The 57,671-nt window shown below is 39.8% G+C and carries 47 protein-coding genes and 3 tRNA genes (1 of these 50 running past the window's edge); 28 read left to right on the top strand and 22 right to left on the bottom strand.

Annotation, left to right across the window (positions count from 1 at the left end; all coding sequences use genetic code 11):
* Positions 1–82 carry the final stretch of a GNAT family N-acetyltransferase gene (locus tag GR160_RS13180; RefSeq protein WP_237421226.1) on the top strand. It extends 371 nt beyond the left edge of the window, so 82 of the gene's 453 nt are visible here — the last part of the coding sequence; its start codon lies beyond the left edge, outside the window; its stop codon occupies positions 80–82.
* 15 nt (positions 83–97) lie between these two features.
* On the opposite strand, the gene GR160_RS13175 is transcribed toward GR160_RS13180, so the two are convergent.
* The 3 genes from GR160_RS13175 to GR160_RS13165 all read right to left on the bottom strand — a co-directional run bounded on the left by GR160_RS13175 (position 98) and on the right by GR160_RS13165 (position 3,348).
* Positions 98–2,230 carry a T9SS type B sorting domain-containing protein gene (locus GR160_RS13175; protein ID WP_160750340.1) on the bottom strand — a complete coding sequence of 711 codons (2,133 nt, stop codon included), beginning with the start codon at positions 2,228–2,230 and terminating at the stop codon, positions 98–100.
* A gap of 40 nt (positions 2,231–2,270) precedes the next feature.
* Positions 2,271–2,804, bottom strand: coding sequence for an RNA methyltransferase (locus GR160_RS13170; protein ID WP_160750339.1), 534 nt, complete (start codon positions 2,802–2,804; stop codon positions 2,271–2,273).
* A 109-nt stretch (positions 2,805–2,913) separates the two neighbouring features.
* Positions 2,914–3,348 carry a hypothetical protein gene (locus GR160_RS13165; RefSeq protein ID WP_160750338.1) on the bottom strand — a complete coding sequence of 145 codons (435 nt, stop codon included), beginning with the start codon at positions 3,346–3,348 and terminating at the stop codon, positions 2,914–2,916.
* Positions 3,349–3,578: 230 nt separating this feature from the next.
* On the opposite strand from GR160_RS13165, the gene mutS reads away from it, so the two are divergent.
* From mutS to GR160_RS13135, 6 genes are all read left to right on the top strand, one after another.
* Entirely contained in the window at positions 3,579–6,185 is a 2,607-nt protein-coding gene (mutS, locus tag GR160_RS13160; protein ID WP_160750337.1) for a DNA mismatch repair protein MutS, read from the top strand.
* A gap of 148 nt (positions 6,186–6,333) precedes the next feature.
* Positions 6,334–6,406, top strand: a tRNA-Gly gene (locus GR160_RS13155).
* Between the two features lie 17 nt (positions 6,407–6,423).
* A tRNA-Leu gene (locus GR160_RS13150) sits at positions 6,424–6,509 on the top strand.
* Between the two features lie 43 nt (positions 6,510–6,552).
* Positions 6,553–6,625 (top strand) — tRNA-Gly (locus GR160_RS13145).
* 290 nt (positions 6,626–6,915) lie between these two features.
* Complete coding sequence (locus GR160_RS13140) at positions 6,916–7,452, top strand: LuxR C-terminal-related transcriptional regulator (protein ID WP_160750336.1); 537 nt, start codon at positions 6,916–6,918, stop codon at positions 7,450–7,452.
* A gap of 253 nt (positions 7,453–7,705) precedes the next feature.
* Entirely contained in the window at positions 7,706–8,452 is a 747-nt protein-coding gene (locus tag GR160_RS13135) for a LytTR family DNA-binding domain-containing protein (protein ID WP_160750335.1), read from the top strand.
* On the opposite strand, the gene GR160_RS13130 is transcribed toward GR160_RS13135, so the two are convergent.
* From GR160_RS13130 to GR160_RS13120, 3 genes are all read right to left on the bottom strand, one after another.
* Positions 8,449–11,355, bottom strand: coding sequence for a T9SS type A sorting domain-containing protein (locus GR160_RS13130; protein WP_160750334.1), 2,907 nt, complete (start codon positions 11,353–11,355; stop codon positions 8,449–8,451). The genes GR160_RS13135 and GR160_RS13130 overlap by 4 nt on opposite strands.
* A 267-nt stretch (positions 11,356–11,622) precedes the next feature.
* Positions 11,623–11,847 (bottom strand): hypothetical protein, encoded by a 225-nt coding sequence (locus GR160_RS13125; protein WP_160750333.1) that lies wholly within the window; start codon positions 11,845–11,847, stop codon positions 11,623–11,625.
* Between the two features lie 219 nt (positions 11,848–12,066).
* A complete protein-coding gene (locus tag GR160_RS13120) occupies positions 12,067–14,196 on the bottom strand; it encodes a S46 family peptidase (RefSeq protein WP_160750332.1) in 2,130 nt (709 codons plus the stop codon).
* Between the two features lie 153 nt (positions 14,197–14,349).
* Here GR160_RS13120 and GR160_RS13115 point away from each other — a divergent pair, with 153 nt between their 5' ends.
* Both GR160_RS13115 and GR160_RS13110 read left to right on the top strand, forming a co-directional pair.
* Positions 14,350–15,339, top strand: coding sequence for a family 43 glycosylhydrolase (locus GR160_RS13115; RefSeq protein ID WP_160750331.1), 990 nt, complete (start codon positions 14,350–14,352; stop codon positions 15,337–15,339).
* A gap of 19 nt (positions 15,340–15,358) precedes the next feature.
* Positions 15,359–17,311: a glycoside hydrolase family 97 protein gene (locus tag GR160_RS13110; protein WP_160750330.1), complete on the top strand. Its 1,953-nt coding sequence runs from the start codon at positions 15,359–15,361 to the stop codon at positions 17,309–17,311.
* Positions 17,312–17,458: 147 nt separating this feature from the next.
* Here the strand turns inward: GR160_RS13110 and folK are convergent, their stop codons facing one another.
* The gene (folK, locus tag GR160_RS13105; RefSeq protein WP_160750329.1) at positions 17,459–18,589 is read right to left on the bottom strand and encodes a 2-amino-4-hydroxy-6-hydroxymethyldihydropteridine diphosphokinase; all 1,131 of its coding nucleotides are present in this window, start codon (positions 18,587–18,589) and stop codon (positions 17,459–17,461) included.
* A gap of 127 nt (positions 18,590–18,716) precedes the next feature.
* On the opposite strand from folK, the gene sppA reads away from it, so the two are divergent.
* Complete coding sequence (gene sppA, locus GR160_RS13100; protein ID WP_160750328.1) at positions 18,717–20,495, top strand: signal peptide peptidase SppA; 1,779 nt, start codon at positions 18,717–18,719, stop codon at positions 20,493–20,495.
* A 216-nt stretch (positions 20,496–20,711) separates the two neighbouring features.
* A complete protein-coding gene (locus tag GR160_RS13095) occupies positions 20,712–23,393 on the top strand; it encodes an AsmA-like C-terminal region-containing protein (protein WP_160750327.1) in 2,682 nt (893 codons plus the stop codon).
* A gap of 114 nt (positions 23,394–23,507) precedes the next feature.
* On the opposite strand, the gene GR160_RS13090 is transcribed toward GR160_RS13095, so the two are convergent.
* On the bottom strand, positions 23,508–24,302 hold the full coding sequence (locus tag GR160_RS13090) for a DUF2797 domain-containing protein (RefSeq protein ID WP_160750326.1): 795 nt from the start codon (positions 24,300–24,302) through the stop codon (positions 23,508–23,510).
* Positions 24,303–24,342: 40 nt separating this feature from the next.
* Between GR160_RS13090 and GR160_RS13085 the strand changes: the two genes are divergently transcribed.
* The 5 genes from GR160_RS13085 (at position 24,343) to GR160_RS13065 (ending at position 28,315) form a co-directional block, all read left to right on the top strand.
* On the top strand, positions 24,343–25,881 hold the full coding sequence (locus tag GR160_RS13085; RefSeq protein ID WP_160750325.1) for a GH3 auxin-responsive promoter family protein: 1,539 nt from the start codon (positions 24,343–24,345) through the stop codon (positions 25,879–25,881).
* Positions 25,882–25,968: 87 nt separating this feature from the next.
* Positions 25,969–26,127 (top strand): hypothetical protein, encoded by a 159-nt coding sequence (locus tag GR160_RS13080; protein ID WP_160750324.1) that lies wholly within the window; start codon positions 25,969–25,971, stop codon positions 26,125–26,127.
* Between the two features lie 144 nt (positions 26,128–26,271).
* Positions 26,272–27,594, top strand: a complete 1,323-nt coding sequence (locus GR160_RS13075) for an ATP-binding protein (protein ID WP_160750323.1) — start codon at positions 26,272–26,274, stop codon at positions 27,592–27,594.
* Positions 27,595–27,770: 176 nt separating this feature from the next.
* A complete protein-coding gene (locus tag GR160_RS13070; RefSeq protein WP_160750322.1) occupies positions 27,771–28,013 on the top strand; it encodes a hypothetical protein in 243 nt (80 codons plus the stop codon).
* Positions 28,004–28,315, top strand: a complete 312-nt coding sequence (locus tag GR160_RS13065) for a type II toxin-antitoxin system RelE/ParE family toxin (protein ID WP_160750321.1) — start codon at positions 28,004–28,006, stop codon at positions 28,313–28,315. The genes GR160_RS13070 and GR160_RS13065 overlap by 10 nt, the downstream gene beginning before the upstream one ends.
* A gap of 63 nt (positions 28,316–28,378) precedes the next feature.
* Here the strand turns inward: GR160_RS13065 and GR160_RS13060 are convergent, their stop codons facing one another.
* Positions 28,379–29,206 carry a universal stress protein gene (locus GR160_RS13060; RefSeq protein ID WP_160750320.1) on the bottom strand — a complete coding sequence of 276 codons (828 nt, stop codon included), beginning with the start codon at positions 29,204–29,206 and terminating at the stop codon, positions 28,379–28,381.
* 172 nt (positions 29,207–29,378) lie between these two features.
* On the opposite strand from GR160_RS13060, the gene rimP reads away from it, so the two are divergent.
* From rimP to infB, 3 genes are all read left to right on the top strand, one after another.
* Positions 29,379–29,846, top strand: coding sequence for a ribosome assembly cofactor RimP (gene rimP, locus GR160_RS13055; protein WP_160750319.1), 468 nt, complete (start codon positions 29,379–29,381; stop codon positions 29,844–29,846).
* A gap of 20 nt (positions 29,847–29,866) precedes the next feature.
* Positions 29,867–31,108 (top strand): transcription termination factor NusA, encoded by a 1,242-nt coding sequence (gene nusA / locus GR160_RS13050; RefSeq protein WP_160750318.1) that lies wholly within the window; start codon positions 29,867–29,869, stop codon positions 31,106–31,108.
* Positions 31,109–31,174: 66 nt separating this feature from the next.
* A complete protein-coding gene (gene infB / locus GR160_RS13045) occupies positions 31,175–34,111 on the top strand; it encodes a translation initiation factor IF-2 (RefSeq protein WP_160750317.1) in 2,937 nt (978 codons plus the stop codon).
* 130 nt (positions 34,112–34,241) lie between these two features.
* On the opposite strand, the gene GR160_RS13040 is transcribed toward infB, so the two are convergent.
* The 8 genes from GR160_RS13040 to trmB form a co-directional block, all read right to left on the bottom strand.
* Positions 34,242–34,568 (bottom strand): ferredoxin, encoded by a 327-nt coding sequence (locus GR160_RS13040; RefSeq protein WP_160750316.1) that lies wholly within the window; start codon positions 34,566–34,568, stop codon positions 34,242–34,244.
* Between the two features lie 91 nt (positions 34,569–34,659).
* The gene (locus tag GR160_RS13035) at positions 34,660–35,712 is read right to left on the bottom strand and encodes an NAD(P)/FAD-dependent oxidoreductase (protein ID WP_160750315.1); all 1,053 of its coding nucleotides are present in this window, start codon (positions 35,710–35,712) and stop codon (positions 34,660–34,662) included.
* A gap of 104 nt (positions 35,713–35,816) precedes the next feature.
* Positions 35,817–36,056 (bottom strand): NifU family protein, encoded by a 240-nt coding sequence (locus tag GR160_RS13030; protein WP_160750314.1) that lies wholly within the window; start codon positions 36,054–36,056, stop codon positions 35,817–35,819.
* 1 nt (position 36,057) lies between these two features.
* Positions 36,058–37,188, bottom strand: coding sequence for an Mrp/NBP35 family ATP-binding protein (locus GR160_RS13025; protein WP_160750313.1), 1,131 nt, complete (start codon positions 37,186–37,188; stop codon positions 36,058–36,060).
* 133 nt (positions 37,189–37,321) lie between these two features.
* A complete protein-coding gene (locus tag GR160_RS13020) occupies positions 37,322–38,056 on the bottom strand; it encodes a hypothetical protein (RefSeq protein ID WP_160750312.1) in 735 nt (244 codons plus the stop codon).
* Between the two features lie 9 nt (positions 38,057–38,065).
* Entirely contained in the window at positions 38,066–38,401 is a 336-nt protein-coding gene (locus GR160_RS13015) for an MGMT family protein (RefSeq protein WP_160750311.1), read from the bottom strand.
* A gap of 12 nt (positions 38,402–38,413) precedes the next feature.
* Complete coding sequence (locus GR160_RS13010) at positions 38,414–39,052, bottom strand: LysE family transporter (protein WP_160750310.1); 639 nt, start codon at positions 39,050–39,052, stop codon at positions 38,414–38,416.
* A 1-nt stretch (position 39,053) separates the two neighbouring features.
* Complete coding sequence (gene trmB / locus GR160_RS13005) at positions 39,054–39,728, bottom strand: tRNA (guanosine(46)-N7)-methyltransferase TrmB (protein WP_160750309.1); 675 nt, start codon at positions 39,726–39,728, stop codon at positions 39,054–39,056.
* Between the two features lie 99 nt (positions 39,729–39,827).
* Between trmB and GR160_RS13000 the strand changes: the two genes are divergently transcribed.
* Positions 39,828–40,886 carry a glycosyltransferase gene (locus GR160_RS13000; RefSeq protein WP_160750308.1) on the top strand — a complete coding sequence of 353 codons (1,059 nt, stop codon included), beginning with the start codon at positions 39,828–39,830 and terminating at the stop codon, positions 40,884–40,886.
* Here the strand turns inward: GR160_RS13000 and GR160_RS12995 are convergent.
* Both GR160_RS12995 and GR160_RS12990 read right to left on the bottom strand, forming a co-directional pair.
* The gene (locus GR160_RS12995; protein WP_160750307.1) at positions 40,860–41,903 is read right to left on the bottom strand and encodes an ATP-binding protein; all 1,044 of its coding nucleotides are present in this window, start codon (positions 41,901–41,903) and stop codon (positions 40,860–40,862) included. The genes GR160_RS13000 and GR160_RS12995 overlap by 27 nt on opposite strands.
* Complete coding sequence (locus GR160_RS12990) at positions 41,903–42,586, bottom strand: response regulator transcription factor (RefSeq protein ID WP_160750306.1); 684 nt, start codon at positions 42,584–42,586, stop codon at positions 41,903–41,905. The genes GR160_RS12995 and GR160_RS12990 overlap by 1 nt, the downstream gene beginning before the upstream one ends.
* A 183-nt stretch (positions 42,587–42,769) precedes the next feature.
* On the opposite strand from GR160_RS12990, the gene GR160_RS12985 reads away from it, so the two are divergent.
* The 8 genes from GR160_RS12985 to GR160_RS12950 all read left to right on the top strand — a co-directional run bounded on the left by GR160_RS12985 (position 42,770) and on the right by GR160_RS12950 (position 53,164).
* On the top strand, positions 42,770–45,511 hold the full coding sequence (locus GR160_RS12985; protein ID WP_160750305.1) for a TonB-dependent receptor: 2,742 nt from the start codon (positions 42,770–42,772) through the stop codon (positions 45,509–45,511).
* Between the two features lie 91 nt (positions 45,512–45,602).
* Positions 45,603–46,781, top strand: coding sequence for a hypothetical protein (locus tag GR160_RS12980; protein WP_160750304.1), 1,179 nt, complete (start codon positions 45,603–45,605; stop codon positions 46,779–46,781).
* A 202-nt stretch (positions 46,782–46,983) separates the two neighbouring features.
* Positions 46,984–47,322 (top strand): T9SS type A sorting domain-containing protein, encoded by a 339-nt coding sequence (locus GR160_RS12975; RefSeq protein ID WP_160750303.1) that lies wholly within the window; start codon positions 46,984–46,986, stop codon positions 47,320–47,322.
* A gap of 131 nt (positions 47,323–47,453) precedes the next feature.
* Positions 47,454–48,314 carry a lamin tail domain-containing protein gene (locus GR160_RS12970; RefSeq protein ID WP_160750302.1) on the top strand — a complete coding sequence of 287 codons (861 nt, stop codon included), beginning with the start codon at positions 47,454–47,456 and terminating at the stop codon, positions 48,312–48,314.
* A 158-nt stretch (positions 48,315–48,472) separates the two neighbouring features.
* Positions 48,473–49,297 carry a T9SS type A sorting domain-containing protein gene (locus tag GR160_RS12965; protein WP_160750301.1) on the top strand — a complete coding sequence of 275 codons (825 nt, stop codon included), beginning with the start codon at positions 48,473–48,475 and terminating at the stop codon, positions 49,295–49,297.
* 516 nt (positions 49,298–49,813) lie between these two features.
* Complete coding sequence (locus tag GR160_RS12960) at positions 49,814–50,761, top strand: hypothetical protein (RefSeq protein WP_160750300.1); 948 nt, start codon at positions 49,814–49,816, stop codon at positions 50,759–50,761.
* A 27-nt stretch (positions 50,762–50,788) separates the two neighbouring features.
* Positions 50,789–52,102, top strand: coding sequence for a 3-coathanger stack domain-containing protein (locus GR160_RS12955; RefSeq protein ID WP_160750299.1), 1,314 nt, complete (start codon positions 50,789–50,791; stop codon positions 52,100–52,102).
* Positions 52,103–52,183: 81 nt separating this feature from the next.
* Positions 52,184–53,164 (top strand): acyl transferase, encoded by a 981-nt coding sequence (locus tag GR160_RS12950; RefSeq protein WP_160750298.1) that lies wholly within the window; start codon positions 52,184–52,186, stop codon positions 53,162–53,164.
* A gap of 94 nt (positions 53,165–53,258) precedes the next feature.
* Here GR160_RS12950 and GR160_RS12945 read toward each other — a convergent pair whose 3' ends face one another.
* The 3 genes from GR160_RS12945 to GR160_RS12935 all read right to left on the bottom strand — a co-directional run bounded on the left by GR160_RS12945 (position 53,259) and on the right by GR160_RS12935 (position 57,624).
* Positions 53,259–54,590 carry a hypothetical protein gene (locus GR160_RS12945; RefSeq protein ID WP_160750297.1) on the bottom strand — a complete coding sequence of 444 codons (1,332 nt, stop codon included), beginning with the start codon at positions 54,588–54,590 and terminating at the stop codon, positions 53,259–53,261.
* Positions 54,591–54,611: 21 nt separating this feature from the next.
* Complete coding sequence (locus GR160_RS12940) at positions 54,612–57,002, bottom strand: TonB-dependent receptor plug domain-containing protein (RefSeq protein ID WP_160750296.1); 2,391 nt, start codon at positions 57,000–57,002, stop codon at positions 54,612–54,614.
* Between the two features lie 217 nt (positions 57,003–57,219).
* Positions 57,220–57,624, bottom strand: a complete 405-nt coding sequence (locus tag GR160_RS12935; RefSeq protein ID WP_160750295.1) for a hypothetical protein — start codon at positions 57,622–57,624, stop codon at positions 57,220–57,222.
* Between the last annotated feature and the right edge of the window lie 47 nt (positions 57,625–57,671).

Here is a 57,671-nt window from a genome sequence, read left to right as displayed (position 1 = left end):
CAACGAATCGGCGCGAAAACTGTATCTTTCTAAAGACTTCAGCATTCATAATCGAGGCTTGATGAAGATGGTTGTTGCATAAAGCATTAACTCTATACTACCTCATCAAACTAAAATGCCCTTTTATTTCGGGAGTGGCATCATCTACTTTTATAATATACCAATAATCAGTGGCCGGTAGCGGATTGCCGTTAAAAGTACCGTCCCAACTCAGGTTTCTTCGATCCAGTTTGGTAATAAGCCTGCCATAGCGGTCAAAAATAGTTACTGTAGCCTGTGGCAGTTTACTCATATCGGCAAGGGTAAAATAATCGTTAACCAAATCGCCATTGGGGCTAAACATTTTAGGGATAAGGTTTATGTAAAACGTTTTTTTGTCTTCCCCGCAACCAATAACAGATTTTGCATAAGCCGTATATACACCCGGGCTAAGGTTATTAAAAACATTTGAATGCTGATAAATACTGCGGTCTAAAGAATAGGTGTAATTTGCAACATTGTTATCCTGCATTAAAACAGTAGCCTTATCGTCCTCAATGACAACCTCTTTAATATCAGGAGATGCAAGTTCAGTAACTACATAACTGCGTGTAATGCTACATCCGGCAGTATTCGTCAATAAAACACTGTACGTTCCAGCAGTCGTAACCTCAACTGTAGCTGTTGTTTGCGCAAGTGGTGCATTCCATTGATAACTCACTATATCTGCTGTGGTAGCATCCAGAGTGGCGCTTTTATTCTCACAAAATTCAATTTCGGTATCAGGCACAACATGGGGTTTATCAAAATGATGTACCATTACCGCTTCCCTCACTGCTGATATACAACCTGTGCTGCTTATAGCCTCTGCATAAAAAACAGTATCCACAGTAACAGGCGGGGCATTAAAAATTGCTCCGCTACCAATAGATGTACCCCCCGTGGCAGTAGTGTACCAACGCACTGTCCCTTCAGATGCTGCTGCTTCGAGCACAGGAGCATCGTTACCGCATACCCTTACTACTGCATTTATTACTGTTACAACAGGAATAACATTTATTACAGCTATAACGGGAGTACGCGTAGCGGTGGTACATGTAGCATCATAAGCAGATGCATAAAAAGTAGTAGTTTGTGTTAACACAGGAGTAGTATAGCCTCTGCCATCTGTATCAATATGTATAGGGGTTCCACCTGTAGCTGCCGCATACCAGTACACCGCGGCACTGTTAGATGTAGCATTTAAATGTGCTGAACTTCCACTGCCGCAAGCTCCGCCATTTGTTGCTGAGCTGCTTGTTATTTGCGGTATATTAATAGTCGTAGTGGCAGATATTGTTGGTGGTGTTTCCCCTGGCATACCCCCATATTCTACTACATATCCCCTTGCCTGATAATCGCCCGATATATCGCTGTCATTTTTAAGATCATTCCATGCTCCGGGAATCCCTATATTTCTTGCTGTAATATGCGCATAGTCTTCTCCTCCACGGTCATTAGGCTCATTTCTGTTCCAAAAAGCAAAATTAGGTGTCGATCCATTTACCTGTCCATTCCAAAAAACGGTTCCTGCTTCCGGACCGGTAACCCATTTCCAAACGCCTTCTATTTCCTCATCGCTTCCTCCTATCCATCCGGTGCCCGTTGCCTGCTCGCCACAAAGCTGGGCTTCCTCGGCTGTCATTAATGTAGCCAGATACCCCTGCAATCCGTAATAAGTGCTTGCAGCAGCTGCATCGCGTGCCTGTGTCCAGGTTATACCCAATTGGGCTACATATAAATAATAATGCTGAGTAGACTCTAAATAGTTGGCTTCCCCTATAGATATAGAAAATGTACGTGTACCCGATGGATTTGCAGCATTGCTGTTATACTGTACAGCACTAACCGCAGCCATAAGCGTAGCAAAAGGCAAGGGTTGACCTGAAACACTTCTTATGGTTAACTTTCCTGATATTGAATCCCATATTGTCCTTACATTGGGTATTGTTGAGCTTAAGCTCAAAACATCCTGTCCGTTTACATAACCGGATGAAATTTGTATGTAAACCGCCTCAAGCGAGGTATCGGCCGGATCGGGGTCGGTAATAGAAAATGAAGTCACAATGTTAATGGGTGTCCCGGGGCAATACACCTGATTACCAATAGCGGTTAGAACAGGCGGCTGATTATTTTGTGCTGAACAAAAAAAGCAGCAGGCAACACACAAAACCAGTTGCATGTATATATTTATGGGACTATAATTCTTCATTTCGTAAAATTAACAAAATATTTTACGTTTTATCTATTTTTTAAGAATACTGCAGTTTAGAAAAAATATCCCAAACCACTATACCTGCACTTACCGATATGTTAAGCGAATGCTTGGTGCCCAACTGCGGAATTTCTATACTGCCATGGCAAAGTTTTATCGCTTCCTGAGATACGCCTTTTACCTCGTTTCCAAAAACAAGGGCATATTTTGTGTTTTCCTCCGGAGCAAAATCCTGTAAAAAAACAGCATCTTCAACCTGTTCTATAGCAAGGACAGTTGTATTCGTGTCTTTAAGGTTTTGTATTACCTGCAACACATCTTTATGATGTTCCCATTCAACCGTTTCGGTAGCACCTAACGCAGTTTTATGTATCTCTTTGTTAGGAGGTGTGGCTGTAATACCACACAGGTAAATTTTTTCGACCAAAAAGGCATCGGCAGTACGAAATACAGAGCCAATGTTATGCAGGCTTCTAATATCATCCAGCACAATTATAATCGGCGTTTTACCCGCTTCCTTAAACTCATCCGTACTTTTGCGTCCTAACTCGCTGTTGGCTAATTTTCTCATGATACTTAAAAAATAGGAGACAAAATTAAGTCAATGCAACGGCAAATCCTAAAAAGCAAAGTAACCGCCCAAAAAACAGGGCGGCTACAACAACAAAATAGTCTCCTGTTTAGGATTTTTTAGCTGCTTCAGGCTTTTTACCGTCATGTTTTGGAGCTCCTTTTTTAGACAGCTCTTTCCACTTGGCATACTGTTCTGCGTTTAGTATGTTTTTCATTTTAGTATCGAGAGCGGCTTCGTCTTTTTTCATCTTTGCCTCCATAGCCGCATGGTCGTGCTGCTCTCCTTTCTCCATTTTTTTAAGTTCAGGATCGGCCGCCCTCTTTTTCTCCTGTTCAGCAAATATTTCTTTCACTTTAGCCTGCTGTGCATCATTAAGCGCAAGATCCTGCGCAAGCTTTTTAGCATGTTCATCGGCAGTTAGTCCATGCTTTTGGCCTTTCTTCTCGGTTTTAGGTTTATTACCTTCTGCTTTAGCCGGTTTATCTTGTGCAAAACCTGCAACTCCTGCCAAAAGCATAACTGCCATAACAACTTTTTTCATATATCTGTTAGTTTTTAATTGATCAGCATAAAAGTATCTAACAAATAAATATGTACTACAACTATGAGGTAAATCCTGCAAAAATTGAGGTTAAAATTTAATCAGTGCTATTAGCATATCCTGCAATTTCAGGGTAGGTTTAGATATCATAATTAGCACTCAAAAGTTTAGCTTTTACACTTGTTTATTTTTACCTAAATTCGCCTTTCACTAACACAATACCTAATACGTTGGCAGCTAAAGAAAAGACCGTAAAAGAAACCCCTTTAATGAAACAGTATAACGAGATCAAGGCTAAATATCCTGATGCCTGTCTCCTGTTTCGTGTAGGCGATTTTTATGAAACCTTTGGCGAAGATGCCGTGCGCACTGCCGGAATATTAGGCATTACACTTACTAAACGGGGCAATGGCAGCGAAATAGACACTGCACTGGCGGGGTTTCCGCACCACTCGCTAAACACCTATCTTCCTAAACTGGTAAAAGCAGGATTGCGTGTAGCAATATGCGACCAGCTGGAAGACCCTAAAATGACTAAGACCATAGTTAAACGTGGCGTTACCGAACTGGTTACCCCCGGCGTATCTATGAACGATGAAGTGCTGCACAGTAAGAGTAACAACTTTTTGGCATCGGTATATTTTGGCAGGAAAAGTTTAGGAATCTCATTTCTGGATGTTTCTACCGGAGAGTTTTTAACTGCTCAGGGTAACGAAGAATATATAGACAAACTGCTTCAAAACTTTAACCCCAGCGAAGTATTAGTAGCCAAAAATGAAAAAAATACGTTTAAAGAAGCTTTTGGCGAAAACCACCATACGTTTTATTTAGAAGACTGGGTTTATAAAGAAGATTATGCCTACGAAAGTCTTACTGCCCACTTTGGCACCAATTCTCTTAAAGGTTTTGGTATTGAAGAATTACAGGAGGGCATTATTGCAAGTGGAGCGGTTTTATATTACCTATCAGAAACGCAACACAATAAACTGCAACACATAACCACTATTCAGCGTATTGCAGAGGATGCTTATGTATGGATGGATCGTTTTACAATTCGCAACCTTGAACTGTATCAAAGCGCGAACGTTAATGCCGTTACCCTACTCGACGTTATAGACCGCACACTCTCTCCCATGGGAAGCCGTTTGCTAAAACGCTGGCTGGCACTCCCCCTAAAAGATGCCAACAAAATACGTGCACGCCACGAAGTGGTTAGCTATCTTAAAGAGAATAAAACCATATTGCAAAAAATACAGGTTCAGGTAAAACAAATATCTGACCTTGAAAGGCTTATTTCTAAAATTGCCACCGGGCGTGTAAGCCCACGTGAGGTTATTTACCTTAAAGAATCGCTTGATGCCATTGCACCTATAAAACAACTGGCATTAGAGAGCAATAATGAGGCTTTAAAAGCCATTGGCGACAGCCTGCACTCTTGCGAATTGCTGCGTGAAAAGATAAAAACCACCCTGCACCCCGATGCTCCGGTATCTATAAATAAAGGTAATGCTATTGCCCATGGCATACACCCCGAACTCGACGAACTGCGCAGCATAGCCTTTTCCGGCAAGGAGTATCTTGAAGGGATTGAAAGGCGCGAATCTGAAGCGACAGGAATATCATCGCTTAAAATATCATTCAATAATGTGTTTGGCTATTATATAGAGGTTCGCAACACACATAAAGATAAGGTTCCGGCAGAATGGATCCGCAAGCAAACCCTTGTAAATGCCGAACGATATATTACTGAAGAGCTTAAAGAATATGAAACCAAGATTTTAGGAGCCGAAGAAAAAATACACAATCTGGAAACCCAGCTTTTTGAACAACTTGTAAACTGGATAAGCACCTATATAAAACCCGTACAGCTTAATGCCAGCCTTGTAGCTCAGGTAGACTGCCTGGCTTCGTTTACGCAACTGGCAATCGAGAACAAATATGTTTGCCCTGAAATTGATGAAAGCCATGAACTGGACATCAAAGAAGGCCGCCACCCGGTTATAGAAAAGCAGTTGCCTGTGGGCACGCCATACATAACCAACGATGTATATCTTGACCGTGAAACCCAACAAATAGTAATGATAACAGGACCTAACATGTCCGGTAAATCAGCTATTTTAAGGCAGACAGCATTAATAGTACTCCTGGCGCAAATGGGAAGTTTTGTGCCTGCCCAAAGCGTGCGCATGGGTGTAGTAGACAAGATATTTACCCGTGTGGGCGCATCAGACAACATTTCTATGGGCGAATCGACCTTTATGGTAGAGATGAACGAAACAGCAAGCATCCTGAACAACCTGAGCGATCGCAGCCTTATACTCCTGGACGAAATTGGCCGCGGCACAAGCACCTATGACGGTATATCTATAGCCTGGGCCATTGCCGAATTTTTACACGAGCACCCGGCTAAACCTAAAACATTGTTTGCCACACACTATCATGAGCTTAATGAAATGCAGGATATTTTTGACCGCATACAAAACTTCAATGTATCGGTAAAAGAGCTTAAAGATACCGTACTGTTTATACGCAAGCTTGTAAAAGGCGGATCGGCACACAGTTTTGGTATCCATGTGGCAAAAATGGCAGGCATGCCGCAAACTGTTATACAAAAAGCGCAAAAGCTTCTCAAAAAACTGGAAAAAGATCACAGTGGCGAGGCACTAAGCAATATAAAAGCGCAGGCAAAAGAAGAAATGCAGCTTAGCTTTTTTAACCTTGACGATCCATTACTGGAAGAAATAAAACAGGAAATAGTAAATTTAGACATCAATACACTTACACCTGTAGAGGCTTTAATGAAGCTAAATGAAATAAAAAGAATGCTTGTTAAATAGGTTTTAAAAAAGTTTTATTTTCAAGACAAACGTTATCAGAAAGTTATGTTTCGACCTAAAAAAATTTCACCAAAACACTTGCAGGTATCGAAAACAGGCGTATATTTGCAGCCGTAATAACAACGAACAACGTTCTTTTACTTTTAACGCGAAAATAGCTCAGTTGGTAGAGCGCCACCTTGCCAAGGTGGAGGTCGCGGGTTCGAATCCCGTTTTTCGCTCAATTACCATTTTTTATGCTCGAGTGGTGGAATTGGTAGACACGCTGGACTTAAAATCCAGTGGGTAGTAATGCCCGTGCGGGTTCAAGTCCCGCCTTGAGTACAATAACTAAAAACTTCAAACCATTGAAGTTTTTTTTTGCCTTGCGAAAATAGCTCAGTTGGTAGAGCGCCACCTTGCCAAGGTGGAGGTCGCGGGTTCGAATCCCGTTTTTCGCTCATTGTTTTTTAGCCTCAACATAGTTGGGGCTTTTTTATTTCAATACACTTTCCTGCTTTAGCCAAAAGCAAATATCCTGCAAAACCTTACGAATTTTCAGTCAGCGCCCTTCAATGTTCATTTATCTAAAAAGTAAATTTTATTATTTACATTTTTGCATTGTAAGTCATCATTCTTTTTTAAGAATAGTCTGCATAAAACACAACTTTTTTATCAGGTTAGCCTTAAGTCATCAGCATGATGATCGTATCCAATTTACTTTTTACTATTATATTTAAATTTTAAGGTTATGAACACTATATGGGACACCCAAAACAGCGCAGAGACCGCTAAACAGCGACGCAACATTGCCGATGTTATACTTATTGACAACGGAATTATAGGCACTGCCCGTACAGAAACCAACAAAACCTTAAAAGATAAACACCCTGAAGCAAAAATTGTATCTGTGGGAGGCCTGTCGTTAAAAGACCGCAACAGTTCTATTGAGGAAACTGCTCCGTACAGTTTTTTAAAAAATACAGGGGCTTTAAAACCTCAGAAGACTTCCTCAGAATTGAAAAAAAACGATACTAAACCGGCAAAACAGGAAGCTTATAGCCTGCCCTCACCGGGAACCGCCTTATCTAAACGTGAAATAGAAATAATTATAATGGCCGGAAAAGAGTTTAACAGTGGTGAAATTGCTGCACGATTAGGCATTAATGTTCGTACTGTAGAAACCCACCGCAAGCGTATAATGGCAAAAACCAACTGTAAAAATTTTATTGGTGTAATTGTTTTTGCCCTTAAAAACAACCATATAAGCATAGAAGATTTTAGTTAGCAAATTAATTTAGTTACTTCTTTTTAAAAACCATTCAGCCTCTGAATGGTTTTTATTTTTAATATTCCTGCCCACTTTTAAATTAAATTGAAAGATTTTATAAGCCTTAAGGTGTTAAAGTGATACATTGGTTTTAAAATTTATCTTAATTTTAGGACTTTAAAAATAAATAATCTTTAAAACCACATAATACTATTATATAGTTTATTGAGAATTTATTTACAATTTTATTCCTTTAATGACCAATACCCAAATGCTGAGAGCAATAATAGTAGACGATATAGATGTAGTTAGACAAAAAAATATAGCCGTAATACATAAATTTTGCCCAAACATTGCCATTATCGATCAGGCAAATAGTGTTGCGACAGGTGTTGACTCCATAAAAAAGTTTTTACCCGACCTGGTTTTCCTCGACGTGGAAATGAACGACGGTACCGGATTTGACATCCTGCAACAGCTTGCCCCTATTAACTTTAAAGTGATCTTTATAACCGGACACCAGGAGTTTGCCATTAAAGCATTTCGATTTAGCGCAATAGATTACCTACTAAAACCTCTTGACCCTGAAGAACTTGTAGAAGCAGTTAAAAAAGCCGAAGAAACATTAAATAAAGAGATACTGGAAATTAAATTCAACACACTTTTTTCTAATTTAGAACGTCCTAAAAATTTACAGAAACTGGTTTTAAAAACGGCTGAAAGGGTATACTCGGTAAACATACAGGACATTGTGCGTTGCGAATCTGATAAAAACTATACTACTTTTTATTTAAATGATGGGCAAAGTCTTTTGGCGTCTACTACATTAAAGGAATATGAGTCGATGCTTGTACCTATGGGTTTTTTCAGATCGCACCAATCGCATCTCATCAACATGGCATATTTTGACCATTTTATTAAGAGCGACAGCGGCACAATTGTAATGAAAGACAAAACCCATATACCGCTGGCAACCCGTAAAAAGGAAGAGTTTTTAACAATGCTTAATTCACTTTAGTTCTTTATAAACTTACCTCTCCATATTCCGCCATCGGTTTTAGCAATAAGTATGTACTGCCCGGCAGATAATTGAGAAGTATCAACCTCTTTTGTATTCTTTGCAGATACAACGGTTTGTCCCAGCATATTTACAACCATAATGCTCTGCACAACGGCAGCTGTTTGCAGGGTAACCTTGTCTTTCACCGGATTTGGATACAATACTATGTTATTTTTAGTCAGGCCATCTGTACTCATGGTGCCCGTTCCGTAACACTCTGAAGTGGCAACACATCCAAACGGGCTGGTAACCCTAACAGCATAAAGCCCATCGTGTGTGGGTATAAACTCACGCCATATAGCCCCTTCAACAGGAACGGGCGGTATAGCAGCATCTGTACATTCCAGCCATTGATAGGCAGCGGCAATTGCTTCATTGCTTACCAGTCTTGTTGCATTATCTTCAACACTTACTGTTGTATCGGGAGCCTGAAAGAAATTAATATTTGTATAGGCTGACATAGCAGATCCACAGCCGTTAGTAACCGTAACATTATATACACCTGTCTGAGAAACAGTAATTGACTGTGTGGTCTCCCCATTACTCCAAACGTTGCCCATTTCGGCACTGCTGGTTAAAGTAACGCTATCGCCTTCGCACAATGTACCTGTATTATTGGCAGTTACAACCGGCATATCCGGCACACCTTCTGCCTGGGTAACAACAATAGGGTCTGACATAAGAAAATTAAAACAAAAAGAAGAACGCTCTAAAGTATAAGTACCTACTTCGTCAAGATAAATAAATGAGCTGTTAAAGTTGTCTAAGGTCAGGTAGAAAGCTCCGTCTTTATATAATGTCCAGTAGTTACGACTATTTTGCGGCCTGTTAGTGCTTATGGCAACAGCACCTCCACCGCCCGCACAAATAGACGGCTCTCCAAAAACCGTAATAGCCGGAACAATGTTGGCCTCCCACATATCTGCCTCGGTAAAGCGTATTACATTAGAAGTATAAGTCCCACAAGGATGCTCAACAGTAAAATAATAGTCGGTATTAAACGCTATGTTTGTAGTAAAAGTTGTGCCTGTTGAGCCGTCCTGCCACACACCTCCATCATAATTTCCATAAAAAGTAATAGGTGCGCCCAAACACAAACCACTTGTAAAAATACCGGGAGGCAGCCCTTCAATTTCATTATCTTTAAGAATTAATGACGGCAACTCATACATTTGTACCGTAACTATATTGCTGTAGGTATTACCACAACTATTGGTATTAGTGATTTGATAATCTCCGGCTTCAGTAACTACTATGGTTGGTGAGGTTTCTCCTGTACTCCATGTGCCATTATTGTTGCCGGATAAAACAACACTAGTGTCCGGGCAAAGCATAATAACATCTGCTGTTGAAGGTATGCTTGATGTAATGGTAGATGAAGTAGACTGATTTACCGTCAACGTAATTGCAGGGGTAATGGTCGTTCCGCATTCATTAGTCATCTCGCAGGTGTAGACCCCACTGTCTGCTAATGTTATACTGTCAAAATGCAAAATACCAGTTGTTTGGGAGGCAACTACTGTAGTACCCTTTTTCCACACATAAGTAGTCGCATTATCATTATGCACGTCAAATGCAAATGGAGTGCCAGAACAAAGAGTATGCGTTTGTGGTTCATAATGCCTGTAAACAGGTTTGCGACACACTTCGAGCAGGTCGTTATCTACCTCTGTCCCTGCCAAACGGGTTACCGTATTGGTTCGAGGATCAAATTTAAATATTGCGACCTGAGTTAATCCATAAAAATTTCCGTCAGAACCTCTTGTTAAAGTACCTATTGGTAAGGCTCCAATATCTCCTGCAAAATGGGTATCTTCAAAATAATGCAGTACGGTTACTGTATTTGTCGTAATATCATATTCATACAAAGAGCCCATTATCTCTTGCGACGGATCATCAGGGTTTGTCCCATGCCCCTCAAGCAAACCATAAAGCTTATTGTTATCTCCGGCAACTAATGGACCCGGACCTGTGCCTGTGGTTGCATAGTTAAAATCAAACTTTTTGGTCATTACATTAGTAGCAATATCATACTCAAACAAAATACCGCTTCCGGCTGGTGCCACACCTTCCGGGCCAATGTGTGCCCCACCAAAATAAGTAGTGCCATACAGCTTGCCGGGAACCGCCTCTATAAGATTACCGCCAGCAAATTTGCCGGGGCCGTTAGTACAATCAAAAGGATAGATATAACTAAAAGCGTTGGTAGCAGGATTGATCCTTATTATAGAACCTAAATAAGGAGCTCCATGCGGGCACGCCGAATAATAAGCCGTTGTACCATATAAAAAACCATCAGACGCCAAGGTGAGGTTGCCTTTCATTTCGTTTTGAATGGTAAGCAACTGGCTTGTAAAATTGGGTGGCCTCGACACAAAACTTGTACTGCCGCTGTTTATATTGTGTTTATAGGTAGCACTCCGTGTATTGCCATACAAATTACCCGATGCATCGGCAATTACACCGCCAATGGGCCACGCCACATTATTAAGGTTATCAATACCAAAAAAAGTCAGTACTCTGTAACGGTTAGTAATAAGATCATATTCGTACAATGCACCATCGCCATCAGCGCGGCTACTGTTAGGAATGTTATGCCCACCACTGTAGGCAATACCATACATTTTATCGTTAGCAGTGTACAACAACCTCCCCTGCGGGTAGCTGCCGTTAATAGAATCGAAGGCATGCATTACAACAGGGTTGGTTCCATCAAAATTAGTTTTAATGATAGCGCCAAAATCAGAAGGATAATTAGGTGAAAAAGATCTGTACCCGGTTTTTGTACCCCAAAATTCTTTTTGTGCGTAGCTATATGTAGTGCTCAGGAACAGGCACAATACAAGTAATTTTATTTTCATGCGGTAAGGTGTTGGTTGGTTTCAATTGCATGTTTTTAACAGGTTAAAAGTAAAACTTTTAACTTATCATACAACAGTTAAACAAACATTCTCCCTACCCATTTTGTAAGATTGTTCTTCTTCTAAAAGAAGCATTTATTGTTTACAGTACTTTAAGGCAATTACATCTTAATCAAGTAATATTTGTAATAATGGTCCAAAAAATGAAGAGCATAAAAAAAGCTCCGCAATGCGGAGCTTTTCTTAATACTTTTACATATCAACTGATTAGTGAGCAGGAGCTGTAGTTTCAGTTGTAGTAGTAGTTTCAGTTTTTGTAGTATCAACAGCAGTTGTATCAGCAGCAGGAGCTGGAGTTTCTTCAACTGGAGTTTCAGTTACTGTTGTAGAATCTACAGTTTCAGTAGTTTCTTCTTTAGCAGTTTCTTTACAAGAAACGAAAGAAACACTCATTGTAGCTACAAGGGCAAGGGTTAAAACAACTTTTTTCATCTTACTAAATTATAAAGGTTAATTATTAATTCGCAGCAAAGATATAAATTTTTTAATACCGCAAAATAATTATCAATAAAAAATACTCAAAACTTTTGCGCCTGAAATTCAGAATTTTACAACTTTAGTTTTACATTTTAACATAATCCTTAACAACCCATTACATCTGTTGATAATGTAATAGGTTGCCAAACAGTAAAATGTAAGGCAAAATCTGGCTTACTTAACAAGTTTCATTTCGTTTACCAAATGTGTAGCCCCCGCATATTTGTCTATTATAAACAACACATAGCGCATGTCTACCATTATGTTTCGGCAAATAGAAGGGTCATAATAAATATCGCTCATGGTTCCCTCCCACACACGGTCAAAGTTTAAGCCAATAAGGTTGCCTTTGGCATCTATAGCAGGGCTTCCGCTGTTACCTCCTGTAGTATGGTTTGTACCTATAAAGCACACAGGCATTTTACCATTCTCGCCATACTGACCATAGTCTTTCTTATTATAAAGATCTATTAATTTTTCAGGAACATCGAACTCATAATCGCCCGGCACATATTTTTCCATTACCCCATCAAGATAGGTTACGGGTTCGTAGTAAGTAGCGTCGCGCGGCTCATACCCTTTTACTTTTCCATAGGTTACCCTAAGTGTGCTGTTAGCATCGGGGAACAAACGCGCCTCAGCAGGACTAAGTTCTAACAACGCTTGCACATAGGTACGCTGCAGCGCAGCTATTTTAAGGCTAAGCTCTTCATATTTTGGAGCCACTTTTTCAAAATAAGCATCAGCCATAGCTTTAATAACCTGATAACCTTTATCTGCATTAAGTGCAGTAATTGCTTTGTCTGCATCGCCAGCCATTAGTTCTTTTACACTGGCAAAACCTGTAAGTTTAGACGATGTGTACACCTCTTTGGTAAGCTTTGCATAATCAACACCTGCAAGCTCTTTTGGCACAAACTGTTGCGGAACTTTCGTTCCGTATAATGCTATAAGCTGCTCAAATATTTTTTCGTCTACGTTTTTATTATAGTCTTTATAGGTACTTTCAAAAGATGCAATCAGGTTTGCCTTACGGTCGTTAAATGCCTGCGCACCTTTGTTTTTATACACCTGCTCTAATTGATATAGCTTGTAACCAATGGTTAACAGCTCAGTGTTGCGCAGGGCAACCTCTGTAAAATAATCCCTTGCCAGCGAATAGTGTTCTATTGCTTTGTAGTTAGTTTCAAAGTCGGCTAACAAATTACCGTATTGCGCCTGTTTACTTGCCTTTTGAGCACGGGCGGTAAACTCTTTTTCCTGATTTTTTTTAACGGCAACGGCATTTGTTTTTTTAAGTCCCTGTGTCTCCCCTATCCACTTTTTCCAGTAGTTGGCAATGCTGGCATATTTGGCTGCATACTGTATTTTTATAGCGTTGTCTTTGCGCATAAAGCCGTCCATAACTTTAAGGGCAGCATCTCTCACCTCTATTTTTGCGGGGTTCAGCACACTAACCGTTTGCTCTACTGCTGTAGCAGGCAAATATTCGGTGGTACGGCCGGGATAACCAAACACAAGTGTAAAATCATCTTCCTTAATACCCTTTAACGATACCGGGAAAAAGTGTTTTGGTTTGTACGGAACGTTGTCTTTACTATAGGCTGCCGGGCGGTTGCTTTTATCGGCATAGATCCTGAATATAGAAAAATCGCCTGTATGCCTTGGCCACACCCAGTTATCGGTATCGCTGCCAAACTTACCTATAGATGATGGCGGTGCACCTACCAACCTTACATCCTTAAAGGTTTCGGTAACAAAAAGCATATATTGATTGCCTTCATAAAACGTACGGATGCTGTTTTCCTGCCAGCTCTCTTTAGGCAGCGTTTTAGTTAGGCTGCTAATATTTTGCTGTATTTTTTGTACACGGGCTTTTTCGTCTAATGCCTGAGTGCCTTCTAAAACTTTAGTGGTAACATCTTCTATTTTAACAATAAAAGTAACCTCGAGGTCTTCGTTAGGCAATTCTTCCGCCTGGCTAATAGCCCAAAAGCCGTTGGTAAGATAATCATGTTCTACCGTACTGTGGCTTTGTATCTCGCCATAACCGCAATGGTGGTTAGTAAGCAAAAGCCCCTGAGACGATATAACCTCACTTGTACACCCACCATTAAAATGAGGCACGGCATCTTTTAGGCTGCTGTGGTTTACATCATAAATATCCTGAACGCTCATTTTCATGCCCAGGTGTTTCATTTCTTTTTCGTTCATACCTTTAAGCAAAGAAGGTATCCACATACCGCCCTGTTGTGCCAGTGCCGGTAATGCTACAAAAAGAAAAAGTAAGCGCAATAATTTCATAGTAATACATGTTAGTGGCCGCAAGATAGCAATTTATTTTTTTAAGGTCAGGCAATCCCCTCCTCTTACGAAAACGTTATTAAATGTATTTTTCACATTTAAAATCCGCCTTAATTCAATATATTTGAATTTTTATAACCTTACCTTATTAAAATGAAACAACGCATTAAGCTAACAGCCACAACAGTGCTTGCCGCACTTGCCCTGGCCTGTAGCTCTAAACAAAGTACTTCGACCGGCAGTAATGATGTCGGCATTACCAATCCTATTATAGATGGCTACTATGCCGACCCCACTATTGTTAAGCACAACGATATCTATTATATATATGCAACCATAGACCCTTGGGGTGGCGAAGAACTTGCCGTTCTTACAACCAAAGATTTTAAAGACTTTACTAAAGAACATATTAACTGGCCCACAAAGGCACAGTGCAAAACAGCTACATCCAGCGATGCCATGGTATGGGCACCATGTGTAGTAAAAGGTACCGACGGTAAATTTTATATGTATGTATCTGTAGGCAGTGAAGTTTGGGGCGGTGTAGCCGATAGCCCGCTTGGCCCTTGGAAAAACCTGAAAGCCGACAATACACCACTGGTTTCTAAAAATGATTTCCCTGTTGTGCATAATATAGATTCTGACTGTTTTATAGATACCGACGGACAGGCCTACCTGTACTGGGGATCTGGCTACAACTGGAAAAACGGAAGATGCATGGTGGTAAAGCTTAAAAAAGACATGCACACATTTGACGGCACTCCGCAGGATGTTACCCCACCTGACTATTTTGAAGGGCCACACATGATAAAACGCAACAACAAATACTACCTCATGTTTTCGCAGGGCAAGGCTATCGACGCAACCTACAAAGTTGGCTATGCCGTGGGCAACAATCCGTTTGGGCCATTTACAAAAGGCGTTAACAGCCCTATATTGCAAACTACAAAAGACAGTGTTACCTACGGCCCCGGCCACCACACTGTTTTTACCGAAAAAGGGCAGGATTATATTTTATACCACCGCATATTCCCTCAAAAGAAAGATTATGTACTTCGACAGCTATGCCTTGACAGCCTGAACTTTGATAAAGCAGGCAATATTAAAGAGATAGTGCCAGCAGGAGTTAAAAATTTCAAATAAAATATAAGCCAGAATTTACATGAAAACAAGATCAATACTATTAATTGCAGCATTAACGGCAGCTAATTTTTTAAACGCTCAGCAAAATAGCGAAGTTAAAAGTCCGGATAAAAAAACAGCCGTAAAGCTTGAAAACAAAAACGGTCAGGTAGTTTACAATGTTATTCACGAAGGCAAAGCATTTATAGAATCGTCTCCGTTAGGAATAACAACTTCTATTGGCGATTTTACTAATAACCTTAAACCTGCCGGGACAAAAACAAAATCTATAAACGAAAAATATGAGCTCAACAGATCGAAGGTCAGCAAGGTTAATTATACTGCCAACGAACTGGTTGCAAGCTATATTAACACCAATAAAGATACTATAAAATTTATCTTTAGGGTTAGCAATACCGATGTGGCTTTTAGCTACATGCTGCCTAAAACAAAAAAACAAACCTCAACCTTTACTATAGATAAAGAATTTACAGGCTTTAAATTGCCGTCAGGCAGTACAGCGTTTATAACTCCGCAATCGCCAACAAAATTCGGGTGGAAAAACACCAAACCGTCTTATGAAGAAAAGTATGTAATTGAGCAGCCTGTGGGCAGTAAATCGCAATATGGTTTAGGCTTTACATACCCTGCACTTTTTCATGTAAAAGACAATACCGGATGGGTACTTATATCGGAAACCGGAACCACAGGTAAATATGCAGGCACCAGACTTGCCGAGCCTACCGCAGCCGGACTCTATGAGGTTGCTTTCCCTATGGAAGGCGAGAACAACGGTGTTGGGGCTACTACCGTATCAGCTACTTTACCTTTCAGTAGCCCATGGAAAACCATTACTATTGGCAAAACACTCGAACCCATTATTGCCTCTACCGTAGCTACAGATGTTGTTAAACCATTGGTGCAGTCTAAAAATATTTTTAAACCGGGTAAAGCAAGCTGGAGTTGGATCATGTGGCAGGACGAAAGCTGTAACTATAATGACCAGATTACTTTTATAGATGTTGCAGCCGCTGCAAATTGCGAATATATTTTGATAGATGCCCTTTGGGACAACCAAATTGGCACAGACAAAATGATAGAGCTTTTTAAATATGCACACTCTAAAAATGTTGAAGTTATGCTTTGGTACAACAGTAACGGCAATTGGAATGACGCTCCGCAAACTCCTAAAGACCGCATGAACACCAAAGAAGCCCGCCGCAAAGAAATGCAGTGGATGCAGCAAAACGGTGTTAAAGGCATTAAAGTTGACTTTTTTGGCGGAGACAAGCAGGTAACCATGCAATTGTATGAAGACATACTTACAGATGCAGCAGAGTTTGGACTGGCGGTTAACTTTCATGGTACCACCCTGCCAAGGGGCTGGGAAAGAATGTACCCAAGCTACATGACCAGCGAAGCAGCATTAGCATCTGAAAACTTGATTTTTGAACAGGCATTTTGCGACAGTTACCCTGTTACGGCTACTATTTATCCGTTTACGCGTAACGCGGTTGCTGCTATGGATTTTGGCCCTGTGTTTTTGAGCAACAGGCTAAACAGGGAAGAAAACAAAGGGAATTTTAGGCGCACAACCGACGCTTTTGAAATAGCTACATCAGTACTGTTCTTTTCGCCGTTGCAACACTGGGGTATTACACCAAACGACATTAAGAACAAACCTGCCTATCTTATAGACTTTTTAAAAGAAGTACCTACCGTTTGGGACGAAACCAAACTTATAGACGGCTACCCGGGCAAGTATTGCGTGCTGGCAAGACGCAAAAACAACACATGGTATATAGCTGCTGTAAACGGCCAGGATACACCGCTTAATATAGATATCAAACTCCCCATGTTAAAAGGTAAAGAGGTGAAGATTATTAAAGACGGTAAAGGCAGTGAGAGTGCCTATGAGATTAAAAAACTAAATTCAGATACTTACCCCCTTAATCTTGCTGCCCATGGCGGGAGTGTTTTGGTTGGAAAGTAATCCGCAAAAAAAATTGTTTGCACAAGCCCTGTAGAATTATATTCTATGGGGCTAGTTTTTTTTAGGATAAATATCATATTCAAACAATGTGTGAGATTTCTCTGCTTCGTTTGAAATGGAATAATTACTATTTGATTTTTTTTGAATCTACGACTTCCTGCTAATTTCCCCAAGCAGCCACAAATAATCTTCCTGTTTGTTAACAAAGTCTTTATTGGTAACATCTATAACAAGGACATTGAGACCTGTAACTGATTTTATAAAATCAAGGTAACCGCGATTAATATTCTCCAAATAATCAGGGGTAATATCCTGTTCATAGTCACGCCCGCGTTTTTTTATATGTTGCAAAAGCCTTTCTGTATTTTGGTACAGGTAAATATACAAGCCGGGCTTGGGTAGTTCTTTATACATTATATCGAACAGGCGACGATACAAACGATACTCGTCTTCGCTAAGTGTGACTTTAGAGAATATAAGCGATTTGAATATATGGTAGTCGGCTACTATAAAATCACTAAAAAGGTCGAACTGCGAAAGATCATCTGTAAGTTGCTGGTAACGGTCTGCCAAAAAAGACATTTCGAGCGAAAAGGCATAACGCGCCTGATCGTTATAAAATAATGGCAAAAATGGATTATCAGCAAAACGTTCGGGTACCATTCGTGCATTAAAATCTTCTGAGATTTTTAAGGCCAACGATGTTTTTCCAGCCCCAATATTACCTTCAATAGCTATATAGTTAAACTTTTCGGGGTTCAGCACTTCAGCCGGTGCGGGCAGTTTCATCACAAACTGACAGTCAGAATTATCGGTAGTGGTAGCTATAAGCCGATTAACATCTTTCTTTAAAACCGGATGCATCCAGTGCGGGGCAACATCCCTTAGTGGGAACAGTACAAAATTGCGGTCCTGCATGCGTGGGTGGGGAACAATGAGGTTTTCCCGGTGTATAACTTCATCATTAAAAGCAATAATATCTATATCTATAGTGCGCGATATGTATTCGCCCGTAGCACTGCGCACCCTCCCTCCTGCTGCTTCTGCATCGAGCAGACCTTGTAGAAGTTCCTGAGCCGCTTTGCAGGTATGTACCACAATGGCGCAATTATAAAAAGGTTCTCCTTCAAAACCCCAGGCAGGAGTTTCATATATGCCCGAAACCTTTACCACCGTAGCAATATGGCTGTTTATGTAATTGATACTTTCCTGCAGCAATTGCAGGCGGTTGCCAAGGTTGCTTCCTAACGATAATATGGCACTGTTTTGAAATTTCATAGGTTGCAAAGTAAGCAAACATTTAGGGTTTACAGGTATTACTGTTAATAATTTTAAAACAATCTGTTTTAGGGTGTAACATATAGTGTACTTTTGCTACTTATTTAAAAAATAAATTTGTGTTATTATGCAGTTTTTAAAAAATGTACTGTCTACAGTAGTGGGATTGTTCCTGTTTTGTTTTTTATTTTTCTTTTTAGTGCTCATAGTAGGTGTCGTAGCGGCAGTTAGTGGCGGTGGAAAAGATAAAAATGTCGTAGAGGTTAAAGATAACTCTGTTATAGAGCTAAACCTTGACGGCGTAACTAACGACTATGCCGGGAGCTTTGTTTATAAGGATTTTGCAATGCTAAACGACGAGCCAAAAGAAGGCCTTACTGATGTGCTTAACGCCATTGATGCTGCAAAAAAAGACGACCGCATAAAAGGCATTACTATTACAAACGGGCACAACATGTTGGGGTTGGCGCAAAGCAAAGCGCTAAGAGATAAACTTGAAGACTTTAAAACGTCTAATAAGTTTGTTGTTGCCTATAGCGATACATACACTCAGGCAGAATACTATTTAAACTCTGTTGCCGATACCATTTACCTTAATCCGGTTGGCGATTTTGAGCTTAAAGGATTATCATCTGAGGTAATGTTCTATAAAGACCTACAGGAAAAAACAGGTATTACCATGGAAGTTATCCGTCATGGTAAATATAAAAGTGCTGTAGAACCTTTCCTTGCAAACGAAATGAGCCCAGCCAACAGGGAGCAGATTACTCAACTGCTCAACTCAGTTTGGAGCACGGTATCTACAGATATTTCAAAAAGCCGCAATATATCGTTAGATAGCCTTAACAGCATTGTAAACAGGTTGGGCGCACGCACTCCTGACATGGCAAAAGCGACTAAGCTTATAGACAAAGTTGCTTATGAAGATGAATACCACAACGGTATTAAAAAAGCTCTTAAGGTTAAAAAAGATGAAGACTACAACACAGTAGACATATTAGATTATGTAAAAGCTTCCTCTCAGGCAATAGATATTGCTACCGACAGAGTTGCAATAATTTATGCCCAGGGCGAAATTTCCGGAGGCGAAGGCGACCTTAACATTATTGGTGAGGGCGCATTGCGCAAGGCGTTTAAAGAAGCAGTTGAGGACGAGGACGTAAAATCGATAGTACTGCGTGTAGATTCTCCGGGCGGAAGCGCGCTTACTTCAGAACTTATCTGGAGGGAAATAGAACTTGCAAAGAAGAAAAAACCGATTGTGGTTAGTATGGGCAACTATGCAGCATCCGGCGGATATTATATTTCGTGCAATGCAAGCAGGATATTTGCCGAACCGACTACTATTACAGGATCTATAGGGGTATTTGGCATGCTGCCTAACTTTACAAAACTGTCTAACAATATAGGCATACATACTGAGGCAGTAAGCACACACAACAATTCCGGACAATACAGTGTTTTTATGCCACTTAAAGACGATACGCGCCAAATAATACAACAGGGCGTAGAACAGGTTTACACTACTTTTGTAAACCGCGTAGCTAAAGGCCGTAAAATGACACCAGCCGCTGTAGACAGCATTGCCCAGGGGCGTGTATGGACAGGAACTGATGCACTTAAAAACGGGCTTGTTGATGAAATTGGCGGACTTGACGACGCAGTTAAATATGCTGCAAAACTGGGTAAAACTACAAATTACAGTACTAAAAACTTCCCTGAATTTGAAAGGGACATAGATAAATACCTGAGTAATCTTGCAGGACTTCCGTTTGCAAAAACCAAAGAAGAGTTTATTAAAGAAGAAGTGGGTGCAGAGAATTATCAAATGATAGAGCGCATTAGGCGTGTTACCCAGCAAAAGGGAGTACAGGCTGTAATGCCTTTCGAGATCAGTATAAGATAGAAGCATTATAAAAATTTAGGCTCAGGCCGCAATTAGCACAGCCACGCTGTACAAAATTTCTGCAAAATTTTTGTCGGTTATTAAATTAGAATTTTTAATAATTGATGATATTTGTAGCGGTTTTTGTACAGCGTGGCTAACTTTTTGATGCTATGTTGGCTTTAGCTTTACAACAATGTGGGCCAAATTTATTATCTTGTAACAAATTAAAATACTATGGTTAAAAAGATCCTGAAATGGACAGGAATCGTTCTTCTTGTCCTTATCATCGCACTTGCGTCGGTACCGTTCTTATTTAAAGACAAAATAAAAAGCATGGTGGTTAAAGCCATCAACGACCAGGTAGATGCTACCGTGGCGTTTGAAGATGTTAGCCTCAGCCTGTTTAGCCATTTTCCCAAGGCAAGCGTTACTATAGATAAACTTAGCGTTATAAACAAAGCTCCTTTTGCAGGAGACACCTTGGTTTACATGGGCGAAATAAACCTGAACATGTCTATTAAGGAGTTGTTTAAAAGCGAAGGCGAAGCCATGCAGCTTGAATCGTTCAGCACAAAAGATGGCGTGGTAAACATACTTTTTAATAAAGACGGTGTTGGCAACTTTGATATCGCTCTTAAAAAAGACGAGCCTGCCCCAAATACTGAAGAGCCAGGCAAACCTTTCGCTCTTACTGTACAAAACTATGCAATAGAAAACCTTCGCTTTAAATATTTCGACGAAGCCTCTAAAATAAAAGTGGTTATAGACAGCCTTAACCATAATGGCACAGGCAACTTTGCTGCCAACAAGCTCGATCTTGACACCCATACCACAGCCACTCTTACTATGGATATGGATAAAACCAACTATATGCGTGCTGTAAAACTTAAGCTGGATGCTGTTTTGGGTATGGATATGGATAAGAGCATCTACACGTTTAAAGAAAATAAAGCTCTTATAAATCAGCTACCGTTAGAGTTTAACGGCAGTGTTGCCATGTTAGAGTCAGGCCAGCAGATAGACCTTACTTTTAACACACCTACATCATCGTTTAAAAACTTTTTAGGGCTGATACCGGAAAGTTATTCCGGCAGTATTGCCAATGTAAAAACCGAAGGAGATTTTACGGTAAAAGGCAAGGTAAATGGTGTTTATAATGAAACAAGCATCCCTAAATTTACATTAGAGCTTGCTTCTAATAATGCATCATTTAAATATCCTGACCTTCCAAAATCAGTAGATAATATAGTTATTGATACAAAAATTATAAACGAGACAGGTGTATTAAATGATACGTATGTTAACCTTGACAAACTATCGTTCCGTATCGATAAAGATGTGTTCGATGCCAGTGCCAATGTGCGCAATGTGGTAGAGAACCCGCTTGTAGATGCTAAATTTAAGGGTGTTATAAATTTAGGCAATGTTAGTAAAGCCTATCCTGTAAAGCTGGACATTCCGCTTTCGGGTATATTAAAAGCAGATGCCGAGGCTAAATTCGATATGAAAACCGTTGAAGCCGGGGCATACGAAAAAATACAGAACAAAGGAAATATAAGCCTTAGCGGTTTTAGCTATAAAGCAGACGGTTTCCCCCACCCTTTTACCATCAACCAAGCCGACCTGCAGTTTAACCCAAGCCGTGTGAGCCTGAGCCGATTTGATGCAAAAACAGGCAGTTCTGACCTTGCTGTTAATGGTACGCTTGATAATTTTTATGGTTTTATATTTAAAGACCAAACCCTTAAAGGGAACTTTAATATGAGTGCCAACAAACTTGTAGTAGCCGATTTTATGGCTCCGGAGCCAGTTAAAACAACCACCACTACAAAGACTGAAGAGGGCAAAGCCACCGAAACTAAAAAAACAGCCACTACAAGCGAAGCTGTTAAAATACCTGCTTTCTTAGACTGTACCATTAATGCCAAGGCTAATACTGTGGTGTATGATAACCTTAACCTGACCAATGTATCGGGCAAAATGGTAATTAAAGATGAGGCAGTTGCACTTCAAAATGTAAAAACAAATGTGTTTGGCGGTGCCATTGGGTTTAACGGAGATGTTTCTACCAAAGGAGCTACCCCAAAATTCAACATGGGGCTTTCGCTTAGCAGCCTGAATATTACACAGGCATTCACTCAGGTAGAAATGCTTAAAAGTATTGCCCCGATTGCCGAGGTTATTACCGGAAACTTTAACAGTGTTATTAATGTGGCAGGTAATCTTGACAGTAAAGAAATGACTCCGGACCTGAAAACCCTTACGGGCGATCTTGCAGGATCTTTAGCTAATGCAATTATACATACAGAGCAGTCTAAGGTGCTTACTGCGCTTACTTCTAACGTAAAATTCCTTGATCCTTCTAAAATAAACCTTAACCAAAAGCTTAATCTAACGTTTAGCGATGGCAAGGTAAACATACAGCCATTTACTATTAAATATCAGGATATAGACATTAAGGTACAGGGAACACATGGTTTTGACCAAACCATGAACTACAATGTTGCCTTTGATGTTCCTGCGAAATACCTGGGCAGCGACGTAAACAAACTGCTTACCACCCTTAAAACAGATGGAAGTAAGATAAGTGTTCCGGTAAATGCAAACATTGCAGGTAATTTTAAAAACCCTAAAGTTACTACCGATTTAACCAAATCGGTTACGAGCCTGACTACACAACTTGTAAATCAGCAAAAGTACAAGTATGTTGCCGATGCCAAGGATAAAGGAAAAGAACTGTTAGGCAATCTTATAAAAGGTAAGACCGGCACCACAACTACCACACCAACCGATACTACTAAGGCTGCCACACCTAAAACAGAAACTGAGAAAAAACAGGAAGCTCAGGAAAAAATTAAAGAAGCAGCTGCAAGCGGACTAAAAAGCCTTTTTGGAAAGAAGAAAAAAGAAGAATAGCTTATAATTGCAGTCACAGTTTATAAAAACACCCGTCAGGTTAATGCTTTGACGGGTGTTTTGTTTTTTATTATAAATTCGAAATAAAACGTTGCAATGCAACATTTACATAGGTTACACATTTATCTGCACCACATACCCCTCATAAGATCGTACATTAAACACGGTACCATCTTCAAAAATAAGGTACTGCCCTTTTATCCCATTAAGCTTTCCTGTGCAGTTGGGTGAAGTGTTAAGGTTAAGACTGCTTATTTTTTTTGGATATTCCAATACAGGATATTCCAGTGTATATAACTTTTCGGGTGTGGTTTCAAAATATTCCTGTACTTCATCGGGCAGTAAAAAACTGGTTTCATTACGGCGGGCTATCATATCTATAGACGGTACATCGTTAACCAACATTTTCTTCCAGTTTATTTTATCTGAAAAATGATTCTTTAAAACCACCTCAGTAATTCCGGCAAGATATCGGTTAGGCACTTCCACTAAAGGTATAGCATAGCTGGCGCCCTGATCTATCCAACGGGTTGGTACCTGGGTCTTTCGTGTAACTCCTACTTTCATGTCGCTGCTTGCTGCAAGATATACAATGTGGGGCTGTAGTTGCACGCGCTGCTCATAGGCAAGGTCGCGGTCGGCAACTCCAAGATGAGCAGTACTCAACTCGGGATGCATGATCCAATCTCCCGCCTGCGGTATGCTGTAAAAACAATCATAGCAAAAACCCATGCGGTATATTTTTTTCTTTTTGCCACAGTTAAGGCACTGAAAACCTATAAAATTAATTTCAAGGTCTTTGCCCAATAACTGGTTCATGTGCAAAAAGCTGTTTTCAAAAACAAGATAATATTGAATGGGGCTGCCTGCCTCGGTTTGCATTTTTGTAAGTACGCCTTCGTATTGCATGGAAAATTTCAGTATATTTATGGCATAAAGATAGTAAAATATGGCCTTGCCTATTATCAATTCGATTGCATCATGGATACTTAAAAAACGTATCCACCAAATAGAATTGTTCATGAAGTACCCTAATGAGGTACAGGAAGAACTGTTGCACAACCTTTTAAACACCGCCCAATATACACTTATTGGCATTAAATACGATTTTGAATCGATAACCAACTATGCCACTTTTGCAGAGCGTGTTCCGGTATCGTCTTATGAAGACGTTGAACCGCTTATAGAACAAACCCGGACAGGTGAGCAAAACGTGTTTTGGCCTACCCAAATAAAATGGTTTGCCAAAAGCAGCGGTACAACCAATGCCAAAAGCAAATTTATACCTGTTAGCCACGAAGCACTTGAAGACTGTCATTATGCAGGCAGTAAAGACCTGCTGTGCCTGTACCTCAATAATAATGAAGATTCGCAGATGTTTACCGGAAAGAGCCTTCGCCTTGGAGGCAGTAAACAACTGTATGAAGACAATAATACTTTTTTTGGCGACCTGAGTGCCATACTTATAGACAACATGCCTTTTTGGGCAGAGATGAGCAGCACCCCAAGCAACAAAGTATCGCTAATGGGAGAATGGGAGAGTAAACTTGCCGCCATAGTACAGGAAACCATACACGAAAATGTGACCAGTTTTGCGGGTGTACCCTCATGGATGATGGTATTGCTAAACCGCGTTATGGAAGAAACCGGTAAAACCAACCTGCTGGAAATATGGCCTAACCTTGAAGTGTATTTTCATGGTGGGGTTAGTTTTGAGCCCTATCGTGAGCAATACAAAAAGATACTGCCAAAAAGCGATTTTCAGTATTACGAGATATACAATGCTTCGGAAGGTTTTTTTGCCATACAGGACAGCAACGACAGCGATGAACTGTTGCTGATGCTGGATTATGGTATTTTTTATGAATTCATCCCGATGGATAGTTTTGGCACGCCAAACCAAAAAGTGATTCCGCTTGCTGAGGTGGTTAAAGATAAAAACTATGCAGTAGTAATTACTACAAACAGTGGCCTTTGGCGTTATATGATTGGCGATACCGTAAGGTTTACCTCTATAAACCCATACCGCATAAAAGTTACAGGAAGGACCAAGCACCACATTAATGTTTTTGGCGAAGAACTTATGGTAGAGAATACCGATAAGGCCCTTGCCAAAGCCTGCAAAGCCACAGGTGCCGAAGTGCTGGACTATACTGTTGCACCTGTATTTATGAAAGGCAGGGAAAAAGGCGCCCATGAATGGATCATTGAATTTAAAAATGCTCCTCAAAATACCGAAGAATTCAGGCAATTGCTTGATGAAGCACTGCAAAGCGTAAACTCTGACTATGAGGCCAAGCGCTACAACAACATGACGCTTAATCCGCTTGTACTTAATGTGGCACGCCCCAAACTGTTTTATGACTGGCTAAAAGAGAACGACAAACTGGGCGGACAGCATAAAATTCCGAGGCTTAGTAACGAGAGACGCTATCTTGAAGAACTTAAGGCCATGCAAAGCGAGGGGAGTTTTACAGAGGGAGTTTAAAATTTAACACATACGCTTACAGCGTTTTACAAAACATTGGCATTAAGTTTGCTTTATAGTATGCAAATACCAACGAAGATGATTTTAATGAAAAAGAAGTATTTATTTGTAATGGGCGCTGCCCTTATGCTGTTAGCCTCATGCTCTACCCACCACCGCTATGGCTGCCGCAGCGGAAGATGCATTGTAGAATCGCAAAAAGCAACAAAACCCACTCCGCAGCCAAATACTAAACGGAATGCGTAAGGCTTAAAAAAGAATTAAAACAAAGCAGTTAAGAATTAAATTTTTAGCTGCTTTTTTATTTTAAACGATATCAAATTAAATATTTAGTTAGCAATTAACTTTTTACTAATTGAAATATACTGGTATTTTTATTATGTTTGAAATATGAATGCAAACATCTACGGGCAAACACCGGAAAACGAAAAACAGAGGCTTAAAGAACTGAGAAGTTATGATATACTGGACAGTCTTCATGAAAAAGACTACGATGATATCGTTACCCTGGCTTCTATTATTTGCGATGTACCTATGGCACTCATTAGCTTTGTAGATAAAGACCGCCAGTGGTTTAAGGCTACTCATGGCCTTGACGGTGAAGAAACCCACAGGCAGCATTCGTTTTGTTCGCATGCTATACTTTCGCCCAACGAAACTATGATAGTGCCAGACTCCCGACTTGATGATCGTTTTAAAGACAACCCCTTTGTAGTAGGCGAACCCAATGTGGTTTTTTATGCCGGTGTGCCACTGGTATCTGAAAACGGATACGGGCTTGGTTCTTTTTGTGTAATAGACCGCAAACCCCGCGAACTTAGCGAAGACCAGCTTAAAGCCATGAAAATACTGGCCGGACAGGTAATGAAATTGCTTGAGCTTCGCAAAACCAATGTAGAACTCAACCTAAAAAAAGAGTTACTGGAACTAAAAGCACAAAACCTTGACGGTATTGTAAGCGCACGTATTGCCCAAATTGAGGGGCAAAAAGTACAGCTTGAAAAAACCAACAAAGAGTTACAGGCTTTTAACTATATAAGCAGTCACGACCTGCAGGAACCACTAAGAAAGATACAAACCTTTACATCGCTTATAGCAGAGCGGGAGTTTGATAATCTCTCTGAAAAAGGTAAGGAATATTTTTTAAAGATAGGCAAGGCATCATCGCGCATGAGCCATCTTATAAAAGACCTCCTTGCCTACTCGCGCACTACGCTCGATAAAAAGAATTTTACCGAAATATCACTACAGGCCGTGGTTAATGATGTGTTGCATGATCTTGAAGAGGATATTAAACAGCGCAATGCCCAAATTACACTAACTGCTGATGCGCACTTTAATGCTATTGCATTTCAGTTCAGGCAGGTAATTTACAATTTACTATCCAATTCACTAAAGTTCTCCCGTGCGGATACAATACCGGAAATTATTATAGACTACAGGCTGGAAACCCGTTTAGAATCGGGTATAACCGGAGCGAGGGAGAAAACATATCACTATATATCGGTTAAAGACAACGGCATTGGTTTTGAGAACAAATACAGCGAAAAGATATTTGAGCTTTTTCAGCGACTTGAAACCAAAGACCTGCAAATTGGTACAGGTATTGGGCTTGCCATTGTAAAGAAAATTATAGACAACCACAAAGGCTATATTTTTGTTGAAAGTGCGCCTGATGAGGGTACAGAGTTTAAGATATTGATACCGGTTTAAATAAGTCATCTTTAAGTACTGATTAAAACTTAAATAACTTACAATTAGAGAAATTCCAATATTTTATAAATAAAATAATTTCACACAATCAATAGGCTATTCTTTCAAAAGTTAATATCAGCAATCATTTAATAATAAATTATAAAATTGATTATTTTTGACATAAAACTAAAGCTATGGATTTAGAAGCGCGTAAAATAAATTTCGTTCAGGAATTTCTCAGAATTGAAAACGAAAAAATAATAAGCAGTTTAGAAGCTCTGCTCAGAAAAAATAAAACTGAACTTTTTGAAAAAGAACTTCAACCAATGAGCCTTCAAAAATTTCACAGCGACATAGACAAATCAATAGAAGACTCTGAAAGCAACAAAGTAGTGAGTGCAAATGATTTGATAGCCAAGGCACAAAAATGGAGTTAAGTATTTACTGGACTGAATTTGCTGAAGAAAAACTTGAAGATATTTTTTATTACTACAAATATAAAGCAGGGGTTAAAACTGCACGCAAAATAGTAACCGGAATAATTAACCAGACTATTGACTTAGATAAAAATCCTGAGATTGGACAACAGGAAGAATTGCTAAAAGGGAGTGACAAAACATTTAGATATCTGATCTACTCTAATTATAAAATAATTTATTGGATAAACCACCCTAAACGGCGGTTAGAAATTATAACCGTTTATGACACAAGACAAAATCCAGAAAAAATAAATCTGTAAAATAAAAAACCATCCCTTTCAGGATGGTTTTATCTTAAAAATAGAATACTTAATAACAGGAATTTATATTTTAAAAGTAACCACCGGCCTTACCGCATGGTTAACAAGGTCCTCACTCACGCTACCATTAAAAAAGTGCGCAATGCCCTGGCGGCCGTGTGTGCAAATACCAATAAGGTCGGCGTTAATGCTGTTAGCAAAATGCAGCACACCTTTTTCTATATTCACATCGTTATAAATGTGGCTGGTGTAGCCGTTCTCTATAGTAAAGCCTGCAACAAAATCGTGTATAATTTTCTCGGCCGCGTGTGTCGATTTAAAATCGTTAGGCGTGTTTATGTACACTAATTGCAGTTTAGATTTAAAGCTGTTGGCAAAATCTACCACTTTAGCAAAAGGCTTCTTTATCTCGCTTGTAAAATTAGAGGCAAATACAAATTTTTCAGGATTAAAGGCACCTTCCTCTTTCTTGATCACAAGTACAGGAACTTCAGACACCCTTACTACCTTCTCTGTATTAGAGCCAATAAACATTTCATGGAAACCGCTTGCTCCATGAGATCCCATAACAATAAGGTCTATATCATTTTCCTTACTTACTTTCAGTATACCGTCAAACGCCCTGTTGATGCTTACATTTTCTGTAACCACAAGGCCATCCAGATATTCTGCCGATTTTACTTCTTCAAAACGCTCGTGTGCTTTTTGCATAAAAAACAAAATCTCAGGCACTTCGGCTCCGGCAGTAACAGCATCGCTTTCTTCGCCCGGAAGCTCTAAAAGGTGAAGCAAAAATATCTCACCGTCATTTTCACGGGCAATTTGTGCCGCCACTTTAAGGGCATATTCGGCATGTTCTGAAAAGTCTGTAGGGACTAAAATCTTTTTCATAATGTGTTTAAATAGTTAACAATTTTGGCTGGAATTTTAACAATATAAAGGTAAGAATAATTTTTACATTACCCAATGATTTTCAAGATATAAAAATAATTTGTATATTTGCAGTGTTATTTAATAAAAGCTAAATAATGAGGGGACAAAAGTCCCCTCTTTTTATACAAATATGACATTTAAAGAAAAAGTTGCCGCATTGCTTAATGCTGGCCTTGAAGAGCACCCTAGCCTGTTTTTGATTGACTTAACCATAGGCTCTGGTAATAAAATAAACGTTACGCTTGATGGCGACAACGGCGTTACGTTGCAGGATTGTATAAATATTAGCCGCGCTATAGAACACAACCTTGACAGGGAAGAAGAAGATTTTTCGCTGGAGGTGGCATCGGCCGGAGCTACAAGCCCACTAAAATTTCCAAGACAGTTTGCAAAAAATATTGGAAGGATAGTGCTTGTAAAAACTAACGATAATAAAGAGATAGAAGCAGACCTTACAGAAGCCGGCGAAAACGGCATTGTGCTTGAGTGGACTGCCCGCGAGCCTAAACAGATAGGCAAAGGAAAAGAGACCGTACAAAAAAAGCAAGAAATTGCCTATACGGATATTAAGGAAGCTGTTGTTGTAATAAAATTTTAAAAAAATAAAGAGAAGTTGGCATGGAAAATCTGGCATTAATAGATTCGTTTTCAGAGTTTAAAGATGATAAACTTATAGATCGCGTTACGCTGATGGCGATACTGGAAGATGTTTTCAGGAATGCATTGAAAAAGAAATACGGGTCTGATGATAACTTTGATATTATCATTAATCCTGACAAGGGAGATATGGAGATATGGAGAAACCGCGTAGTGGTTGCCGATGGTGAAGTGGAAGATCCCAACTCTGAAATTTCGCTTACAGAAGCACGCAGGATAGAGCCGGATTTTGAAGTAGGCGAAGATGTATCTGAAGAAGTTAAGCTTATCCAACTGGGTCGCAGGGCTATACTTGCGCTGCGCCAAAACCTTATCTCTAAGATACACGAGCACGACAACACCAACCTTTATAAGCAATTTAAAGATATTATTGGCGATATTTATACCGCTGAAGTGCACCACGTAAGGCCAAAAGCCGTAATTTTGGTGGATGATGAGGGTAATGAAATTGTATTGCCTAAAGAAAAACAAATACCAAGCGACTTTTTTAGAAAAGGAGATAACGTTCGGGGTATTATAGAAAACGTAGAACTTAAAGGAAATAAGCCGCAGATTATTATGTCGCGCACAAGCGAGCTTTTCCTTGAGAAACTGTTCGAACAGGAAATTCCTGAAGTGGCAGACGGACTTATAACCGTTAAAAAAGTAGTAAGGATTCCTGGCGAAAAAGCAAAAGTAGCTGTAGATTCTTATGATGACAGGATAGACCCAGTAGGCGCCTGTGTGGGTATGAAAGGATCCAGGATACACGGTATAGTGCGCGAACTTGGCAACGAAAACATAGACGTTATTAACTATACTGCCAACACGCAGCTTTATATATCAAGGGCGCTGAGCCCTGCCAAAGTTTCTTCTATCAAATTAAACGAAGAGAACCACAGGGCAGATGTTTTCCTTAAACTGGAAGAGGTATCTAAAGCTATTGGCCGTGGTGGTCATAATATTAAACTGGCAGGTTTGTTAACCGGCTATGAGCTTGATGTAATCCGTGAAGGCAATGCTGCCGAGGATGAGGACGTTGAATTAACAGAGTTCTCTGATGAAATAGATGAATGGATCATTTCAGAGTTTGCAAAAATTGGCCTTGACACTGCAAGAAGCGTACTGAACCAGGATGTAAACGACCTTGTGAGAAGGACCGATCTTGAAGAAGAAACCATCCTTGAAGTGATAAGGATACTTAAAGACGAATTTGAAGATTAAAAAATCGTCCGGCTACCTTTCCGCAAACAACAACACAACGATTGAAGATAACAGTAATAAAAATTTATGTCTGAAGAAAGAGCAATAAGAATTAACAAAGTTTTAAGGGAATTAAATATTTCTCTGGACAGGGCTGTGGAGTTCCTTAAAGATAAGGGCCACATAATCGAGGCTAGCCCCAATGCCAAGATTTCCGGTCAGGAATATAATGCCCTTTTCAACCAGTTTTCTGCCGACAAGGGTAACAAAGCTGCATCCCTTGAAGTAGGCGAGGAAAAAAGGAAAGAAAAGGAAGCGCTGCGCATAGAGAGAGAGAAAGAGCTGGAAGAAAAAAGAAAGCAGGAAGAGGAAAAACAAAGACAGGAAGTTATAAGGGCAAAAGCCTCATTATCCGGTCCGGTAGCAGTAGGCAAAATAGACCTTAATCCTAAAAAAGCTGAGCCCGCTTCAGACAGTGCTCCGGTAAAACAGGAAGCGGCACCAAAACAGGAACCTCAGGTACAAAAACCAGAGCCTGTTGCAGAGAAACCTGCACAAGAGGCTCCGGTTGCGCAAAAGCAGCCTGAGCAGCCCAAAGTGCAAGAACAGCCTCAACAGCAGCCTCAGGTTAAAGAAGAGAAAAAAGCAACTCCTGCCCCTGTACAGCAACAGGCAGCTCCTGCTGAAGTAAAAAAACCGGCTATTACACCGGCACAAAAACCGGTACAGGCGGTACAAACACCACCTGCAGATGCAACCCCATCTCCGGAAGACGATACAATAAAAACACAGTACCAAAAACTTAGCGGTACAACCTTTACAGGCCAAACTATAGACCTTTCTCAGTTTAACAAACCGAAAAAGAAAAAAGAAGAGCCTAAAGGTCAGGGTGGCAGTATAAAACCCGGCGGGAACAATAATTCTCAGGGCGATAAAAACAAAAGAAAAAGGATTACTCCTAACCCTAACAACCAAAACAGGCCACAACAGGGCCAGGGCGGCGGTAACAACCGTCCGGGAGGTGCAGGTCCTATAAGACCTAACACAGGCGGAGGCCAGCAGGGAGGTAATAAGTTTGGCAACAAACCACGTCCGGCTATTGTTAGTAAAGTAGAACCTACCGAAGAAGAGGTTAAAAACCAAATTCGTGAAACGCTTGAAAAACTTCAGGGTAAAGGCGGCAAATCTAAGGCTGCTAAATACAGAAGAGATAAGCGTGATACACACCGCCAAAGGTCTGACGACGAACAAAGAGCACTTGACGAAGGCAGCAAAACAATTAAGGTTACAGAATTTGTAACTGTTGGTGAAATTGCTACCATGATGGATGTGCCTATTACTAAGGTTATCATGACCTGTATGTCGTTAGGTATAATGGTTACCATGAACCAAAGACTTGATGCCGAAACATTAAGCATTGTTGCTGATGAGTTTGGATATGAAGTAGAGTTTATTACTACAGATATTGAAGAGAATATAGAAGAGGTACAGGATCGTGAAGAGGATCTTTTACCACGTGCTCCTATAGTTACTGTAATGGGTCACGTAGACCACGGTAAAACGTCTTTACTTGACTACATTCGTAAAGCTAACGTAATTGCAGGTGAGTCGGGTGGTATAACCCAGCACATCGGTGCATATGGTGTTACACTCGAGAACGGTCAAAAAATCACGTTCCTTGATACACCGGGTCACGAAGCGTTTACCGCGATGCGTGCACGTGGTGCCCAGGTTACCGATATTGCTATTATTGTAATTGCTGCTGACGACGATATAATGCCACAAACAAAAGAGGCAATTGCGCACGCACAGGCAGCAGGCGTACCTATGATATTTGCTATCAATAAAATTGATAAGCCGACAGCTAACCCTGAAAAAGTAAAAGAGAGACTTGCAGGTATGAACCTACTTGTTGAAGACTGGGGTGGTAAATATCAATCGCACGATATATCTGCCAAAAAAGGTATCGGAATAAAAGAACTACTTGAAAAAGTATTGCTTGAAGCCGAAATATTAGACCTTAAAGCAAACCCTGACAAAGCTGCTGTAGGTACTGTAGTAGAGGCTTTCCTTGATAAAGGCCGCGGATATGTTTCAACTGTACTTGTACAGGGTGGTACTCTACGCGTAGGCGATTATGTACTTGCAGGAAAACATCATGGTAAAGTTAAGGCTATGCACGATGAGCGTGGTCATAATGTAAAAGTAGCAGGACCAAGTACACCTATATCTATATTAGGTTTAGACGGTGCACCTACTGCCGGTGATAAATTTGGCGTATATGAAGACGAAAGGGAGGCTAAGCAAATTGCAGCCAAACGTACACAGCTTATACGCGAACAATCGGTACGTACTAAGAAGCACACTACCCTTGCCGAGCTTGGAAGGCGTATTGCCCTTGGCCAGTTTAAAGAGCTTAACCTTATTATTAAAGGTGACGTGGACGGATCTGTTGAGGCACTTGCCGATTCATTCGCCAAACTTACTACCGAGGAAATTGAAATCAAGATTATCCATAAAGGTGTAGGTGCCATAACTGAATCTGACGTTATGCTTGCATCGGCATCAGACGCCATTATTATAGGCTTTAACGTTCGCCCTTCAGGCAACGCCAAACAGCTTGCAGAGAAAGAGGAAATCGACATCCGTAACTACTCTATCATCTACGACGCTATAGACGATGTTAAAGATGCAATGGAAGGCATGCTTTCGCCGGAGCTTAAAGAAGAGGTTACCGGTACTGCCGAAATACGCGAGGTATTCAAGATTTCTAAAGTGGGCTCTATTGCCGGATGTATGGTTACCGATGGTAAGGTATTCCGCAGCTCTAAAATAAGGCTTATACGCGACAGCGTGGTAATCTATACCGGAGAGCTTGCTACCCTTAAACGCTTTAAAGACGACGTTAAAGAAGTGTCTAAAGGTTACGACTGTGGTATGCAGATTAAAAACTATAACGACATACAGGAGTATGACATTATAGAGGCTTACCAGGAAGTAGAGGTTAAGAAAAAGCTTAAGTAATATTGAGCTTCAATTATAAACAGGTCCCGGTTGCAGCAATGCAATCGGGATTTTTTTTATGTTCAAATTGCAATGCATTACCTTTAAATAATAGGCATAAAAAATCCCGCCTGCGCGGGATTCTCATATTTTACTCCGGTGCCAGCTCTAAGGCCAGCCCTTCCAGTTCGGGGGTTATGTTTATCTGGCATCCCAGGCGGCTGTTGGGCTTTACATTAAAAGCCTCGCTCAGCATGGCATCTTCATCGGGACCCATTTCTGGCAATTCCACATCATTAAGTATATAGCATTGGCATGAGGCACACATGGCCATACCACCGCACACACCTATAGTACCGTCCGGAGCCAATTCATAAGCACGGACTACCTCCATAATATTCATGGCCATATCGGTAGGTGCCAGCACTTGGTGGGTTATGCCATCCCTATCGGTTATTGTTATTGTAACTTCGTTCATTTTTGTTTAAAGTTATAATGTTGAATGTTTAAAAGTTAAAGAACGTATCACGGGTAAACTTTAAAACTTTATAACATTCAACATTTAAACATTATTCTATCGCCTTTACCACCTGTTTTTCGGCTTCCTTACGGGTACCGTCAAAACCGTCTACACCGCTTACAGTGGTATATTTAAGTACATATTTTTTGCCCGGGTTCAGCTTATTGAATACACTCTGGCACATAAGCGTAGCTTCATGGAAACCACACAATATAAGCTTCAGTTTACCAGGATAGGTATTAATATCGCCTATGGCATAAATACCCTCAATATTGGTTTGGTAATCTAAGGCGTTGTTAACCTTAATGGCGTTCTTTTCTATTTCGAGACCCCAGTTGGCAATAGCCCCTAATTTAGGAGTAAGCCCAAAAAGCGGGATAAAATAATCAGTCTTAATGGTGGTGTGCGCGCCGTCTATTTCAAGGTCGAGTTCCTCCACCTTTTCCGCCCCGCGAATGCCTGTAACCTCGGCAGGGGTAATAAGGTGAATTTTACCCTGTTTTTTTAATTCCTGTACTTTCTCTACCGAGTCTAAAGCCCCGCGAAACTCGTTACGACGGTGTACCAACGTAACTTCAGACGCTACATCGGCAAGGAAAATACTCCAGTCTAAAGCAGAGTCGCCGCCACCGGCAATAACAATTTTTTTATTACGGAAAAGTTCCGGGTCTTTTACAAAATACTCAACCCCTTTATCTTCATAAAACTCAATGTCTTCAATAATGGGTTTGCGCGGTTCAAAACTGCCAAGCCCACCGGCAATAGCCACGGCTTTGGCATAATGCTCTGTACCTTTGTTGGTCGTTACTAAAAACGTACCGTCTTCCAGTTTTTGTATGGTCTCTGCCTTTTCGTTAAGTGTAAAGCCCGGCTGGAACTGTTTTATCTGCTCCATCAGGTTATTTACGAGGTCACCCGCCAAAACCGACGGATAACCCGGAATATCGAATATAGGTTTCTTAGGATAAAGCTCAGACAGCTGCCCGCCTATTTGCGGAAGCGCGTCTATAATATGGCATTTAAGTTTTAAAAGTCCGGCTTCAAAAACAGCAAACAAGCCTGTAGGGCCTGCGCCAATAATCAATATATCTGTTGTAATCATTACGTTTATATGTGCTAAAAGCAATTTCATGACAAAGTTGCCCAAAATTGCTTTTAAAAATTATGATAAATATCAGCTAACGCTATGTATTTTAAAAACGGGCGCTACGCTACGTTAACCACAGTTTCTATTTGCGGGGCATACTTTTTAATGGTAGTTTCTACCCCGGCCTTTAGTGTCATTTGGTTTACGCTGCAGCCAACGCAGGCACCTTCAAGGCGTACACGTACATGTTTATCGTCTTCGATATCTATTAACGAAATATTACCTCCATCAGACTCCAAAAAAGGGCGTATCTCTTCAAGAGCCCTTTCAACACTGCTTCTAATTTCTTCTGTTGTCATTTTATTTCTTTTTAACAGCCGAACATCCGGCCATCGTAGTTATTTTAATCGCCTCAGACGGCGGAAGGTTATCATTACGGTTTACAGTTTCCTGAACCACATTACGCGCCAATTCTTCGAACACAGCCTCAAGCGGTGTTGCAGTTTGCAGGGCAGCAGGACGACCGTAATCGCCTGCTTCGCGAATGCTTTGCACTATAGGCACTTCGCCAAGGAAAGGAACATCAAGGTCTTCAGCAAGGTTTTTAGCACCTTCTTTGCCAAAAATGTAGTATTTGTTTTCCGGCAATTCTTCCGGTGTAAAATACGCCATATTTTCTATAATACCAAGTACAGGCACATTAATGCTTTCCTGACGAAACATTGCCACACCTTTTTTGGCATCGGCAAGAGCAACAGCCTGTGGCGTGCTTACAATAACCGCACCTGTAATAGGCAATGCCTGCATTATGGAAAGGTGAATATCGCCCGTTCCCGGTGGCAGGTCAAGCAGCATAAAATCAAGCTCGCCCCAATCGGCATCAAATATCATTTGGTTAAGGGCCTTACCTGCCATTGGACCACGCCATATAACGGCCTGCTCCGGGCTGGTAAAAAAGCCTATAGAAAGTATCTCTACGCCATAGCTGGCAATAGGTTTCATTTTAGATTTACCGTCGATGGTTACTGATATAGGCTTTTCGCGCTCTACATCAAACATTATTGGCATAGAAGGACCATAAACGTCGGCATCAAGAACACCAACCTTAAAGCCCATTTTAGCAAGTGTAACCGCAAGGTTTGCCGTTACTGTAGATTTACCAACACCGCCTTTGCCCGACGATACAGCAATAATATTACTAATGCCAGGAATGGCTTTTCCTTTAATCTCAGGTTTCTCAGGCGCTTCAACTTTTACGTTTACCTTTACCTTAGCCTCAGGGGTTACTTTTTCATGGATTGTTTTAATAATATCGGCTTCGGCACGTTTGCGGATGTGCATTGCCGGAGTTTGCATTACAAGCTCAACCACAACCTCATCGCCAAAGGTAAGCACGTTGCGTATTGCACCACTCTCAACCATATTTTGCCCTTCTCCGGCAAGCGTTATGGTTTCAAGGGCTTTTAATATCTCTTTTCTGTCTAACTTCATAATTGTAAATAACTAACAGTCTGCACTATTAAGACTGATTTCAAATTACAAAGATACTATGAAAAGTTTATTTAAAGAAGATTAATGTTATAGTTTGCAGCAAAAAGTGATAACTTACAAATTATAAAAAATATTATTTAAGAATTATCTTTTTATAGATATAGTTTCCCTGTTTTTTATTGACAGTGTCTGTTTGAATTTCATAAAATTCGTCAGCCGATAATGCTTTAATTAAGACAATATTATTCCCTTTCCATTTTATATCATCAGGAATATAATCTAAATTCTCATTAAATACACATGTAAATTTACTGTTAGATAAAGAAAGTATTTGTATATCTGCACTTAACAATGACTTACCTCCGCCATATGGATTAACATAGTATGATATTATTTTTTGACGGTTTGGAGAAAAATCCGGCATTCCGGCTAGCGTATCTATTTTAGCTGTGACCTGGTCTACTAAAAAATAACTTCCGCCTTCATAATATTGCGCAGACAATAAATATTTCCCTACTTCTTTACTGTATCCAAGATAAGTATAAGTAACCTCTTCTTCGTCATAATATCCTTTTTGCAAATAAGGATTTATATTATGAAACGCAAGTTTCTTTTTTTGAGTATTTATTACAACCGGAGGCAGCAGCAATGTATCTGGCCTAAGCAAATCCGTACTAAAACCTGACAAAGCAGAGTATGATCCTTTTTCAAACTCTTCAGCATTGCTTTCCTTTATCTCGGCAACAATATTAGTTAACTTTTCAGATGCGTCTTTGTTATTTATATTTACTTTGCTACGCTCAATAACATCCTTTTTACAATTTGTAAATAGGAAAAACAAAATAAATACAGTGATAAAATGTTTCATAGCATTACATTATAAAACATCCAACTCCTTAGCAGGATCCCAAAAGTGTTTTTCAAAATCTGTAATTTGATTATCTTCTACCTCTATGCCCTCATTTTCCAAAAGCTGCTGCATGAGGTTAGTTCCGCCAAAATGATGCTTACCGCTCAGCAGGCCAACACGGTTTACCACACGATGCGCAGGTACATCATCCGGGCAGTTATTCATAGCCCAGCCTACCATCCGTGCCGAACGGGCAGCTCCTAAAAACTTAGCTATAGCTCCATAAGATGTTACCCTGCCATAGGGTATTTGCCTCGCTACTTCATGTACTTTTTCAAAAAAATTACTGTTGTCTTCCGGCATACTATTGAGTGCTTAGTAATGGCTTTTCCAAATACGCAAAAGGGTTACAATAGCCACAATACCTGTTATAGCACCTATAAAATAGTTTACGTTTCTTAAAAAGAAATCGGTTTTATGCTCAAACTTTTTAAAGAAGATTATATAAAGGTAAAAGACTAAAAATGCACCACTCATTGCCCCTGCTACAAAAAGCAGGATATACAGATTGGTAAAGAAGAATATTTTGGCTGCGGATAACGATATGCTTATAAAAACATAGAACGGTATGGGGAAAAAGTTTAGCGCAGACAACGCCATACCAATAAAAAAGTTGCCTGTTTTACTGCGAATTTTCACCACATCGTCGGCTGCCTTGGGCTTTTTCTTTTTTGACAGGAACAGAAAATACACTGTGAGTACAAAAAATATGAGCACACCAACTTCTTCAAGAAGGTACACTATATCCGGTCGCCTATTGATGAGCTTTGCAAAGGTTACTGCTATAAACGCCTGAATAAACACAATTACTGCCGCGCCACCCGCAAAAACCATAGCATTTTTGCGACCTTCTTTGAGGCTTATCTTGGCAGCCGTCATGTTTAGCAGCCCGGGCAGCAATGTGGTTAAAAAAGCCACGGCAAAGCCTAACAGTATGGGGGTTATTACCTGCATACTATTTTATTTTAAACCTTATGTAAGTAATAGGCTTGTTTTGCTCAAGGTATTGCTGCTCGTAAAATGTTTGTATAGCAGTAACAATTTCCGGTGCGCCCTCGTTGCGGTACACGTTGTGGTTGGCATACAACACCTCGTGTCCGGCACCATGCAATAGCCCAAGGGTGTAGCCATGCATAAATTCGCTGTCGGTTTTAAGGTTTACAACACCATCTGCCTTGAGGATGTTCTTGTAACGTACTAAAAACTCGGCATTGGTAAGCCTGTGCTTTGTGCGTTTATATTTTATTTGTGGATCGGGGAAGGTTATCCATATTTCAGAAACTTCACCCGGAGCAAAAAAGTTCTCAATAAGCTCTATCTGTGTGCGAAGGAATGCCACATTATACAATCCGTTCTCTACCGCAGTTTTAGCACCACGCCAAAAACGGGCACCTTTAATATCTATGCCTATAAAGTTATTTTCAGGATAGCGTTCGGCAAGCCCTACACTATATTCACCCTTACCACACCCAAGCTCGAGTATAATAGGGTTATCATTCTTAAAAAAATCGCTGTTCCATTTGCCTTTCAGGTTAAAAGTACCTGCAACGGCTTCCTCTCGCGTAGGCTGTAAAACGTTATTAAATGTTTCGTTTTCCCTAAAACGCTTCAGTTTATTTTTGCTTCCCACTCTTTAATTTAAATTTTTGGTAAAATTAGCGAAATATATGGCAATCAAAATAATTTTAGATTGCACAAATTAAATAGTTATCAAAAACATAACAAATCAGTGCAAAATAATAAGATACTTGTTGCCCCACTCAATAGGGGCCTGGGGCATGCCACACGTTGCATACCGGTTATTGATGCACTTGAAAACCATGGTTTTGAACCCATTATAGCATCTGACGGGACAACACTTGAGCTGCTAAAAAAAGAATTTCCGCATCTAAAAACAATAGAGCTGCCCGGATATCATGCCGAGTATGCCAAAACCGGTGCCTTTTTTAAACTTAAGATACTATTGCAAATGCCTCGTATGTTTTTGGCAATACGCCACGAGAACAAATTAGTGTGCAACATTGTAAAGGAACATAATTTGGCAGGCATAATATCTGACAGCAGGCTGGGTGCGTATTGCAAAAATGTACCCACAGTGTTTTTAACCCACCAGCTAAACATTCTCAGCGGAAGCACTACCGCGCTTGCTACAAAAATCCATCAATATTTTTTAAGGCGTTTTACCCAGTGCTGGGTGCCCGATGTTGAAACCTCTCCTAATCTTTCGGGGAAACTGGGCCATACGGAAGACCCCGGAATAAAACCTAAATATATAGGATTGCTTAGCCGGCTGCATAAAAAGACCACAGAAAAACAGTACAGCCTTATGGTGCTGCTATCGGGTGGAGAGCCCCAACGCACCGAACTTGAAGAAAAGCTACGCGCCGAATTAAAAAAATACAACGGCAAAACGCTGTTCGTGCAGGGACTTATAGAGCCTGAGCAAAAAATGGTAAAAGAAGGCAACACCCTTTTCTACAACTACATGAACACAGCACAGATAGAAGAGGCTATGAATCAAAGCGAAGTGGTGTTATGCCGACCGAGCTATACTAATGTTATGGATTTGGCTAAACTTTGCAAAAAAGCCTTCTTTATACCCGTACCGGGAGAATATGAACAGGAATATCTTGCAAAGAAACTTAAACGCAGTAACACTGTACCTTATGCTTTGCAGGACAATTTTAAAATAAAGAATTTAGGAAAGGCCCACATGTATAAAGGGCTTAAAAGTGTAGAATGCGCCATTAAATGGAAAGACCTATTTAGTCTTTTCGAGAGTAAATGAAAACTCTGAACCCTTGCCATAGTCACTTTCAACATAAATTTTTTCGTCGTGGCCTTCTATAATGTGCTTAACAATTGCAAGCCCAAGACCACTACCGCCCTCTGTGCGGGCACCACTGCGGTCTACACGATAAAAGCGTTCAAAAAGACGTGGTATATTTTTGCGTTCTATACCTTCGCCATTATCTTTTACACGAATAATTACTTTATTATTTACAAGATCTTCTATACTAATTTCTGTAGTACCGTCTTCGCGGCCGTACTTAATTGAGTTTACCACAAGATTGGTAATAACCTGCTGTATCTTATCTCTGTCGGCATATACCATAACAGGTTTAATATATTTTTGGTCGAGCATGAGCATAATGCTTTTTTTGTCGGCTTTCATTTCAAGCAGATCAAAAACACCCTGTATAACATCTACAATATTAAATTCAGTGTAATGCAGGTTAAGGTCGCCCACCTCCATCTTACTTATCATATCAAGATCCTGAACAATATAAATAAGCCGCTCTACCCCTTTCTCTGCACGCTGCAGGTATTTTTTGCGTAGGGTTTTGTCGTTCATGGCACCGTCAAGCAATGTCAGTATGTAACCCTGAACCGTAAACAGTGGGGTTTTTAGTTCGTGCGAAACATTACCTAAAAACTCGCGACGGTATTCTTCCTGAATTTTAAGGGTTTCTATTTCGAGTTTCTTATCGCGGGCATACTTTTCGAGTTCATGCGTAAGGGTAGCCATATCGGTAGTAACCGATTTGCTCCTCAGACTGCTGGATTCGAGCAGCGAAATATCGTCGTATATTTTTTTTACACGGCGGTAAATAAAATGTTCTACGCGATATTGCAGCACAAAAAAAGCAAAGAAGAAAAGCAGCAGGGCAAAAGCCACTAAAAACTGCCAGTTGAAGGTATAAAAAAATTGCATTAAACCTGCCACCAGCAAGGTGGCAAATAATGCAATATATGTTGCTGATTTAACAGCAAAACGGTAAGATTTTTTAAACTTAATAGACACTAAATTTCGAGCTTATAACCCACGCCCTTTATGGTTTTAAAAATATCGTCTCCTATTTTTTCACGAAGTTTCCTGATGTGAACGTCTATTGTTCTTCCGCCTACAACTACTTCGTTACCCCACACTTTATCAAGAATTTCTTCTCTTTTAAACACTTTGCCCGGTTTAGAGGCCAACAGGTAAAACAGTTCAAACTCTTTGCGCGGCAATACAATTTCGCGGTCTTCCAGTACAATTTTGTACTCTTCGCGGTTAATTTCTATTGAGCCAACCCTTAAAACATCAGCTTTGCTGTCGTCTTCTTTAAGCCTTCTAAGCAACGCCTTTACTTTACTAACCAATAATTTTGGTTTAATTGGTTTGGCAATATAATCATCGGCTCCGGCATCAAACCCGGCAACCTGGCTGTAATCTTCGCTTCTTGCCGTTAAAAACGTAATAATAACATTATTAAGTTCCGGCAGTTTTCTAATATTTTCAACAGCCTCCATACCGTCCATTTCGGGCATCATCACATCTATAATAATAAGATGCGGAAGTTCTTTTTTAGCTTTGGCAATCGCTTCTTTACCATTAACCGCCGTAATAACCTGGTAGCCTTCCTGTGTTAAGTTATAACCCACAATTTCCAGGATATCCTGCTCGTCATCAACTAATAAGATCTTGATGTCTTTTTTCTTCATGATAAATATTATCTGTGTTTTTGTGGCGGTAAAGGTAAAGATAATACAAAATAATGAAACGTGTTAACTATTATTTAATGCGTTAACAATTTAGTAATAACAGGTAAATCTAAACCTAACGTTTACCTAACATTCAATTTGAGGGCGCGAAGTTTCTTTGCAGCAAAATTAGAACACAACGCAATGAAACTTAAATTCTTATTGATTACCTTGTTTATTACAGCCATAGGCTTTGCGCAAAACAACGGTACGGTAACCGGGACAGTTACTGACAAAGACATGAACAACGAACCGCTGCCGTTTGCCAGTGTAGTGGTTAAAGGTTCGCCCATTAGCACCAATACAGACGAAACAGGATATTACACCCTGAGCGTTCCGGCAGGACAGCAAACCCTTGTTTTTGGTTTTCTTGGCTATGAGAGCAAAGAAGTTAGTGTTACAGTTAAAGCAAACGAAACTATTACTGTTAACGAAATTCTTGCCTCGACCAGTGTACAGCTAACCGATGTGGTTATAGAAAAACAGGTGAGCCGCGAAAAAGAAACCGCTCTTTTACTGCAGCAAAAGAACGCCATTGAAATGAAGCAGAACATAGGCGCACAAGAGCTTAGCCGTAAAGGTATTGGCGATGTGGCTACTGCTGTTGCAAAAACATCGGGTATATCTAAACAAGAAGGCAGCAACAACGTATATGTAAGGGGGCTTGGCGACCGCTATAACTCTACATCTATAAACGGATTACCGGTACCAAGTAATGACCCTGAAAAGAAAAACATTTTTCTTGACATATTTACTACCGATATTGTTGACTATATATCTATAGACAAGGTTTACAACACAAAACTTTTTGGAGACTTTGCCGGAGGTAACGTAGACATAATCTCTAAAGAATATCGTGGAAACGGAATGTTCGAAGTATCTGTGGGATCTAAAATTAACACGAACGCTTTAGATAAATCGAGTGAATTCTATTTACAGGATGGTCCTAAAAAATCAGGATTCTTTAAAAGCGATTATCCTGCAAATGCATTAACATCGTTTAACTACCCTAACAGCCTGAATGCACAAAAAGAAAGCATGACTCCAATTAACTTTGGATTTAAGGCCGGTCAGGTTTACAACATTGGAGAAGAAGGCAAACTTAGCCTTTTTGCAACAGCAAACTTTAGCAATGGCTATGAATACAGGAAAGGTCTAAACCAAACAATGAATGCCCAGGGCGGTGTGTTAAACTCTTTCCAACAGGAGCGTTTTTCTTACAACACCAACACAACGGGAATGTTTAATGCTGCATACCGTCTAAACCCTAACCACAAATTATCTTACAACTTTTTGATTGTAAATTCTTCAGACCAATATAGAGACGGATATTCAGGAATTATTCGAGACCTTGCTGAAGACGGAACTGGATTTATACAAAGAGGTACTTATGTGCAAAACACTTTGATGATAAACCAGTTACTTGGCAACCACAAACTAAACGAAAAAACGGCCTTAGACTGGGGTGTATCTTACAACACCGTTAAAGGCGATATGCCAGACAGGAGACAAAACACTTTTGCAGATACCGGAGCAGACGGAACACTAAACCTTGCTCAGGTAACCGCTACCGATAACCACAGGTATTATCAAAACCTAAAAGAAGATGAACTTGCAGCAAATATTGCAGTTAGCAGGCAGATAGGTGCCACTGGAGAAGATGGTAAATCAAGGGGCAAAATAAGCGCAGGCTACAACGGACGCTTTAAAAAGCGTGATTTTGAAGCCATACAGTTTAACTTCTTCCTTAACTCGGCTATTCGATTTGATATAACAGCCGATCCTAACCGACTTGACGAGATTTTTAATCCAACTTCTTATGCCAATGGCGATTTCTCTGTAAACACCTATTCAGGTAGTATGCGACCTCAAACCTACAACGGTGACCTTGATATACACGCAGGTTTTGGTACATTCGATTATAAATTTACCGACAAGCTAACCACAAGTATAGGTCTTAGATATGAAAAAATTGATCAGTCTATAGATTACAGAACGCAATTTGAAACAGGGCAATCTGACTTTAATAGAAACGAATTTTTACCAAACCTAATATTAAAATATGAACTGAACGACAAACATAATCTTAGGTTTGCCGCAAGTAAAACATATACACTACCTCAATTTAAAGAAACAGCAAACTTTCTTTATGAAGAGATAAACGAAGTTAAAATAGGTAATAAAGATCTATACCCTTCTCAAAATTACAATGCTGATATTAAATGGGAATTTTTCCCTCAAAGAGATGAGCTAATATCTGTAACAGCATTTAGTAAATACATACTGGACCCAATAAACGAAATTGTAATTTCATCTGCAACCAACGATATATCTTGGGTAAACATTGGAGACAGCGGTTATGTAGTGGGTGCTGAGCTTGAAGTGCGCAAAAACCTATATGTTATAGATGGTGAATTTGAAAACAAGCTAACCGGAGGATTAAACCTTGCATACATGAAAACCCACCAGGATCTTGATCCGGAAAAAGTGGCAAGAGAGACTGATAACTCTATGAGCATCAACCCGACAGATAAAACATCGAGTTTTACAGGAGCTTCAGACCTGTTGCTTAATGCTGACGTATCTTATACAAAAAACTGGACGGCAGACAAAGGAATAACTGCAACCTTAATGTATTCTCATTATTCAGACAGGCTTTATGCGATTGGTACATTAGGAAAAGGAAACCTTGTTGATAAAGGCATGGGAGCATTAGATCTTGTGTTGAAAACACGTTTAGGCAAACATTTAGGCATTGACCTTGTGGGACGTAATCTATTAAACCCCGAATTTGAAAGGGTACAGGAAAACGCAAGCGGCACTGTTCCAATCATTAACTACAAAAGAGGTGCTTATTTTGGACTTGGCTTAACATACAAGCTATAAAACACCTGCAAACACAACAATTTGCTTACACAGAGTTAACTTACATTAAACCTCGATTGCTCAAATTTGCAATCAAAATAAATAACACAAAATGAAAAAAAGAGTTTTAACAGTATTTGCTTTAGCATCATTATCATTTGCTGCTTTAACAGTATCATGTTCTGATGACGACAACAAACCAGCAGGACCAACATCAACATTCGTACTTGACCGTAACAATTTTAAAGGTGAGATCGAAGATGGAGAAGTTATCCTTGAATCGGGAACTTACAAACTTACAGGTCCGCTTGTAGTTGGAGCCGATGCTAAACTAACAATCAAAGCAGGCGTAATTATCGAAGCAACACGCACTACTGAAACTGATGATGAAGTTCGTTATATTGCAATTGCTCAGGATGGTGAAATTGATGTTCAGGGTACAGCTGCAAGCCCGGTTGTAATGACTGCAGAAGTAAAAGAACCACAAGCATGGGGTGGTCTTGTTCTTTGTGGCCGCGCTACTATCAACACAAGTGCTACAGGTGCACGTGCTGAAGTATCTGACCTTCCTTACGGTGGTAATCAGGATGACGACAGTTCAGGAACTATTAAATATCTAAGGGTGGAATATCCTGGTTTTTCTTACAGCGCAAGTAAAGAATTTAACGGTGTTTCTTTCTTTGGTGTAGGCCGTGGAACTACTGTAGAGCATGTACAGGTTTATGAAAGCTCTGACGACGGCTTTGAGTGGTTTGGTGGTACTGTAAACACTAAATGGCTTTCTGTAGTAAACGTACACGCTACTAAAGTTGGTGATGACCTTTTTGACTGGACTGAAGGATGGGTAGGTACTAACGAAAACTGGTATGGTAAAAGAACTAATGGTGGTAACAGAGGTATCGAAGCAGATAACAACGCTAACAACCGTGCTTTAACTCCAATATCTAACCCTACTATTACAAACCTTACACTAATAGGAAACAATGGTGGTTCAGAAAACCAGGCTATAAAACTAAGAGAAGGTACTAAAGCAGTATTTAACAATGTAGTTCTTAGCAACTTTGGTACTGGATTTGACGTTCAGCACGCTGAAACTCTTGCTTTTGTAACTTCTGGTGCTACTAAAGCTACAGGTGTTAAATTTGATAACATTCCTGCTGACAGAAAAGCGATAGATGCTACAAATGCCAGCAACATAAACTCTATCTTTACTGAAAATGCTTCTGCTACAGGAGCTGGTGCAGGTACTGAAGTTCCGGCTTGGGCTCAGGGATGGACTCGTAACAACTAATTTTTAAGTTTTTACTTACATACAAAATAAGGCTGCCATTGGCAGCCTTATTGCTTTTATAATTATACGGTTTTAAGATAAATAGATAAAATTATCGATCTTACTATTGTTAAAACACACACTAAAATTTAATATTTTTTCATAACAAAATTTTTGGTATAGTTATTGAAATAATTTATACATTTACATCATCGATCATCTTATGAAAAAACACTACTTTTATACTACCTTACTGGCCCTGTTTTTGTTTTGCCTTGGTGCTATAGCCCAGGAAAACAAACAGTCTTTTACTGCCGGTAAAGATCCTATAGAAGGCCTTAACATATACCCCAACCCCGTTAGCGGCGGCAGGCTGTATATTACATCTAAAACCGGGCAAAACAAAGATGTTGCCATTTTTGATGTTTTAGGCAAAAAAATTATGCAGGCAACACTTAGCAACAACAAAGAACTTAACGTTAGCGACATGACACCCGGCGTTTACATTATCAAGGTAAAAGAGGGCGAAGCGACATCTACACGAAAGCTAATTGTTAAATAAACCCAAAAAGAGGCCGCAAGCTGTTAAACTTTTCTAATTTAGGCTTATTTTGATATAAGAATATTTTTATAGTTTGTACGCGCGCGCTATCTTTGCAATCAGAAAATAAAACTTCAATAAAAATTAACGACATGAAAAAACTTTACATTTTAGCAGCTGCTCTTGTATCAACTGCTTCTTTCTCTCAGGTAGTCATTAGCCAGGTTTATGGCGGTGGTGGTAACAATGGTGCTGTTTACAGCAACGATTTTGTAGAATTATTTAACCGTGGCTCTCAAGCCGTTACCCTAACAGGCCATACTCTTCAATACGCTTCTAACTCAGGGTCTTTCAACGCATCAAATATACAGCCACTACCTACGATAACAATTCAGCCAGGTCAATATTATCTTATTCAGGAAGCTGCAGGCAACACAGCAGTACAGGCATTACCAACTCCTGATTATGCACCAGTTGCACCAGCTGTAATCCTTTCTATAGGAGGCACTAATGGTAAAATAGTATTAGCCTCAAATGATACCGCTGTAACTTCACCTACCGACGCGAATGTTGTTGACTTCGTTGGATTTGGTTCAGCTACTACATTTGAAGGTAGTGGACCTACTCCTGCTTTAGGTAATGCTCTTGCAGCTGTAAGAGCAAGTAATGGATGTCAGGATACCAACGACAACGCTACTGATTTCGTTTCTACAACTCCAACACCAAGAAATACTGCAACTCCAGTAAACGTTTGTGGAACGCAAAGTATAAACAAAAATCAAATCGCTGGCTTAAAGCTTTCTCCAAACCCACTTACAGGCAATGTACTTACAGTATCGTCTAACAGCGATGTAGAAAAAACTGTAGCTATATTTGATATTACAGGCAAACAAATACTTAGCGCTGTAACAGTAAACAACACTGTAAACGCAGCTAAACTTAGCGCAGGTGTTTATATTGTAAAAGTTACTGAAGAAGGCAAAACTGCTACTAAAAAACTTATTGTACAGTAAATAGCATACACCACTCTCACTAAGAGGCTGGTATTAAAGGGTGTTGCTTTGCAGCGCCCTTTTTTTATTGATGTTTACTTAACAATTAAACAATAAAAAACAAGCCACGGCAAAAGCCGTATTTAATAATTTTACAAGGTTAAAAAAGACTATATAAAATGAAAAAAATCTACTCGTTACTATCAGTAATCGTATTATCTGCCACGGCAGCAACAGCACAGGAAAATCTTGTTTTAAACCCTGGTTTCGAAGAATGGGCAAACGAGCAACCTGTTAGTTATGCTCCATACAGCACTTACTTAAACATCAATCTTGTTCAGGAAAACAATATTAAACATAGTGGCAACAGTTCAGCAAGACATCAGTCGCAATCAAGCACTCAAAATGTACAGCAGGACGACCTTATACCTGTAATTGCAGGAAACAGCTATACTATTAGTTATTGGTATCTTGACAACGACCCGGCAGCAAAAACAAGAATTTGGTCGGCTTGGATGCAGGCAGGAACTCCATTCACTCAATTATCAGATGATGAAGGAACACTAAGATATGCAGATAACGATTTATCTTTTTCTACTGACAATCCACAATGGATCAATAAAACTCTTACACTTACAGCTCCTGCTAATGCCACACACTTCAGATTTCAGGTAAGAACAAATAGAGAAGCTGTAGGTGCTGATGGTGGTTATATCTATTATGATGATTTTTCTTTTGTTGACAATACTGCCGCAGGAGTTAAACAAAACGAAATTGCAGGTTTAACGGTTAGCCCTAACCCGCTTACAGGCAATGTGCTTACTGTAAAATCGAATAGCAATGCTGCTAAAGGAGTGGCTATATTCGATATTACAGGTAAACAGGTGCTTAACACTACAACTGCTAACAACACTGTTAATACAAACAACCTTACAGCAGGTGTTTATATTGTAAAAGTTACCGAAGACGGTAAAACTGCTACTAAAAAACTTATTGTACAGTAATTTACTTTACACTTTATAATATCAGGGCTGCCATTGGCAGCCTTTTTGCTTTTTAGACACTAATTACACAAATTTTCACCAATCTCTTCGCTCTTTCTTTATGAATCTTCACGATGGAGATATAAAGCACCCTTTTCCATTCCGACCGAAGCGCAGCGAAGTGGAGGAATCTCTATTTAAGCCACTAATTGTTTCACGCACTATCACTGCGATGAGAAACGACAAAGCAACCTTTTCCATTCCGAACGAAGTGCAACGAAGTGGAGGAATCTCTATTTAAGCCACTAATTGTTCAAGCACCGTCACTGCGGGGAGGAACGACGAAGCAGCCTATTTAGCCCACCTAACAAACAGATCGCTTCGTGCCTCGCGATGCTTCACTCCAAAAAAGGGAACCCTTAACCAAAACATAACTTTTTAACTAACAATTGATTAAATAAAATTTCTTACAAAAATTCCATTGCGATTTACAAATGTTTTCATAAATTTAAATTCCAACAATAACATTTATTTTTTATGAAAACAACACAAATTTTGGCAGCAGCTTTGTTTGCCACAGGAATTTTTACGGTTAATGCGCAAACCCAAAACTCTTCAGTCACCAGCTTCGGTTTAAATGCCGGAACGAGTGGAACAGGTAATGCTTTTTTTGGCTACAGTGCCGGATATACCGCCCCAAATTACGGTATGACAAATTCAACAATCATGGGATACTTGACGGGAGGTGAAAGCGGAACAGATAATGTATTAATAGGAAATAAAACTGGTCAATATTTCACAGATGGGTATGAAAATGTTTTTGTCGGTGCAACAGCTGGCCAATACAGCACTGAAAACTCCTATAATGTATTAGTAGGTTTTGGCTCCGGTGCTAACATAACATACGGGAACAATACAATGCTGGGACATAAAGCTGGATACAGTACCTCTGGAGGTGGCAATATATTCTTAGGTTATAATGCTGGTTATAACGAGATTTCCAGTAACAAACTATATATAGAAAACAGCAGCTCTTCTACTCCCCTCATTTGGGGCGACTTCGCAAACGACCTTTTAAAATTTAACGGTAAAGTAGGCATAGGTTTAGGTACGGCTGCCTTTCCTACAACAGGCGGCAGCATAAACGTTGCTGCCTATAAACTAATTGTAAACGGCGGCATACTCGCTAAAGAGGTTCGCGTTGCCACTACTTGGGCCGATTATGTTTTTGAGGATAATTACAAGCTCCCTACCCTGCCGGAAGTAGAACAATACATAAACGAGAATGGGCATTTACCTAATGTGCCATCGGCCAAACAAATAGAGGAAGACGGTATAGAAGTGGGCGAAATGGCAAAAATTCAGCAGGAAAAGATCGAGGAGCTTACCCTGTATGCCATACAGCAGCAAAAACAGCTCGAAAAACAGCAAAAAGAAATAGACGAACTTAAAGCACTCGTACTTAAACTTGCCGGTACTAAATAATATACGTTTAATCTAAATTTTACAGTTATGAAAAACGTATATATATACCTAACCCTCCTTATGCTTATTGGCATTAAGGGTTTCGGGCAATCTGATGTAATTATATGGCTGGATAATAGTACATCTATATCTGCCGCAGAATTTACAGAAATGAAAAATTCTGTAGAAGACATTATAAGCCAAGTCTTGTCATGCAATGACAACAGGGTTGCAGTTGTTCATTATGGAGCCGGATACGATCCTGCTACAGATCTATATAGCCCAAGAATTTATATTGAATCAGACTTTACTACTAACGAAACTACTGCAAATTCTTTTCAAAGGCGTTATTTAGGAGACGCTGATTTTGCACATGAATCATTAGACCTAATCGGAAAAGCCTTGGATAATGTTGTAGACGCTAATATAGTAAGTACACAAAAAACACTAAATCGTATAAGCACAAATTCACTCACAATATACTTATTTTCAGATGCCGCAAGACACAGCGACTTTAATGGCAGTAGTTTTCTTGTAAATGCAACATCATATGCAAGTAACACAAATCTCGCTTTTGAAAATTATACAGAATTTAAAAATGAGAGAAATGCAAAGTTCGTAGTTACACTTGGACCGACTCATAATCCTGCTTTTCGCGAGGCAACAAAACAGGCAGCTGCTGCAATATCGAGCGGAGGCGGTACATATAACGGAACAGTAGAATCGTATCCTGCCGACCCGGATGGACCGGGAGTAACAGGAAGATATTTGATTTATACAGATTTGTTTGTCCTGACACCTGCCGAAATCGACTCTATTACAGGATTTATATGTGCCATAGCAGATGATTGCCCTCCTTACTTAACATTAATATCGCCTACACATGATGTAAGCAGCGGTATAGATAACAGACAGGTTGGCATCAATATAACTGCATCTAATGATATAAGCTTAGGAGCAGAGGCCAATTATCTTGCAGGAGAATCTGTACTTCTGGGAGATGGTTTTTATGCAATAGATGGCAGTTTGGTTTTAGCCACAATAAATGGATGCGAGAGTAGCAGTGTTTCTTCGTCCCGTCGCGCACATCAGGAGGAAAGCAAGGCTGAAACACCAATTAAAAAAGAAAGCTTAATACTGTCTCCAAACCCTGCTTCACAAACCGTTGCGCTTACTTTAGATGAGAACATCAAATCAGTATCGGTAATTTCGCTGGAGGGTAAAACTATTTTCAGCAAAGAGTTATTGGGTAAAAACACGGCCTATCAGCTCGACCTGAGCAATTATAAAGCCGGAGTATATTTTGTAACCGTTACAGCCACAAACGGCAACACTACTACCGAAAGGCTTATTGTGCAGTAATTTTTTTATAAACCATATTTTAGAGCACTGCCCGCAAAGCAGTGCTTTTTTATTTTGTACTTTTGCCAAAACATTATTGCCTTGCTTACCCCTACCGATATATTTACTATTGGCTCTAAAAAAGAGTTTGAAAAAATTACGCTTAAGGTTTTTCGCCACCAGTTTGATAACAATGTGGTGTATCGTGATTTTTGCAGCTTTTTGCATAAAGACAAGCACAATGTAAAATCGGTTAAAGACATACCGTTCCTGCCCATACAGTTCTTTAAAACGCATGAGGTAGTAAGCTCTGCAAACCCGGTTCAGGTTACATTTACCAGCAGCGGTACTACGGGCATGGTTACCAGCCGCCACCTTGTTACCGATACTGATTATTATGACCAAAGCTTTCGACTGGCCTTTTCTCAGTTTTATGGCAACATTGAAGATTATGCTGTACTGGCCTTGCTTCCCTCCTATCTGGAACGCGAAGGATCATCGCTTATATACATGGTACAGGACCTTATAGAACGGTCTAACAACCCACATAGCGGCTTTTACCTTCACAATCATGATGATCTTATAGCCAAGCTTACAAAACTGGACAGCGAGGGCCAAAACGTTTTATTGATAGGGGTTACCTATGCGCTGCTCGACCTGATAGAAAAGCAGCAATTCGATCTTAAAAATACCATTATCATGGAAACGGGCGGCATGAAAGGCCGTCGCCGCGAAATGATTCGCGAAGAGCTTCACGAAGTGCTTTGCAAAGGTTTTGGGGTTACTAAAATACATTCGGAGTATGGCATGACCGAACTTTTGTCTCAGGCATATTCCCTTGGCGATGGTATTTTTGAATGCCCTCCCTGGATGGACATACTGATCCGTGATACCGAAGATGCCCTAACCTATATAGAAAGCGGTAAAACCGGAGGCATTAATGTTATAGACCTTGCCAACATTAACTCCTGTTCGTTTATTGCCACACAGGATCTTGGCAAGAAATATGCTAACCAAAGTTTTGAAGTGCTGGGCCGTTTTGACAATAGCGACATTCGCGGTTGTAACCTTATGGTATTTTAAGTATCCAACTTACAATTATAAACATAACAGCATAAAAAAATCCGCTCCGTGATTACTCACAAAGCGGACTCTTTATTGTTGGTTGGTTAGTATATTAGAATACTCCTATGTAGTGGTTACCTGGTTTGTTAACCAGTTTTGCACCTTTTTTAACTGCACCTGTTGGTATATCAATAACATAAATGTTACCGTCTTTACCTACCGCAGTTACAGCTATGTAAAGCTCGTTACCGTCTACTACAAAACCTTGGTACTGTCCAAAATCAAGAGCGGCATCATATTCTATGCCTTCTACCCTTGTGGCAGTTTTAGCATTAAGGTCTAAACGAGCTACAAAACCTTGTCCATTTGCATTTTCATGTGTGTAAACAGCATAAGCAATTCCGTTGCCTGCATATCTCCACGCGTCTATGTAAGACCCCTGTACTCCAAGAGCAGCATCAAGACTAAACACATAAGAGTTGTCGTATTGGTTTTGCTGGTTGATCCTTAAAATATAAGAACCATTTTCAGTATCTCTTTGTGTAGCCTGATAAATGTTGTTATCGTTAGCCACAAAGCTGTTAAAGCTGCGGTATCCGCTGGTATCGCCAAAAGCTACAGTAGAAGTAATTACCACAGGATTTTGAAGAGACGGATAGTCTACCACTACCGATTTAGAACCTAAACGCTCAAATTCGCTTTCGTTCTCGGCAGGGTTGGCAGGGTTTGTTTTACGCATCCATGTACCAATGATAAGTTTATCTCCGGCAGCGTTAAGCGTTGGAGCATCTAAACGGAAAATATGGTGCCCCAGTGCTTCTTCTGCAGCTGTAAGCGGAATTTCATACTGTCTGTAGTCAGAGATTAAAACATCTTTAAGATTAAGACTTAAAACCGTAGCTGTACCTCTTGTACGCTGATATACATTATCAGTTACAACCGGAGTTGGTGATGCAACGTTTACAGCAACACCTGTATTATCTCCATCAAAAAGTTTTACCCAACGTGGTGATGCGCTTGCATACTGAGAGATATTTACTGTAACGTCTGATTGTGCAAAGTTGTTGGCTCCGTTTACGTTATAAGTCATAAACGTACCTCCATTTGCTCCTGTATAGGTAATATTAAATAGCGTATTACCATCTACAGATGATTGTAAACGGGCAGTCCTGTTAGAAAGAACGCCTACTCCATTTTCAAAAGCATCTACCGATACATCAGGGTTTTGAGCATCTTCTTTACTGATAGAATACACCATAGTACCTCCATTACCATCGCCCGGGCTAGTTTGCATTCTTGCACCTGCTACAGTAATCCATCTGCCTTCGGTTACCGGGTTGATGGGTCCTGTATTGTTGTTGCTGTCGTCGTCAGAACAGCCTGTTAGTACAAGAGCAGATAAAACAGCCCCGCATGCAAGTAGTTTTACAAAACGATTTCTCATATTCATTCTCTTTTAGATTAATTAAAATTTATTGATTGTATAATTTAGTTTCAGATAAAATGCACGTCCGGGCTTTTGCACCGCAAAATTGTCAAATACCTGTTTGTCAAATATATTCTTCGCATCAAAGCTTAATATGAACTGGTTTTTAGGAAAAACATAACTCAAACCTAAATCATTTACAAACTGTGCAGGTGTAATTTCCTGTGCCAACCAATTGGTATAAAAAGGTTCTACATATCCGAAACCATAATAAAAATTAAGATCTGAGTCCTTCTGAAGAATGTCTTTAAAGTTATATTGAGCACTGCCATTTATGATAAAAAAGGGTTCATTAGGCAATTGCATATTATAAAGGTCGAGAGTACCCCCACTATTATCATATTTATCTTTAAATAACAGATTAAACTTAGACATGTTCATGTTTATAACCAGCCTGTCACTGAATCCGTATTCGAAAGCCGCCTCAAACCCAATAGCCTGTGTCTTACCGAGATTTACATATGGTAATGATTGTAGGGCATCATTATTACGATCTAATATCCTGCGCACGATCTTGTCTTTAGTATCTCTCACAAAACCTGATGCTGATAGGGATACTTTGTGTTTTTTCAATTTAAAAGCCCCAAACCTAAAACCAAGATTAAGATTATCACTAATTTCAGGCCCCAGCGTGGCATTACCTACAATATTTTCACCCTGATTACCAAAAACCTCATTATCTGTTGGCATTCTTACCGCTCTCTCTGCCGATAACAAAGCCATAACTTGTGGAGTTATGTAATAAGATGATGCCAGTCCATATCCGGTTGCGCTGTTTGTTTTGTCTGTAACATTAACTACAACCTGAGTATTGCCGTTTGTTAATGTCGGAATTCTTTGTTCCGAGTTTTGTACATAATGTTTTGCAAACAAACTCGCTTTTAGCTTAGATTTAAAGGCATCTAACTCATAAGCAAAAGAGTATACATTTCTTAATAGATCGCGTGTTTCTCTGTAACGTTTTTCTAACTCTGACTTAAGCTCGTCATTGTCATCACGGTCTACAGTGTAGAATACGTGGCTAAATAAAATTTTATGATTATCGTTTATGCTATAATTAAGATTGCTTCGTGCACTAAGTATTTGTCTGTCGACATGAACAATTGTAGCTGCACCCTGCTGTGCTCCATAAGGACTTAATATAGGTTCACCACGCAAGCCTAACGCCATATTTCCATCCCAATTATAATTGTATTTTACAGTATCGTTTACTACTTCGCTCCTATTACTGTATACAGCGTTAGTATTAAATTCAAGTCCTTGAATAAGAAAATCTTTTTTACTATAGTTAAGGCTCACAACATGTGCATCTGCCTCTGTAAACCTTCCTTTGTACGGCCTTGTCATGTAAGTACCGTGCTGTATCTCGTTATAATCATGAGATGCATTATAGCCTATTAAAAAATTATCGGCCCATTTCACATCAGTGTAACCCGCTTCAAACCTTGCTCCATACGATTTATAAGCATTATTAAAGCGCTTTGCCTTAATTAGTTCTCTCCTGCCATTAGGTAAAATATTAAAAACGTGCGGCCCCCAAACCTCATAATCGTTGTCAGAGTAATTATAAAATCCGGAAGCTTTAACAGTAAACCCCGATTCCCTACGAAAAACACCGTTTATCTGCGACTGTGTAGTATTAAATGAGCCATAAGAAACCGATGCATTGAGCGTGTTCCTTGCTCCTTTTTTCAGTACTACGTTTATTGCACCACCCAAGGCATCATCGGCTAATCCAATAGGAATAACACCTTTGTAAACCTCTATGCGTTCTATCAACGCAGGCGGAATACTGTTTAGGCTAAAAGAAGGTCCGTAGGTTTGTATAGGAATACCGTCTATAAATATTCGTACAGAGTTGCCGCTCATGCCGTTAAGATTGTAGTTAGCACTCGAACCCAAACCTCCATTTTGCCTCACCCTTACCCCCATACTTCTATCTAACAGGTCGTTAGTTTGAAGGTTTCTTTTTCCTGCTTCCTGAGTTTCTATAACGTTCACAGCAAAGCCCTTGTCCATTATTTGGCGTTTTTCAGATGTTTTGTTCATTACAACCTCATCTAAAAGCTTAGGATTTACCCTGTTTGCAATAATATTCACTGTTACAACCGGACGGTTTAGCTTTACTTTTACCGTTTTGGTTTCTATCTCGGCAGAGGTTATTTCGAGCTCATAATCGCCATAGGCAAGTTGTTTAATTTCAAAATTACCATCAGCATCTACTGTAGCAAATTTGGCTGTTCCAACAACTTTTACAGCAGCTCCAAAAGCCTGTTCTTTATCTGCAAAAGCAACAGTACCATTAATGTTACCGGTTTGACACCAAGCCGATAGCCCAACAAATAAAAATGCGAGTAGATATACTTTCATGTACAGATTTTACGTAAGATGGGTGCAAACATAAAACCTTATTTAAATTTAATCCAAATAAACAGATTAGACTTTCATTAGATTTCAATTAGAAAAATCTAATGTTGAAAAACATTGAAAAACACGTCATTACAGACAAAAAAATACCGTAAACTATACAAAAAGTTTACGGTATTTAAACAACCTAAATAATTAAGCAAGATTTTCCTGGATAATTCTAAAAAAACTTATAGCCTAAACCAAATGTCCAGATCTGTTTGTTTTTTGTATTATAACCATAGTAAGGAGTAATGAGCATAAAATGTTTATATTCTACAATAGGTGAAACCGCCAAACGTGGCTGCGCCTTATCATCCATTATTAATAACGAAGGAAATGCCCCTACCCCAACCTTAAAATTTTTAGTAAACTTATATTTAAGGCTTGGTCCACCCACGTTTATTCCAAAGGCTTTACTGCCATAGGATGCAGCAATGAGCCCGTCAAATCCGGCCTCTACATTTTTTACAGTCTTTGCATTACTGTCGTTTGTGTTTACAGAAACCGGGGAGCTTTGAGCCAAACCGTTAATTGAAACCATAAGCAGTCCGACAAGCATGATCTTCTTTATAATTTTGCGCATATATTTTATTATTTTGCGCGAAAGTATAATTTAAACATTGCCAGCAA

Origin of the sequence: Flavobacterium sp. Sd200 (assembly GCF_009826935.1) — a bacterium.
Taxonomy (GTDB): Bacteria; Bacteroidota; Bacteroidia; order Flavobacteriales; family Flavobacteriaceae; genus Flavobacterium.
The sequence above is the reverse complement of the archived record's forward strand: the minus strand, read 5'-3'. Positions and strand labels throughout refer to the sequence as shown.

Bases quoted from the DNA above. Each gene is read 5' to 3' on its own strand.
- GR160_RS12935 (WP_160750295.1), bottom strand. From the start codon at position 57,624: ATGCGCAAAATTATAAAGAAGATCATGCTTGTCGGACTGCTTATGGTT.
- GR160_RS13140 (WP_160750336.1), top strand. From the start codon at position 6,916: ATGAACACTATATGGGACACCCAAAACAGCGCAGAGACCGCTAAACAG.
- GR160_RS13065 (WP_160750321.1), top strand. From the start codon at position 28,004: ATGGAGTTAAGTATTTACTGGACTGAATTTGCTGAAGAAAAACTTGAA.
- GR160_RS13095 (WP_160750327.1), top strand. From the start codon at position 20,712: ATGGTTAAAAAGATCCTGAAATGGACAGGAATCGTTCTTCTTGTCCTT.
- GR160_RS13040 (WP_160750316.1), bottom strand. From the start codon at position 34,568: ATGAACGAAGTTACAATAACAATAACCGATAGGGATGGCATAACCCAC.
- GR160_RS12965 (WP_160750301.1), top strand. From the start codon at position 48,473: ATGAAAAAAATCTACTCGTTACTATCAGTAATCGTATTATCTGCCACG.
- infB (WP_160750317.1), top strand. From the start codon at position 31,175: ATGTCTGAAGAAAGAGCAATAAGAATTAACAAAGTTTTAAGGGAATTA.
- GR160_RS13130 (WP_160750334.1), bottom strand. From the start codon at position 11,355: ATGAAAATAAAATTACTTGTATTGTGCCTGTTCCTGAGCACTACATAT.
- GR160_RS13110 (WP_160750330.1), top strand. From the start codon at position 15,359: ATGAAAACAAGATCAATACTATTAATTGCAGCATTAACGGCAGCTAAT.
- GR160_RS13125 (WP_160750333.1), bottom strand. From the start codon at position 11,847: ATGAAAAAAGTTGTTTTAACCCTTGCCCTTGTAGCTACAATGAGTGTT.
- sppA (WP_160750328.1), top strand. From the start codon at position 18,717: ATGCAGTTTTTAAAAAATGTACTGTCTACAGTAGTGGGATTGTTCCTG.
- GR160_RS13060 (WP_160750320.1), bottom strand. From the start codon at position 29,206: ATGAAAAAGATTTTAGTCCCTACAGACTTTTCAGAACATGCCGAATAT.
- GR160_RS13025 (WP_160750313.1), bottom strand. From the start codon at position 37,188: ATGAAGTTAGACAGAAAAGAGATATTAAAAGCCCTTGAAACCATAACG.
- GR160_RS13170 (WP_160750339.1), bottom strand. From the start codon at position 2,804: ATGAGAAAATTAGCCAACAGCGAGTTAGGACGCAAAAGTACGGATGAG.
- GR160_RS13010 (WP_160750310.1), bottom strand. From the start codon at position 39,052: ATGCAGGTAATAACCCCCATACTGTTAGGCTTTGCCGTGGCTTTTTTA.
- GR160_RS13135 (WP_160750335.1), top strand. From the start codon at position 7,706: ATGCTGAGAGCAATAATAGTAGACGATATAGATGTAGTTAGACAAAAA.
- GR160_RS12945 (WP_160750297.1), bottom strand. From the start codon at position 54,590: ATGAGAAATCGTTTTGTAAAACTACTTGCATGCGGGGCTGTTTTATCT.
- GR160_RS13115 (WP_160750331.1), top strand. From the start codon at position 14,350: ATGAAACAACGCATTAAGCTAACAGCCACAACAGTGCTTGCCGCACTT.
- GR160_RS12955 (WP_160750299.1), top strand. From the start codon at position 50,789: ATGAAAAACGTATATATATACCTAACCCTCCTTATGCTTATTGGCATT.
- GR160_RS13035 (WP_160750315.1), bottom strand. From the start codon at position 35,712: ATGATTACAACAGATATATTGATTATTGGCGCAGGCCCTACAGGCTTG.
- GR160_RS13080 (WP_160750324.1), top strand. From the start codon at position 25,969: ATGAAAAAGAAGTATTTATTTGTAATGGGCGCTGCCCTTATGCTGTTA.
- GR160_RS12975 (WP_160750303.1), top strand. From the start codon at position 46,984: ATGAAAAAACACTACTTTTATACTACCTTACTGGCCCTGTTTTTGTTT.
- GR160_RS13030 (WP_160750314.1), bottom strand. From the start codon at position 36,056: ATGACAACAGAAGAAATTAGAAGCAGTGTTGAAAGGGCTCTTGAAGAG.
- GR160_RS13165 (WP_160750338.1), bottom strand. From the start codon at position 3,348: ATGAAAAAAGTTGTTATGGCAGTTATGCTTTTGGCAGGAGTTGCAGGT.
- GR160_RS13120 (WP_160750332.1), bottom strand. From the start codon at position 14,196: ATGAAATTATTGCGCTTACTTTTTCTTTTTGTAGCATTACCGGCACTG.
- GR160_RS13090 (WP_160750326.1), bottom strand. From the start codon at position 24,302: ATGCAATACGAAGGCGTACTTACAAAAATGCAAACCGAGGCAGGCAGC.
- nusA (WP_160750318.1), top strand. From the start codon at position 29,867: ATGGAAAATCTGGCATTAATAGATTCGTTTTCAGAGTTTAAAGATGAT.
- GR160_RS12970 (WP_160750302.1), top strand. From the start codon at position 47,454: ATGAAAAAACTTTACATTTTAGCAGCTGCTCTTGTATCAACTGCTTCT.
- GR160_RS13075 (WP_160750323.1), top strand. From the start codon at position 26,272: ATGAATGCAAACATCTACGGGCAAACACCGGAAAACGAAAAACAGAGG.
- GR160_RS12940 (WP_160750296.1), bottom strand. From the start codon at position 57,002: ATGAAAGTATATCTACTCGCATTTTTATTTGTTGGGCTATCGGCTTGG.
- folK (WP_160750329.1), bottom strand. From the start codon at position 18,589: ATGAAATTTCAAAACAGTGCCATATTATCGTTAGGAAGCAACCTTGGC.
- GR160_RS13175 (WP_160750340.1), bottom strand. From the start codon at position 2,230: ATGAAGAATTATAGTCCCATAAATATATACATGCAACTGGTTTTGTGT.
- GR160_RS12985 (WP_160750305.1), top strand. From the start codon at position 42,770: ATGAAACTTAAATTCTTATTGATTACCTTGTTTATTACAGCCATAGGC.
- GR160_RS12990 (WP_160750306.1), bottom strand. From the start codon at position 42,586: ATGAAGAAAAAAGACATCAAGATCTTATTAGTTGATGACGAGCAGGAT.
- GR160_RS12960 (WP_160750300.1), top strand. From the start codon at position 49,814: ATGAAAACAACACAAATTTTGGCAGCAGCTTTGTTTGCCACAGGAATT.
- GR160_RS13070 (WP_160750322.1), top strand. From the start codon at position 27,771: ATGGATTTAGAAGCGCGTAAAATAAATTTCGTTCAGGAATTTCTCAGA.
- GR160_RS13085 (WP_160750325.1), top strand. From the start codon at position 24,343: ATGGCCTTGCCTATTATCAATTCGATTGCATCATGGATACTTAAAAAA.
- GR160_RS13015 (WP_160750311.1), bottom strand. From the start codon at position 38,401: ATGCCGGAAGACAACAGTAATTTTTTTGAAAAAGTACATGAAGTAGCG.
- rimP (WP_160750319.1), top strand. From the start codon at position 29,379: ATGACATTTAAAGAAAAAGTTGCCGCATTGCTTAATGCTGGCCTTGAA.
- GR160_RS13020 (WP_160750312.1), bottom strand. From the start codon at position 38,056: ATGAAACATTTTATCACTGTATTTATTTTGTTTTTCCTATTTACAAAT.
- GR160_RS12980 (WP_160750304.1), top strand. From the start codon at position 45,603: ATGAAAAAAAGAGTTTTAACAGTATTTGCTTTAGCATCATTATCATTT.